Annotated in this window: 18 protein-coding genes; all 18 read right to left on the bottom strand. The window is 42.0% G+C overall.

From position 1 onward, the window contains the following. Window positions 1–258 precede the first annotated feature (258 nt). Window positions 259–1,023, bottom strand: a complete 765-nt coding sequence (locus AC5JMF_RS08870) for a class I SAM-dependent methyltransferase (RefSeq protein WP_495795339.1) — start codon at window positions 1,021–1,023, stop codon at window positions 259–261. 61 nt (window positions 1,024–1,084) lie between these two features. Then, window positions 1,085–2,530 (bottom strand): aspartate aminotransferase family protein, encoded by a 1,446-nt coding sequence (locus tag AC5JMF_RS08865; protein ID WP_495795338.1) that lies wholly within the window; start codon window positions 2,528–2,530, stop codon window positions 1,085–1,087. Between the two features lie 103 nt (window positions 2,531–2,633). Further along, window positions 2,634–7,160 carry a non-ribosomal peptide synthetase family protein gene (locus tag AC5JMF_RS08860; RefSeq protein ID WP_495795337.1) on the bottom strand — a complete coding sequence of 1,509 codons (4,527 nt, stop codon included), beginning with the start codon at window positions 7,158–7,160 and terminating at the stop codon, window positions 2,634–2,636. Next, a complete protein-coding gene (locus AC5JMF_RS08855) occupies window positions 7,153–10,398 on the bottom strand; it encodes a non-ribosomal peptide synthetase (RefSeq protein WP_495795336.1) in 3,246 nt (1,081 codons plus the stop codon). Before AC5JMF_RS08855 ends, AC5JMF_RS08860 begins: the two co-directional genes overlap by 8 nt. Window positions 10,399–10,407: 9 nt before the next feature. Beyond that, complete coding sequence (locus AC5JMF_RS08850) at window positions 10,408–11,430, bottom strand: TauD/TfdA family dioxygenase (protein WP_495795335.1); 1,023 nt, start codon at window positions 11,428–11,430, stop codon at window positions 10,408–10,410. 291 nt (window positions 11,431–11,721) lie between these two features. Continuing rightward, complete coding sequence (locus AC5JMF_RS08845; protein ID WP_495795334.1) at window positions 11,722–13,281, bottom strand: condensation domain-containing protein; 1,560 nt, start codon at window positions 13,279–13,281, stop codon at window positions 11,722–11,724. A 170-nt stretch (window positions 13,282–13,451) separates the two neighbouring features. Beyond that, window positions 13,452–14,312: a cupin-like domain-containing protein gene (locus AC5JMF_RS08840; RefSeq protein ID WP_495795333.1), complete on the bottom strand. Its 861-nt coding sequence runs from the start codon at window positions 14,310–14,312 to the stop codon at window positions 13,452–13,454. Window positions 14,313–14,436: 124 nt separating this feature from the next. Further along, window positions 14,437–19,122 (bottom strand): type I polyketide synthase, encoded by a 4,686-nt coding sequence (locus AC5JMF_RS08835; protein WP_495795332.1) that lies wholly within the window; start codon window positions 19,120–19,122, stop codon window positions 14,437–14,439. Between the two features lie 156 nt (window positions 19,123–19,278). Continuing rightward, the gene (locus tag AC5JMF_RS08830) at window positions 19,279–22,710 is read right to left on the bottom strand and encodes a non-ribosomal peptide synthetase (protein ID WP_495795331.1); all 3,432 of its coding nucleotides are present in this window, start codon (window positions 22,708–22,710) and stop codon (window positions 19,279–19,281) included. Further along, window positions 22,707–24,320: a pyridoxal-dependent aspartate 1-decarboxylase PanP gene (gene panP / locus AC5JMF_RS08825; RefSeq protein ID WP_495795330.1), complete on the bottom strand. Its 1,614-nt coding sequence runs from the start codon at window positions 24,318–24,320 to the stop codon at window positions 22,707–22,709. Before panP ends, AC5JMF_RS08830 begins: the two co-directional genes overlap by 4 nt. Before the next feature lie 90 nt (window positions 24,321–24,410). Beyond that, window positions 24,411–31,010 (bottom strand): amino acid adenylation domain-containing protein, encoded by a 6,600-nt coding sequence (locus tag AC5JMF_RS08820; protein ID WP_495795329.1) that lies wholly within the window; start codon window positions 31,008–31,010, stop codon window positions 24,411–24,413. A gap of 14 nt (window positions 31,011–31,024) precedes the next feature. Further along, window positions 31,025–34,795: a condensation domain-containing protein gene (locus AC5JMF_RS08815; protein ID WP_495795328.1), complete on the bottom strand. Its 3,771-nt coding sequence runs from the start codon at window positions 34,793–34,795 to the stop codon at window positions 31,025–31,027. A gap of 104 nt (window positions 34,796–34,899) precedes the next feature. Next, on the bottom strand, window positions 34,900–38,295 hold the full coding sequence (locus AC5JMF_RS08810) for a non-ribosomal peptide synthetase (protein ID WP_495795327.1): 3,396 nt from the start codon (window positions 38,293–38,295) through the stop codon (window positions 34,900–34,902). A gap of 46 nt (window positions 38,296–38,341) precedes the next feature. Then, window positions 38,342–39,418, bottom strand: coding sequence for an HAD-IIIC family phosphatase (locus AC5JMF_RS08805; RefSeq protein WP_495795326.1), 1,077 nt, complete (start codon window positions 39,416–39,418; stop codon window positions 38,342–38,344). A 245-nt stretch (window positions 39,419–39,663) separates the two neighbouring features. Continuing rightward, entirely contained in the window at window positions 39,664–40,827 is a 1,164-nt protein-coding gene (locus AC5JMF_RS08800) for an acyl-CoA dehydrogenase family protein (RefSeq protein ID WP_495795325.1), read from the bottom strand. Window positions 40,828–40,855: 28 nt separating this feature from the next. Beyond that, entirely contained in the window at window positions 40,856–41,140 is a 285-nt protein-coding gene (locus AC5JMF_RS08795) for an acyl carrier protein (RefSeq protein ID WP_495795324.1), read from the bottom strand. A gap of 138 nt (window positions 41,141–41,278) precedes the next feature. Next, complete coding sequence (locus AC5JMF_RS08790; protein WP_495795323.1) at window positions 41,279–42,133, bottom strand: 3-hydroxyacyl-CoA dehydrogenase family protein; 855 nt, start codon at window positions 42,131–42,133, stop codon at window positions 41,279–41,281. 313 nt (window positions 42,134–42,446) lie between these two features. After that, the coding region (locus AC5JMF_RS08785; protein WP_495795322.1) for an SDR family NAD(P)-dependent oxidoreductase at window positions 42,447–45,968 on the bottom strand (3,522 nt) is incomplete at its 5' end.

Below are 45,968 nucleotides of genomic sequence, written 5' to 3'. Positions count from 1 at the left end.
CTAAGCGAAGCTATGCCGCAGGCTTTACGCTGCGAAGCGCGTAATTCGTAATTAAAAAATTCAAAGTTTAAGCTCACTAGATTAATTGAATGCGAAATTTTAATATTCCAAATCTGGAGCTTATCATGTTTTGTGGAGTGGAATATTACTTGTTTAACCTGGATTTAGAACCCTGACTTCTTGAAGAAGTCGGGGATCTGTACAGCAATATAATGCACCGAAAATTTTTGATGGTGCTAGCATGTCAAGGCTAAGAGCTTATTCAATTTTATGACAAATAAAAAATGTCTTGCCTGAACCTTTATCTAGTCCCAAATCACGTTTAGCATCAAATACACTAATGTTAGTAAAACTAGCTTTTTCTAAACCAGATTTAACTTCTGATTGAGAATAACCTCTCACTAACCAAGTAGTATCAAAACGTTGCCAGGCTTGTTCTATTAACGAAAATAAGATCATGTTGATTCTACCTATCTTATCTTCTGAGTTGTAACTGGAACGACTAGCCCAAGCATAATCTTCTTTGACATCTCCATCTTCAACTTTATCAAGAAAAGAAAGCTTAAATGCTTCTTCTAAATTCATGTCTATGACAAATGTGCCATTTGGCAAGAGTGCCTGATAAACGCTACAAAAAACTTCTGTCAATTCACTCAGATTGAGGAAATGATTCAGAGAACCAGAAGTAGAAACCACTACATCAAAACTAGAAGGCAAATTAAAAGAGCGTGCATCTGCAAGGATAAATTTTGCATCTGGGACATTTTTCTCGGCATAACTTAACATCGCCTCCGATGCATCTAACCCAGTGACTTGATACCCTCTTGTAACTAGCTCTTGAACTAATTGTCCTGTCCCACAGCAGAGATCCAAAATTTGTGCTTGTTTGGTAAGAGAATGTAGCAGTAATTTCTCTAAAAACTGGATATTCTCTTCACAGTATCTTGGCCCCCAAGAATCATTGTACATTCGAGCAAAAAAATCATACTCATCATATACGGGAGAACAAATTTCTTGATTCATAAAAAATGCCTTTTTTTGATTGTAATTTCAGAAAATTTAGAGTTAGCATAATGCAAAATATCTAAGGTAAAAAACCTGCATCTCGTAGTTCTTGAACACTATGCTTTACAGCCTGAATTATGTAATCTAAATCTTCGTCAGTATGGGCTGTGGATAGTAAACCGCCACCTGCTCGTAAATATACTCCCTTGTCAATTAGGAGATAATACATTAAATCTAAATTTGCTGAAGCATCATTATTTGAATTAGCAGAATTTGCCAACGGCACAGTATTAAAAATTGAACCACAATTCGCTAGTTTAATTGGTACTTCATCTTCTTCAAAGTAAGAATTAAGTTTTTGGATAAACTGCGAAGTTCGTTGATTTAACTGTTGTTGCAAAGTCGGCCCTTGAATTTTGAGGTACTCAAGTACAGCTCGTGCAGCAGCCATTGCTAGGGGATGCTTGCAATAAGTGCCAGCAAAAAATGTTGTTTTTTCTTGAGGAGAGGATGCATCACCATAATCCCACATCCCGCCATCAATTCTATCCATGTAGGCAGCCTTGCCAGCTATGACACCAATTGGCATACCACCACCTAAAATCTTTCCATAAGTTGCAATATCGGCTTTAATGCCAAACCATGCTTGCGCTCCCCCCGGATGAAGGCGGAAGCCAGTAAGCATTTCATCAAAAATTAATGCTATTCCTGATGCTTGTGTGATTTGTCGTAACTGTTGGAGAAATTCTTGGGGTTGTAAATGAGGTTTATCATTCTGCACTGGTTCAACAATCACAGCTGCTAGTTCGTTCTGATTAGCTTTGATTACTTCTAGTGATTGAAGATTTCCATACTCTAAAACCAAAACATCTGCAACCATGTTTGGTGGTACGCCTATAAAGGCTGGCTCTATTTTTGTAGTTTCATTTACTATCTGAGATTTTGCTAAAGTGCCATCAAAATGACCGTGATAAGCACCTGAGAACATCACGATTTTATTACGACCTGTTACGGCTCGCGCTAAACGCAATGCTGTCATTACGGCTTCTGTGCCTGTATTGCTAAATGTAACTCGCTCCATTCCTGTTAGTTCAGAGATTAGTTGAGCTACTTCGCCAGCAAGGTTTGATTGTGGGCCGATATGTATACCTTGTTCAAGTCGTTCTGCTATTGCTTCTTTAATAAAAGGGGGGTTGTAACCAAAAAGATTTACTCCAAATCCCATGATTAAATCTATATATTCGTTGCCGTCAATATCCCACATTTTGGAGCCGCAAGCACGCTTACCGATGATGGGATAGACTATTTCTTTGATGGCAAGATGGAATCCTGCTGAACCTCTAACATCAGCTAAGACTGGGCGGTAGGTTTGTGTTTGTTGTTTTGATGTTTGAGTTCGTTTATTATAGCGGGTGATAAATGTTTCTAAGAAGTTCTGTTGATGGCTATTTGAATTGGTGGTGGGAGATGGGATGGTGTCAATTTTTGGTAGGTCGTTTGGAGTGTTAGTTATTTTTGTTTGCATGAGGGTTATGTTTATTTGATGATGGATTTATATCACGCAGAGGCGCAGAGTCGCAGAGAGGAGGAGTTGAGAGGTGTTGAGTTTTGAATTAGTAATGTTACTTTTACAGTGGAAGGGGTGAAGTTTCTAAAAAACTATTTTTGTTTAGGTATGATAGGTAAGTGTTAAGTAGTTTTTCGTCTATTGGGGGACAAGTAATGGATGTTTTTGCTAGTCCGTTAAGTGTGTTTTGACAATCGAAAGATAGTGTTTGGGATGTGGAGGTTTGTTCTGTTGGTTCTCTGGGTGGGAAGAAAGGTATAAGTGGATATAATGGGTGTTGTGGGTTAAGACTAGCAATTTTCATTAGTTTTGTTTGCCATTGTTCGTAAGGAATTTGGGGAACAGAATAACCGAAGGAATGTATTACTTTCAGGAGTATGTCTGAGTGAAGCAACTGGGAATTAACTAAGTGAAAAGCTTTGCCTGGTGAGGTTTTCTGGCGTGATAGATGAGCGATCGCTTTACTGATATAATCGACGGGGATGATATCTTCGGTGATGTCTTGGTCTGGGGCGCTGCCGAGTTGAATACAGCCAATGATTAATCTGTAGATAAAGTCGTTAATATTAAAAACTCCGGTTTCGCTATGTCCTGATACACGTCCTAATCTGTAAATACAAACAGGTACGCCTCGTTGACTGGCAGCTTTGACTAATTTCTCTCCTACCCATTTAGTCTGAACGTAGCCGTTATCAGGTAGTGGGATATCATCAATGCTATCTTCTTCTTTAATTACCTGAGTTTCTGATGCACTTGATATCGAAAAAATACTGGATGTGGAAATAAAATGTATTGGCTTGGTTTTAATTCGACAAGCAAGTTTGATAACTTGTTGCGTTCCTAACACATTACATTTTTTGAGTACGGAATAAGGATAAATATGATGAACCCATGCCCCGTTATGATAAATTACATCGATTTTGTGTGCTAAGTCTTGAAATTGTTTATCAGTTAAACCGAAAAGTGGTTGAGATAGATCTCCGAGAATGGGGATAATTCTGTTAAGAAAAGATTCATGCCAAATTAAATAAGATTCTAAAGTTTTTTGCAGCTTTTTCTGACCTTCTGCAATATTAGAGGCACGCACTAAACAATAAATGTTTGCTGGTGTTTGCTGCAAAAGTTCATTAAGTAAAAAAGCACCAACAAATCCTGTTGCTCCTGTTAAGAGCATGTTTGCTGGCTCGGTTGTTGACTCAATTAAATTTTCTGGAAAAATATGAGCATCGAGAATAGCATCGGCTTGTATATCTGCAATAGTTTCTCTGGTATGGGTGGTAGAAAGTTCTGGTTGGAGGGTTTTGTCTAGAGTTGCGGCTAAAGTGGAGATTGTCGGTGACTCAAACAGAATGCGTAAGGGTAACTCCACTTGGAAAGCTTCTCGAATTTTGAGAATGAGCCGAGTTGTCAACAAAGAATGTCCGCCTAATTCAAAGAAGTTGCTATGAATGTTAACTATTTCGATACTGAGTACCTCAGTCCAAATTTTTGCTAGTGTTTTTTCAATCTCACTTGCAGGCGCTACGAAGGTTGCTTCAGATGCAAGTAAATTGGCTTCAGGTTTTGGCAAGGCACGACGATCTATTTTACCATTGGGTGTTAGTGGTAAAGAGTTGAGCAGCAAGAAGGCAGAAGGCATCATGTAGTTGGGTAGCCGCTGTTGGAGAAAGCAACACAGTTCGGTAGATGTGAGGTTGTTTTGTGTCCTGTCGTTAGGGACAATATAAGCTACTAAGTACTGATGATTGGGCGTATCTTCCCGCACTATCACCACAGACTCTCGCACCTTTGGATGTTGCCCTAGCATGGCTTCAATCTCGCCTAATTCAATGCGGAAACCACGGAGTTTGACCTGGTAGTCTGTACGACCTAATAGCTCAATATTACCGTCATGCAGGTAGCGTCCTAAGTCACCTGTTTTGTAAAGACAGGCTCCTGGTTGTGCGCTAAATAAGTTGGGGATAAATTTTAAAGCTGTTAAATCTGGACGGTTGAGATAACCTCTTGCTAAACCAGCACCGCCAATGTAAATTTCAGCGATCGCACCAATAGGTACAGGCTGTAAGTAACGGTCTAAAATATAAATCTGGGTGTTAGCAAAGGGACGACCAATCGGAACTAACTGCTCAACGTGTAAGTCTGCTGTCTCACTTTCAAAATAAGAACTGTCAATTGTGGCTTCGGTTAAGCCAAAGGAGTTAATTAAGCGTGTGTTGCTACCACACAACCGATGGAGTTTTTGATACTCCTGCACATACCAGCTATCAGAACCGCAAACTAGCAGTTGCATGAAATCGAGTCGCTGCTGGCTTTCCTCTAAATACTGCATCAGGTTTCGCAAAACCCCCGGTACAAATTCAGCACAATCAACTTTTTCCTGGAGCATCAGCTGATAAAGTGCTTGGGGTTCTAACAATAGTTCGCGGGGACATAGCACTAATTTACCCCCAGAGCAGAGAGCGCGTACTAAGTCCCCAACAAAGACATCGAAACAGAAGCTGGCCATTTGCAGGTGACAGGTTGCCCGATCTCGCAGTTGGTAAGCTTGTTCCCAGGCAAGATAAGCATTAACTAGATGGCGATGCTCAACCATCACTCCCTTAGATTGACCTGTGGAACCAGAAGTGTAAATAATGTAAGCCAGGTTATTAGCTGTCACATCGCACACAAGATTTTCTTGGGTTTGTGAGGCGATTAACTCCCAGTTACTATCTATACAAATGACTTGGGCGTTGTGATTTGGTAAGTCTGCTAAAAGTCGCTCTTGTGTGAGCAATACTGAGACTTGGGCATCTGCTAGCATGTACGCTAACCGCTCTTGAGGATAGGCGGGGTCGAGTGGTAGATATGCTCCACCCGCTTTGAGAATTGCCATGAGTCCGACAATTAAGTCTAGCGTTCGCTCCAAGCAAATTCCCACCAACACCTCTTTCCCTACCCCACGCGATCGCAAATAATGCGCTAGCTGGTTCGCCTTACTATTCAGTTGTTGATATGTGAGCCGTTGCTTAGCAAACACTACTGCAACTGCATCGGGTGTTTCTTCTACCTGCGCTTCAAATAAATTATGGATGCAATGTAATGGAGATAGAAAACCGCTCTGTTTGCGATTCCAACTAACCAATATTTGCTGAAGTTCGACTGCACTGAAGATGGGTAAATCGGACAGACGCGTGTCAAAAGAGGCAACAACACCAGCGAGTAAGGTTTGAAAATGCCCCAACATGCGGGTAATTGTGGCAGCATCAAATAAATCCGTATTGTATTCTAAAAATCCCCTCAATCCTTGTTCTGTCTCTACCATTGAGAGAGTTAAATCAAAATTTGCCGTGGTGCTTTCCACTTGCAATGCCTTGAGAGTCAGTTCGGGTAGCTGGAGAACTCCCATAGGAGCATTCTGAAGAATGAACATCACCTGAAATAGGGAGTTATGACTGAGATCCCGTTCCGGTTGGAGTTCTTCTACTAACTGCTCAAAGGGCAAGTCTTGGTGAGCATAACCTCCTAAAGTTACCTCACGCACTCGCCTTAACAACTGGCGAAAACTTGGGTTCCCTTCCAGGTTGGTACGCAGAACCAATGTATTGACAAAAAAACCAATTAGCCCTTCAACTTCAGAACGATTGCGGTTAGCGATTGGCGTGCCGATGAGTATGTCATCTCGTTGGGTGTAGCGGTGCAGTAATACTTTAAATGCTGCCAACAGCGTCATAAACAAAGTACTGCCTTCTTGCTGAGAAAGGGCTTTGAGTTCCTCACTCAGAGACTGGGACAGTTGCAAAGATTGGGTTGCGCCGCGATCGCTTTGAATTGCCGGACGGGGGCGATCGCTCGGTAATGCTAATACTGGCAGTTCACCACCAAGTTGCTGCTTCCAGTAAGTTATTTGAGCTTGCAGTACCTCTTTTTGTAACCACTGTCGTTGCCAAACAGCAAAATCTGCATATTGGATGGGCAATTTGGGAAGTGTGTAGGGTGTTCCACCAGAAAAGGCTGTATATAGTATCGTCAATTCTTGGATCAATATCCCCGTTGACCAACCATCAGAGATGATGTGATGCATTGTCAACAGCACTACGTTTTCTGTATCGCCTAGCCGCACTAAGACAACCCGCAGCAGAGGCCCGTTAACTAGATCGAAAGGTGTCTCCGCTTCAACAGTCGCCAGCCGCAGCGTTTCTTCTTGCTGTGCAACTGCTGAGAGAGCCTGCAAATCTATAACTGGCAACTGAAAATCAACGGCTTCACCAATTACCTGCACTGGTTCCCCGTCTACGATTTTAAAAGTAGTCCGCAAAGCTTCGTGTCGCCGCCCAATTTCCTTGATGCTGCTCTTCAAGGCTGCTACATCTAGTTTGCCTGTGAGGCTAACTGCCGTAGGAATATTATAAGCATAGCTATCTGGTTCGAGTTGGTTGAAGAACCACAGACGTTGCTGGGCGAAGGATAGGGGGAAAGTCTGAGAATCTCGACTTTGGGGTTTGATTTTTGTTGGTGAGACGTTGCCTTTTTTCTGGTTAAGCTTTTGCAGAAGCAGTTCACGTTTTTCGGGAGAAAGTTCTGCAATCCGTTCGTGCAGACTACTCATGTGATTTTTGCTCCTTGATGAACTGGCTATTGGCTAGTACTACCTGAGTTTCGGTGTCTGAAAGTTGTTCTAGTTCTGCTAGGGTTTGCGTTAGCATTTCGTCATCTATTTGTTCTACTAGTTTTTGGGTAACGATGACGGCTAAATCAGCAACTGTGGGAGCTGCAAAAACTTGCTGTACTAGTAGTTCGACCTCAAAATTGTCGCGCAAACGAGATATTAACTGAGTGACTAATAAAGAGTGTCCGCCCAAGTCGAAGAAATTATCATGGATGCCGACTCGCTCAAGTCTCAATAACTCCGCCCAAATTTCAACGAGTTTCTCCTCAGTTGAGTTGCGAGGAGCAACAAAAAATTCTAGTTCTGTTCTTACCTTGTCTGGTGCTGGTAATGCTTTTCGGTCTACTTTGCCGTTGGAGGTGAGTGGTAAAGACTTGAGCAGTACAAAAGCCGAGGGAACCATATAATCAGGTAGCTGCTCTTTGAGAAAACTCCGCAGATTTCCCACAGAGAAAGACGATTCTTGATTGCAGACGATGTATGCAACTAAACGCTGATCGTTGGGAATATCTTCTCTAACTAAAACTACAGAGTCCTTGACCATTGAATGCAAAGATAATACAGACTTAATTTCGCCTAATTCGAGACGGAAGCCGCGAATTTTCACTTGGTCATCGAAACGCCCTAAAAACTCAAGGCTGCCATCTAATCGAAAACGCACGCGATCGCCGGTTTTGTAAAGACGTTCCCCCCCTTTGTTACTAAAGGGGTGAGGAATAAACTTCAAGGCGCTGAGTTCAGGATGGTTGAGATAGCCCCTTGCTACTCCTTGCCCGCCAATGTAAAGTTCACCCGCTACCCCCGTGGGTACTGGTTGCAAGTGTCGGTCTAAAACGTAAAGTTGGGTGTTCGCAATGGGATAACCAATCGGAATCGAGCCAGAATGATTTTGCTTTGGCGGAACTTGATAGACGCAGCAACCAACAACGGTTTCTGTAGGCCCGTATTCATTAACCAAGATTGTATCGGGGGCAAAATCTTGCCAGAAAGCAATGTGTTGTGCAGTCAGGTTTTCACCCCCAATAATCAAGGCTCGTGTATGACTGGCTGCTTCTGAGGGCGATAGCTGCTGACTGAGTAACTGCAAATGAGCGGGTGTAATTTTAATCAGGCTGAGGTTGTTTTTTTGCCGCAGGGTAGTGTAAAGGGCTTCTACACCTTGATTTTCTGGTAAAAGTTCTACTTGACTACCTACCAACAAGGGCGAAAATAGACTGGTAATTGTCAAGTCAAAAGCCAAGGAAGAGTGAACTAATGTTCCTGAACCTTGCTCAACTTGATATGCTTGCGTACACCAGTGCAAGTAGTTGACTAAACCTTGGTGGGGAATTAATGTACCTTTGGGTTTGCCTGTGGAACCAGAGGTGTAGATGACATACGCTAAGTTGAGAGCGGTTGTAGTACTGAGTGGGTTTGTTTTTGGCTGCTGGTCGATGATGTCTTGAGCGCTATCCCAGCAAACTATTTTGATCTGATCTGTGGGGATGTCTGCGGCTAAATAATCCTGAGTCAACAATAATGGCATTTGTGTATCTGCAAGGATATAAGCTTTGCGTTCTGGGGGATAACTGAGGTCTATGGGTACATAGGCTCCACCAGCTTTGAGGATACTTAAAATAGCGATCGCCATCGACAAGGAACGCTCAACACAAATACCTACTAGCACTTCTGGCCCTACGCCTAACTTTTGCCAGTAATGCGCTAGTTGATTGGCACGGGTGTTAAGTTCTTGGTAGCTAAGTTGTTCTTCCCCACAGACAACAGCAATATTATCTGGTGTATGTTTGCATTGTTCTTCAAACCAATGGTGGATACATTGGTGCTGTGATGTAGTTGTGTCGGTGTTGTTGAATTTTACCAACAGTTGCGATCGCTCTAGTTCGCTGAGAATATCTAATCGTGAAATCGTCGCATCCGGATTTCTCACAACACTAGTTAGCAACATTTCAAATTGACTAGTTAGACGTTGAATATCTTTTTGAGCATACAAACTAGCATCGTAGTGAAATTCTGCATTCATTGCCCCATCTGGAGTATGAAAACAAGTTAATTTCACTTGAAATCGATCAAAACACACATAGTGCTTGTAAATTGTCAAGTTTATATTGACAGTAGAAAAGGTCGTGGGTGCTTCTACAAATTCATAACAAAATGGAAAAAATGATAGTTCTCTCTCTTGAGTAGGTTCCCAAACAAAGCTTTCCTGCCATTGCGCTAACTCGCTGGTAGTATGATTAATTTGTGTCAAAATCTCACTGAACCGACATTCAGCTGCTAAATGACAGGTAAGTGGTAAATATTTAGCAAGTAAACCTAGTGCTGTTTTGAGTTCATCATAGTTTCGTCCATCAAATTCTACGCCTACAAATGGCTCGGAGTAACCAGTGAGCCGCCAGAGTAACACTACCCAGCAAGATAAGAATAATACATTAACTGGTACTTGATATTGGCGAGCGATCGCTTCAATCTGTTCGTTCAGTTCGGGATGAATTGGTAATGTTAAAAACTGCGGCTGAAATTCTTGTTTTCCAACTAACCGATTTTCATTAAAAAGTTGGAAATTTTTAAGTACAGAAACATCTGGCTGCTGCCAATATTTTCTCCCAACTTCCTTGTTTTCTGCCTCAAGTAATTCATTTTGCCATGCAGCAATATCTGCATATTGTAATATCTCGTCAGTAAGTTCTCCACCCTGCAAACAAGCTGTATAACAATAACTAATTTCACGCACAAGCTGATTCAGCGTCACTGTATCCGCACACAAAGCAGGTAAACTTATAATCAAAAAATGTTTTTGAGCAGAGAATTTTAACAAAGATATATGTAAAAATGGTTCTTTTTCATAGTCACAAGATTCCTTAAATGACTGCTGAAACAGGGTGTTAATTTCTTTTTCTAAAGCATTTTTCTGCTCTAAAATCTGATAATTAATAAAAAAATCATCATGCTTCACGATAGCTTGTAGAGGAATTTTCATTCCCCAAGTTCGAACAAACTTTGTGCGGAGAATTTCATTTCTATCAATGACTTTTTGTAACGCTGATTCTAAAATTTCTAATTGTAGATTCCCTTCAACAATAACAGCACATTGAGCGCGATAAATTTGACTATCTTGTTGTAATAACCAAAGGCGCTTTTGCTGCGAAGAAAGTTGAAATCCCTGAATTTGGTTCGACATTGCTAATTTTCAACCTCCAACATCTGTAAAACTAGTCATTTCGCCCATTGCTACTAATAGCTGTCTTTCTCCAACAAATGGGTTGCGACCATGAGCGGTTAATATGTTATCGAGTAGTAATACATCTCCTTGCTGCCAAGGAAAACTCACTTCTAATTGCTGATAAACTGCACAAATTTCTGTCATCACAGAATCTTCAATGGGAGTACCATCACCGTAATAACAATTTCTGGGTAAATCCTCTGCTGAAAATGATGAGAATAAAGACTCTCTAGTGTTTGGATCTAAGCAAGCAGGATGCCAATGTTGAGCTTGATTAAACCAAGACATTTCGCCTGTTTGCGGGTGCTTGACAACAGCCGGACGAATAGAACGAGTTCTGAGGCGATCGCTTGGTTTCCATTCAAAATCGCTCAAGACTTGTCGGCAAATTGCTTCTACTTTTGCTTGTTCTTGAGTTTGAAAAACTGTTTGCCAATTCAGACCTAATTCGTTGCTGTAGTTGCGAATATACATGACTTTTTTTTCAATAAATCGCTCTCTAATTTTGGGGTCGATAAGTTGAAAAATTTTGCGGCTATCAACTATTGGTGTTTCTCCTCCTTGCTGTGCGGGTTGACGGCAGCAGAATAAAATTTTCATCGGCCATTGATGATTAAAAGTGTTTTCGTTATGCCACAACAGTTGCTGATCAGCGGGGTAAAAGACTGGGGTGTATACGTTACCACTAACCACTTCTCGCGGATGTTCGCCGTTTTCGTTGAAAAGTTCTGAGCAAATTGCTAAAGAAAAGCGCTCAAATTCTGATGCTGTGTTGATATGAAATTGGCGGAAAAGAATTGCACCATGTTTGAGTAGGTTTTCTGTAATGAATTCTTGATTACCCTTGGCCCAATCTGCTAAGTCGATGTGATCGATGTTTGGTTTTATTAGTAAAGGTAAGGTTGTGTTAGTCTCTAATTTAATTAATGTGTTTTGTGAGAATAGTACTGCTTGGCGTTGGGTGTTTTTGATGAGGTTTAGTTTGTTCATTGCTACTTGACTTGGTAAGAGGAGGTTATTTGCTTTGGAATGATAAAAGTTTGAAATAATTTTGGTGTTGTTGAATATGGGGTGGAAAGTTCACGCAGAGGAGGCAGCGCGTTGCGGGGGTTCCCCCCGTTGTAGCGACTGCCGTCGCGCAGAGAAGAATGTGAGAGTTAGAGCTTTTTTGAGAGGTTTATTAAGGGTAGGTGGGTATATTTGATTTTAGTTTTTTTAATTACGAATTACGTTAGCGCAACGGTAGCGAGTCCTCGAGCGTCATTACGAATTACGAATTATTTAATGGGGTTGACGTTTTAGCAATTTGAGTTTTTGTTGATATGTTTGTTTGCGTTTGCTGTTTTGGTATTGCTGTTGTTGTTGGTCTGTGATTTCGATAGTTGCTAATAGTTCGTTTAGTTTGGCTGTTGGTTGTGCGATAATCTGATTTAAAAGTATTTCAAAATGTCTGATCATTTGGGTTATAGTTGTAGAATTGAATAGGTCTGTGTTGTACTCGAAAGCTCCAATTATTCCTTGAGGTGTTTCTCTTAGGTCTAGGAGTAAATCTAGTTGGGTAGTTTGTTTTTGTATATTTAGGGAAGTAATAGTCAGACCTGAAAGTTCTAAGTCAGGTGTTTGGGTGTTTTCTAAAATGATTTTGACTTGAAATAGTGGTGGGCGGTTTAGTTCTCGTTTAGGATTGAGAATGTCTACTAGTTTGTCAAAAGATAAATCTTGATGTGCGTATGCATCTAGAGTCATTTCACGTATTCTTGCTAGTAGTTCGTCAAAGGTGGGGTTGCCAGAAAAATCTGTGCGTAAAACAAGTTGGTTGACAAAAAAACCAATCAACTCTCTAGTTTCAATTTGGTTACGATTGGCGATATCTGTACCTACAACTATGTTTTCTTGTTTTGTATACCAATACAGTAGTGTTTGAAACGCTGCTAATAGCGTCATAAATAGGGTGATGCCTTGGCTTTGATGCAGATTTTTCAGTTGCTCTGATAATTTTTTGGGTAATTTAATATACTCTCTCGCACCGTTATAAGTTTGAAATTGCGGTCGTGGGCGATCTGTGGGTAGTTCTAGAATAGGTAATGCAGCTAGCTGTTGCTTCCAGTAGTCAACTTGAGTGGCTAGTTGTTCTCCCTGCAACCATTGTTGCTGCCACACAGCAAAGTCTGCATACTGTATTGGTAATTCGGGAAGTGGTGTTCGCTTATCGTCTCGCGCAGAGGGTTTACCACACAGGAAGGCTGTGTATAATGCTTTGATTTCACGAATGAGTATGCCTACTGACCAAGCATCGGAGATAATATGATGCATTGTCAATAATAAGACGTGTTCTACTTCGCTGATTTGTAGTAGAGTGACTCTCAGTAAAGGGCCTTTGGCTAAATCAAAAGGTTGTTGAGCATCTTCATGAGCCGATCGCATCACCTCAAGCTCTATTTTATCGGTAGGAAGTGCTTGTAAGTCTACTATTGGTATCGTGAAACAAGTTTTTGGGGCAATAATTTGGGCTGGTTGTCCGTTGAGTGTGGTAAATGTGGTTCTTAAGATTTCGTGACGGTTGACGATTTCTTGGAAGCTTTGTACTAGCGCTGTCACATTCAGCCAACCTTGCAGGCGCATGGGTTGGGAGATATTAAAAGCAATGCTACCTGGTTGCAATTGGTTAAGAAACCACAGTCTTTGCTGGGCAAAAGATAGAGAAAAAGAATTAGATTCTCGACTTTGAGGTATGATAGGCGATCGCAACAAGGTTTTCCCTTTTTGATTGTGCAGCTTTTGCAGAAGCAGCTGGCGTTGTCCTGGAGTTAAAGCAGCAATTTTTTGAGAAAGGTCACTCATTTTTTAAAATTAAAGGGAGTGGGGAGTGGGGAGTGGGGAGTGGGGAATGGAAAAGTGCTAATTTTATAAGTAGTTATGATTTTATTGCCGTCATTAATTACGAATTACGTTAGCGTTAGCGAAGTGGTAGCGAGGTACAAGGTCATTACGAATTACGAATTACGAATTATTTAAATTACACCTGTTGCAAGTAGAAATTTGCTCAACCACGGAAACTCTAAAATTAATGGTAAAAGATGACCTTTGATAGGACTTTCTTCCAGAAAAGCTTGGAAAACTAACTCTGAATTCCATTCGTTTACAAAAATATTTCCTAAACCAATACTGTTTTCTAAATTCTTGACTTGATGCCACCATTTCGGCGGAATATAGATAATTTCTCCTGGTTCAAGTGTAACTTCCACTGGCTTAGCTTTAGCATAAAGTGAAAATTTCTCTAAATTAGGATTGAAGGCATCAACTTGTCCTGCATACAAAAAATCTTTTTGATCTGGTGTAAAGAAAACTATTTGTTTTCGTCCAGAAATCAACCCTAACCAAGCAGCACAACTATCAGGGTCTTCATGAAGCCCTACGGATGTATCTTTAGAACCGATAAATATTTCGGGGTTATCGTATTCATATTTTTGCAACAGTTTTCTGGGCAGTTTTTGTAACCAATTTGGAAAGTAAATCGGTTCTTTATAGTCCTCCAAAAGCTCAGGATAATAAGAAATTAGCCAATTAGCCAAATAGAGACGTCTCTCGCTATTATTAACATTCATATAATCTATATAATCAGCAATAGTCATTGACCCCTTGACCTGATTAGTATCATCTTTCACAAAGTACTCAATTGAACCATACTCTGATTTAAAAAAATCTAAATTCCACTTTCTCAAAGCATTCCAATCTTGCATCACATCAGTAATAATCACTGGCTTGCCAACAGAGGCATACTCTCGCACAAATTCATCGCCTGAGAGATTACTACGACGCTCAACAAAATCAATAGGCGTCCATACCAACCTACATTTATTCTTCTGCCACATCCTTTTTAATAGATAAATAATAAGGCGGATGACAACAAATAATGTAATTAAAACAAAACTCCAATTCGTAATATTATCAATCGACATTTTTGCGCCTTTACGTGAGATAAAAAAACTTTATTACTCATAGTGATGAAGCTAGGATTGTTTGCGCTTCATCTTCTGATAAACGCTCAATTTCTGCTAATGCCTGAACTAGTAGTGCTTCATCTGCCTGCTCAGCCAATTTTTGTAAAATAACCTCCCCCAAATCAGCCACTTTCGGTGCATCAAAAAAAGCCTTATAAGAAAGCTCAATTTGAAACTTCTTACACAATTGCGACACAAATTGAGTAGCAAACAAAGAATCTCCTCCTAACTCAAAGAAGTTATCATAAATGCCCACCATATTAATACCTAATAATTGTTGCCAAATGTCTGCAAGTGTTTGTTCAATCTCATTGCGAGGAGCAACATAGACATTTCCCAAAAGAGGACGAGGGTGAGTGGATTGATACTGACTCACCTGCATTAATTGCTCTGACCAAGATTTAACAGATTCCTTTGGCTGCATCTTAGTCAGTAAATTTTGTGTTGATACCATCACTTGAGGAACATTAGCACTGTGCAAAATACGTCTAAATGCCTCCACACCCTCTGCACAAGTCATACCTCCCATCAAATTTTTTCCCGTTCTCTGTTGATGCCGTGCTTCTATAGTCACTGCCATCCCTATACTGTTCCATCTATCCCAGTTAATGGATTGGGTAAAAGTGCGGTTTTGAGAAGCACTGTAGTAAGCGAAAGCGTCAAGAAAGGCATTTGCGGCGGTATAATCTATCATCCCAGGTGTCGCTATAAACGAATTCAGGGATGAACACATAATCATGAAATCCAGTTCTGTATCCTGGAAAAGAGTTTCTAATACTCGTGTTCCCCTGACTTTTGGTGCTAAAGCACTGGCTATGGCTGCTTTTGTGGTTAATTGAATCATCCCTCCCCCGTAAACGGCGGCGGCATGAATCACACCATGAATCTGACCAAATTGGTGATTGGCTTGTTTGAGTACTACAGACATTTGCTCAAGGTTGGTGACATCGGCACTGACTACCATGACTTGTGTACCCAACGCTTCTATCGCTTGCAATTTTTGGATTTTCAGGCTGACGTTATCGTGCTGATCGTGAGTGGATAACCATTTTGACCATTCATCTCGATGAGGAAAAGGCGATCGCCCCAATAATACAAGTTTTGCTTGCACCGTTTGTGCTAAATATTCTGCTAGCGCTAGACCAACACCCCCTAATCCACCTGTAATCAGATAAACTCCTTTTTCTCTCAACCTTGGTGTGTCTTCACCCACTGCATCCAAGTGAATAGGTTCAAAAGTCTGCACCCAGCGATGAGTACCACGGTAAGCTACAACTTGGTCAGCTGTTGGGGTGATGAGTTCCGCTAGCAGTACTTTTATTAGTTGCTCCTCTTGCAGACTTTCTTTTGGGGGAATCACCACATCAATGCTGCGGCAGTTGATGTTTGGATACTCTAGCGGTATAACTTTACAATGTCCGAGAACCAGCGCCTTTTCTGGGCACAGCACCTCTGAACCTGTAATTTCGTGCATATTGTTTGAAACGATTCTCATTTCCAGAGCATCTATCTGATTATTTTCCCCAAGTGCTTGGGTGAGAAATAACAGACTGTAGAAGCCCAAAGCTTCAATGACTGATTCGCCGTCGCTTTCTTTTGTCACACTCCACAGATGGACAATCATTTTTGGGGTCTGGCCTAACGCCCGAAGTTCTTTGAGCAGGATATCGTAGTCATCCCGTTGTCGAGGATTAATTGTATAGGAGCGATCGCTATTGCGGTGAAATTCTTCGCCCACCTTGACGGAAATCACATCCTGACCCTGAAGTTGCGATCGCTTGACTATTTTCTCACCCAAGCCGCACTGATCGACAAACACTAACCAGCAATCTGACTGAGCAAATTTCCCAGGCTGCGGTGGCAGAGAACGTTTCCAAGATGGGATGTAGAACCAGTCAGCAATATCGGGCTTGTTGTCTGGTGAGATTTGAGGTGTCTGGTCAACCTGTCCCCCAAGGGCTGGTTTTTGTGGTTCAATCCAGTAACGCTGGCGTTCAAAGGGATAAGTCGGCAAGGGGATACGATGGCGTTGTTCATTGGCATAAAAACCAAACCAGTCAACTTTAACTCCAACTAGCCAAAGCCGACCTAAAGTGTTGAGTAAAAATGCCACATCTGAATGTTGTTCCTGTGGATGATGTATCGAGGTTAATACCACGAGTTCCTCCAACTGATGCATCAGTGCAAAAGTACTCAGAGTTCGTCCTGGGCCAACCTCTAGCAGTATACGCTCAGGTGTCTTGGTCAACTCAACTATCCCTGAACTAAAGTGTACAGTTTGCCGTAGATGCTTTACCCAATATTTGGGGTCTGTCGCTTCTGCCTCGGTAATCCAAGTACCACTCACATTAGACACAAACGGAATTTTAGGGGGATTTAAGGTGATTGTTTGTAAAGAATGAGAAAATGGCTCCAGAATAGGCTCCATCATTTGAGAATGAAAGGCATGGGATGTATGCAATCGCCGACAGCCTACACCTGTTGCTTGCAGGTGTTGATGCAATCTTCCTATCGCCTCTGTGGAACCAGAAACCACACAGTATGTTGGTGTATTGGTGGCGGCTAAAGATAGTTCCGTTCCTAACAGTGGTTGTACTTCCTGCTCGGAAAGTTGCACACAGAGCATTTCCCCAGTCGGGAGTTGCTGCATGAGTCGTCCTCTGGTTGCAACTAGCGCTAAAGCGTCTGCAAGTGAGAAAACTCCAGCTAACGCGGCAGCTACGTATTCCCCTATACTGTGACCAATCATCGTTTCGGGATGTACACCCCATGCCATCCACAACTGAGCTAGGGCGTACTCAATGGTAAATAGTGCTGGCTGGGCTAAACAAGTCTGTTGCAGTTGCTCTGTTGCTTTTTCTTTCTCGGCTGCATCGGGATATAATACATGACGTAGGTCAAGACCTAGATACGGTTTCAGCAGTTCGCAGCATTGATCAACTGCTTGAGTAAAGGTTGGCTGACTCTGGTAAAGTTCCCTACCCATATTTACATACTGCGTTCCCTGACCAGAAAACATAAAAGCGACAGGGCGATCGCTAAACTGTTGGTAGTGAGTGAACACCCGTTGAGTATCTACAATAGAAAGCGCCTGCACTGCATCGTTGATATCTTCGCACACCACCATCCGGCGATAGTTGAAAGCTCGACGACCTACGCTGAGAGTATGGGCAACATCGGCAAGGTTTAAATTTGGATGTTGCCCCAGATAATCAGCTAAATTTTGGCTTGCCCTTTCTAAGGCGGTACTGGTTTTGGCAGAGATCAACAACAAGACGCGATTAATCGCGTCTCTACAAGAAGCGTTTTCTGTGCGTCCCCGCGTCCCCCCGTCCCCGCGTCCTCTTTCCCCCTGCCTTACATCTGGGGCTGCTTCGAGAATCACATGAACATTCGTACCACCAATGCCAAAGGAACTAACACCTGCACGGCGGGGGATATCGTTTACCTGCCATTGGCAAAGGGAAGTATTGACATAAAAAGGACTGTTGGCAAAATCAATTTGGGGGTTTGGTTGTTGGAAATGTAAGCTGGGGGGAATTTGTTGATATTTGAGAGCTAAAACGGTTTTAATTAAGCTTGCCACCCCAGCCGCAGCATCTAAATGCCCGATGTTGGTTTTGAGTGAGCCGATCGCACAAAAACCTTTCTTGTCAGTACTGGCGCGAAAAGCTTGTGTAAGTGCAGCGATTTCGATGGGGTCGCCCAAGGCTGTGCCTGTGCCGTGAGTTTCGATGTAGGTGATGGTTTCTGGTTCAACTTCTGCCATCATCTGAGCGGTTCTAATTGCTTGGGCTTGACCGTCTATCCGGGGCGCTGTGTAGCTAACTTTACACCCTCCGTCGTTATTAATCGCTGAACCTTTGATGACGGCATGGATGGTGTCTCTATCGGTAAGGGCATCTTCTAATCTTTTTAAAACTGCGATCGCTACTCCTTCACCGCCAACAATTCCCTGTGCTTGAGCATCGAAAGCGCGGCAATGTCCATCTGGAGAATGAATACCTCCCTCTTTGTAAAAGTAGCCTGCTTTTCTAGTGGAATTAATGGAAACACCACCAGCTAAAGCTAAATCGCATTCGCCATTGAGTAAACTTTGACACGCTAAATGAACGGCTACTAAAGAGGTTGAGCAGGCGGTTTGAACGGTATAACTAGGCCCGGTGAGGTTAAGTTTGTAAGAAACGCGGGTGCTGAGGTAGTCTTTATCGCCGGCGATCGCTAGTTGATGATGGTCTACAGAGTTGGTAATATTTGGGTCTAAATAACAGTTGAGAATGTATCCACTGAGGCTAGAACCAGCGTAAACACCAATTGCACTGTTGGATGTTTCGGTGTCATATCCAGCATTTTCTAGGGCTTCCCAAGCACATTCTAAAAATAGGCGGTGTTGTGGATCGGTGATTTCTGCTTCTTTGGGACTGAAGCCAAAGAAGGCAGCGTCAAATAATTCTACATCTTCTAATACGGCTCTGGCTTTGACATAATTAGGCTGGCTGAGTATGGCTGGTTCTATGCCTGTAGATAAAAGTTCTTCATCGGTAAAAAATGAAATTGTTTCGATACCGTTTTGCAGGTTTTCCCAGAATTCTTCCAGATTTTTAGCTTTGGGGAAACGTCCTGCTATGCCGATAATTGCTATTTCTGAACCGTTGATGTTAGGTGCTATTGGGGTGTTCATATTTTTGATTGAATATAAGATTTTTTCACGCAGAGGCAAGGCAGCGCGTTGCGGGGGTTCCCCTCGTTGTAGCGACTGCCGCGCGGAGGCGCAGAGAGTTATGAGAGGATTTTGGGTTGAAAGTTTAGGTTTTTTGTCATGAGGTTTATTGTTTGCTTATAGATCTACGTTTTTAGAGGATGTGATGTTTTTTCTTTTTTGTAAGTGTTTTTTTTGTTGGGTTTTGATGATTGTTATTTTTTCTGGTTGAATGTTGGTTTCGGGAGAGTTTTGATTTTTGGCTGGGGAGAGATGTTCTGCTAGGGAATTTATGGTTGGATATCTAAATAAGTCGAGGATTGATATGTCGGTGGTGAATATTTTTTGTAATTGGCTATAAATTCTAGCGATTAATAAGGAATTACCGCCGATTTCAAAGAAGTTATCGTGAATGCCAATTTTTTCAAGATTGAGCGCGTTTTGCCAAACGGTAGCAATTTTTTTTTCGATTTCTGTCTGTGGGATGATATCAGCAATTACTAATTCTGGACGAGCTGCTACGGGCAGGGATTGCCGATCTAGTTTGCCGTTGGGTGTTAATGGTAGGGTTGAAAGAATTACAAAGGCGGAAGGTAGCATGTATTCTGGTAGTTTTTCTTTGAGAAAACTACGCAGTTCGGTAGCTGTTAATGTCTGGTTTGATTGAGGAGTGATATAGGCTACTAAGGATTTGTCATGGCGATCGCTTTCCCATGGTATAACTACAGCTTGGTTAATATGAGGGTGTTGGTTCAATCTGGCTTCAATCTCGCCTAGTTCGATGCGGAAGCCTCGAATTTTAACTTGATGATCAATCCGTCCAAGAAATTCAATATTCCCATCGGGTAGATAACGAGCTAAATCACCTGTCTTGTAAAGGCGATTATTAAATTTTGAATTGTTAAAGGGGTTAGGAATAAACTTCTGGGCTGTTAGTTCGGGTTGATTGAGGTAGCCACGTGCTAAACTATCACCCCCGATATACAATTGACCTGATACACCTATTGGTGTGGGTTGCAGATGTTTATCTAAAATGTAAACCTGGGTGTTGGCGATCGCACGACCAATTGGTACGCAATTACTCAGCTGGTTTTCTGGTTGATAAATTGTTGCCCCAATGGTTGCTTCGGTGGGGCCGTAAGCATTCAACCAACGGACGCTTTTATCTGCTAGTTTCTGCCACTGCTCTAATTTTTCTGGTGAGGCTGACTCGGTTCCCACAATTACTAGACGCAGCGCTGGCAGCAATGATGTTTGATGTTGAGTAAGATATGTTACCCACTCATGCCAGTAGGCAGTCGGGAGATTGAGAACGGTGAGTTGTTCTGCTGCTAAAAATTGCAGGAAGTCTGCAAAAATCAGTACTTGTTCTGGCCGAATCACAACTGTTGCACCGCTCAACCAGGATGAAAATATCTCTTCTGCGGCAACATCAAAGCTAATTGAAGCAAATTGCAGTACTCTATCATTTGGTTGTAGTTGATAAGCTTGGGCAGCAGCAATACTGTGGTTCACTAATGCTTGATGCGCGATCGCAACTCCTTTTGGTATGCCAGTAGAGCCGGAGGTATAAATTATATAAGCTAAGTTATCGGGTGTAGCGTCACTAATGGGATTTTGCTGATTCAGTGAATTTACTTGCCAGTCAATATTTATGTATACATTTTTTGCTTCTATTTGCGGTAGTTTTGTCGCTAACTGTTGTTGAGTTAGCAATACTAAAGGCTTTGCATCTTCTAACATCAAAGCCAAGCGTTCCTGCGGATAGGACGGATCTAATGGTACGTATACACCACCAGCTTTCAGGGTTGCCAAAATTGCGATCGCTATATCAACGCTTCTTTGTGTGCAAATACCCACTCGTGTTTCCGGTTTTACTCCCAGCGCTTGTAAATGGTGAGCAATGATGTTGGCTTGTTGGTTTAGTTCTCGATAGGTAAATTGTTCACCCTGGCATATTACGGCAATTGCATCTGGTGTTTGCTGGGCAATGTTCTCAAATAGTTGGTGAATGCACAGGTGTTGGGGATAATCAACCTGAGTTTGATTCCACTCCACTAGCAATTGTTGCTGTTGGGTTGCTGTCAAAATCGGCAAGTCTGACAGGTGCTTGTCTGGATGGGCGGCGATCGCTGTTAGCATTGTCTGGAAATGTTCTAACATCCGGGTGATGGTAGAGGCATTGAACAGATCGGTACTGTATTCAACAGACCCCTTGATTCCCTGGCTTTCCTCTACCATGTCCAGACTCAAGTCAAATTGTGCTGTTGTTTTTTGGATAGTTAATGGCTCTAATATCAAGTCTGGCAGTTCCAAGGCTGGCTTTGGTGCGTTATGCAGCGTAAAAGTTACTTGGAACAGGGGATTACGACTTAAATCTCGCTGTGGTTGCAGTTCATCTACTAGTACCTCAAAAGGCAAGTCTTGGTGAGCATTAGCTGCTAAAGTTACCTCACGCACCCGCCCTAACAACTCGCGGAAACTGGGATTACCGCTGAGGTTAGTACGCAGTACTAGAGTATTGACAAAAAAACCAATTAACCCTTCAAGCTCGCAGCGGTTGCGGTTGGCGATGGGCGAGCCAACTAAAATATCCTCTTGAGCGGTGTAGCGGTAGAGCAATGTCTGAAATGCCGCTAATAAAGTCATGAATAGGGTAACTCCCTCTTGCAGACTCAAGGCTTTGAGTGCTTCAGACAGTTGAGGAGATAGGGAGAATGATTGAGTCTCACCCCGGAAAGAGGGAATTGGCGATCGCGGGCGATCGGTGGGTAATTCTAAGACTGGCAAAGTACCGCCTAGTTGCTGCTTCCAGTAAGACATCTGAGTTGGCAGTACTTCTGTTTGCAACCACTGTCGCTGCCAAACTGCAAAATCTGCATACTGGATGGGGAGTGGGGAATGCCGAGTGCTGTTAGCGGTAGCGGGGTGTTCAGCTTGTGCTGTTAGCGGTAGCGGGGAGTCAGAATCAAAGTAGGCTTGATATAGTGCTGTCAATTCTCGAATTAAAACTCCCATTGACCAACCATCAGAGATGATATGGTGCATTGTTAAGAGCAGTACATGCTCTGTTTGGCTTAATCGTAGTAAGGTAACTCGTAAAAGCGGGCTTTGAGTCAAATCGAAGGGGTGCTGTGCTGCTTCGCTTGCTAGTCGCTGTACTTTGGCTTCCTGTTCAGCAAACTCCTGCAAATCCACTAGTGGCAAAACTAAGGTGACAGCGGGTGCGATTACTTGGACTGGTTGCCCTGCGACTGTAGTAAAGGTTGTTCTCAGGGCTTCATGGCGACAAACGATTTCATTCAAGCTTCTGTGCAAGGCAGCTACATTGAGTACACCCAGCAATCTGACGGCGGTAGCTATGTTGTAAGCTGCGCTACCTGGTTCTAATTGAGCCAGGAACCACAAACGCTGTTGAGCATAGGACAAAATGCAAGGTGTCTGCTCATTCCGGCGCGGAATCGATAGAGACTGTGCAGTTGGCGTTGCATCTTTCTGCAATGCTTTTAAAAGCAGCGCTCGTTTTTGGGGTGAAAGATTTTGTAATCTTTGCAAGCGATCGCTACTCATCTTTCCTCCTCCAATACAGATATGCTGGCAGCAATTTTGATTTGCTCATCTAAAACGGCGTCAATATCAACTTCGGTAGTCAGTGGGTTAGCAATGACTGCCCGCAATGCCACAATTGGTATTCCTGCAACTTCTAAAGTCGTTCTTGAGACAAAAGTCAAACCTGCTTGACGCTGGAGATTTTGCAAATGTTCATTAAATTGATTAATGAGTTGATTGTCAGCTTTTGTTAACTCACCTGTAGCTACTTTCTGTCTCCAATGCTTGGGAATATAGCGATATAAAAGAATATTAATCTCTGGTTCTAACAGTAATTCAAACTCAGGTTGATTGAGAATTAAATTTGCCATGTATTGAGTTTTTCTAATGCCCTCATCAATCAAAAATTCATAACCTTTTTGACCAATTAAATTCAGGGCAGCTCCTAAAAATAAAACCATCCCTGGACGCGAACCTTCCAAAGAGCGCTTACCTAAATCAATTGATTCTTTTCTTACGGTATATGCTGCATACTTCTCAATTACTTTTGCTATCTGCGGATTGCGTAGTAATACCATGCCAATTCCTGCTGGCAAATATAGCTGTTTATGCCCGTCAATTGTTACCGAATCTGCTCTTTCAATGCCGACAAGTTTATGCCGATGTTGTTCTGAAAACAAAACTGGCCCACCCCAAGCAGCATCAACATGCAAATGGATATTAGCATTTTGGGCAATTTCTGCCATATCTAACAGTGGATCTACAGCTCCACAATCAGTAGCCCCGGCAATACCAACTATAGCAATAATATGTTTTTTAGCAGTACGACACTCTGCAATAGTTTGCTGTAATTTTGACAAGTCAATGCGATTTTTACTATCAACAGGAACTTTAATTAAACTGCGTTCACCTATTCCCAATAAACCTGCTGCCTTTTCAAAAGAGTAATGCATTCGCTCGGAGCCAATAATCACGGCTCCCTCGTACCCATAAAATTTTAATGCTGCTGGTAAACCCTCGTTTTCAATCCCAGTAAAATTATCTTTTTGCCCTAGTGAAAAATTCCGAGCGCACCAAAGTGCTGTAATATTAGCTAGCGTACCTCCAGTAGCTATGATCCCAAGTGTACTTTCATAATTTTGAATATGAAATTGATAAAACTCCTCAGAGAATTGATAAATTAAGCGGTGCATCAATGCCAAACTATGGCGTTCAAAAGGAGTGAATGATTTTGAGGTTTCTGTCTTGACGACATTTTGATTGATTGCAGTCATTAATTTCCCCAAAGGACGGACAAAATAGGGGAGTGCTGATGTCATGTGACCAATAAATCGTGGGGAAGAGGTATGAATTGAATGGTCGATGACATTGGTGACTAAATCATCTATATAACTAGTAATTTCGGATGGCTCAGCAGGGATTTGACTATTACTAAATTGGTGAGTTATTGATACTAGGTCGATATCGGTGCAAACGCTGTCATCTTGTAAGAAGTTTTTAGTAATTGTTGAAATTTTTTCATCTAATTTTATCTCTGCTAATTTTGGGTGATTGGAAATAGAAAATATATCCTTAATATAGTTTTCGATGCTATTTTTGGGAGCCTCAGTACATGTTGTTGCTTTTTTCATTTAAAATACCTGTGTTTGTTTTTTTAAACGCAGAGGAAAGCGCGAAGGGGCGCAGAGGGTTACTTAATTTATTAGCTACACTTTTCTATACTATTCATCAAGGGCTAATATTTTTTGCACTTCTTCTTCATCCATTGTTTCTAGTTGGTCGAGCATCGTGTCGATATTGGCATTGAGCAAAAGGGCTGTTTCTACTTTTTCGGCTAGGCTACAAATTTTTGGGGAAATGAATAAGTCTCGTAATGATAGCTGTACGCCAAAACTGTGATAGATTCGTGAAATCAATTGTGTTGCTAACAGCGAATGTCCTCCCAATAGGAAAAAATCGTCGTCAATTCCTACTTGCTTGATTGATAAAATTTCTGTCCAAATCTGGGCGATTTTTTCTTGAGTTGGTGTTTGGGGTGCAACAAATATTGTTTCTTGTTCTGGACGACGATCGCCTGGTGCGGGTAAGGCAGATTGATTAATTTTGCCGTTGGGTAATAAGGGTAGTTTATCTAAGAATACATAGGCATTTGGTAACATGTATTCTGGCAATTTTTCGCTGAGAAAATGGTGGATATTACTGCTGGTGAGATTCGATTCTGGGCGAGGAACAATGTAGGCTACGATTCGCTTGTGGTTGGGTTGATCTTCCCGAATCATGGCTATAGTTGATCCCACTCCTTGATATTGACTTAATGTTGCTTCAATCTCGGATAGTTCAATGCGGAAGCCACGCAGTTTAATTTGGCGATCGCAGCGTCCCACAAATTCCAAGTTACCATCTGGTAGGTAACGAGCTAAATCACCTGTTTTGTAAAGGCGGCTTCCCCCTGAGACGCGATTAATCGCGTCTGTACAAGAAACGCTTTCTCCGCGTCCCCGCGTCCCCGCGTCCCCGCGTCCTCTTTCTCCCCCTGCCTCCTCAAAGGGGTTGGAGATAAACTTTTGTGCTGTTAATTCTGGTTGGTGCAGGTAGCCCAAGCTCAAACTATCGCCACCGATGTACAATTCCCCAACTACTCCCATAGGTACTGGTTGTAAATAGGCATCTAGGAGATAAATTTGCGTATTAGCGATCGCACCTCCAATCAAAACGCGATCGGGTATTTGGTCTTGGGGACTGCTACAATCACAGGTGACATCAGCAGCTACTTCTGAAGAACCGTATAGGTTTAAAAGTATACTCTCTGGTAGGGACTGCCGAAAGCGTTGTAAAAGAGCGATCGCTAAGGCTTCACCGCTTGTCACCCAAAGCTTGAGGTCAGGTAGTCTTTGTTGTAAATCCGTATCAGTATCTAACAATAAGCGCAGTAAAGCAGGCACTAGTACAAGCCGAGTAACTCGGTGACTGGCGAGGGTTGTCAAAAACTGTTGTGGCTCTTTGATGACTAAATCGGGTATCAGAACAAGGGGAATTCCTTGGAGTAATGGGCCGAAAATCTCCCAGACAGAATCTACAAAACTCAGGGATGTTTTTTGGCAACAAATCTCTTTTGGTGTAAAAGGGTAGGTCTTCCACATCCAAGCAAAACGGTTGACAGCACCGCGATGAGTACCGAGAACTGCTTTAGGTGTACTGGTAGAACCGGAAGTGTAGATTGCATAGGCGGGATGATCGGGTGTAGCTTTGCTAGTAGGATTTTGTTTGTAATGTTGGGCAATATCTAGCCAGCCGGTATCAATGCAAATTATCTTGGCTGTGGATTCAGTAAGTTTACCAACAAGGTGCTGCTGAGTCAGCAATACCGACACCTGAGAGTCTTTTAACATCAAATTCAACCGCTCTTGTGGGTATGCTGGGTCTAAAGGTACATAAGCTCCACCAGCTTTGAGAATGCCCAGTAGCCCCACTATCATCGCTGCTGACCGTTCTATACAAATACCAACTAGCACTCCCGCCCCTATTCCTAACTGTTGCAAGTAATGCGCTAGTTGATTGGCACGGGTATTAAGTTCGCGGTAAGTCAGTTGCTCGTTCTCAAATATGACTGCGACAGCATCGGGCGACTGCTCTACCTGGGCAGCAAATAACTCGTGAATGCACTGGTTGGGATAATTAGCCTGAGTGTTGTTCCATGTGACTAATAGTTGCTGTTGCTCAGTTGGTGTGAGCAAAGGCAAATCAGAGAGGTGTTGATTGGTATCGACGCAGATACCCTCTAGCAAAGTCTGAAAATGACCCAACATCCGCGTTATGGTCGCAGCATCAAATAAATCGCTGTTGTACTCTAGGCTGGCTGTCAGTCCCTCTTGTGTTTCTACCATATACAAAGTCAGGTCAAACTTCGCCGCTTTGGTGTTGATTTCCAAGGGTTGCAGAACTAAACCTGGTAGCTCTAAATCTGGCATTGGGGCATTCTCGAAGACAAACATCACCCCAAATAAAGGAGCGCGGCTTAAATCTCGTTGCCAGTGCAATTCTTCGACCAGTTTTTCAAACGGTAAATCCTGGTGGGTGTAGGCTCCTAATGTCACCTCGCGTATCCGCACCAGCAACTGTGAGAAAGTCGGGTTGCTCGATAGGTTGGTGCGTAGCACTAATGTATTGACAAAGAACCCAATCAAATCTTCAATTTCGCCGCGATTGCGGTTAGCAATTGGCGAACCGACAGCAATATCTGTTTGAGCGGTGTAGCGATAGAGCAATGTCTTAAATGCTGCTAGCAGTGTCATAAATAGAGTGACTCCCTGCTTTTGGCTGCAAGCTTTGAGTGCTTGAGTTAGGGCTTGAGGCAACAAAAGCGATCGCGTTTCACCCCGAAAAGTTTGCATGGCAGGCCGCGGACGGTCTGTGGGCAGTTCTAAGACTGGTAAATCTTGGAGTTGCTGTTTCCAGTACGCCAATTGATTTTTTAGTACTTCCCCTACTAACCACTGTCGTTGCCAAATAGCGAAATCTGCATACTGGATGGGCAATTCTGTGAGTGGGGAGTGGGGAGTGGGGAGTGGGGAGTGGGGAGTGGGGGTAATGGGGAGTGGGGAGTGGGGGGTGGGGAGTGGGGAGTGGGGAGTGGGGAGTGGGGAGTGGGGATTAGGGGTAATGGGGAGTGGGGAGTGGGGGGTGGGGAGTGGGGAGTAAGAATAAGAGTAGGCTTGATAGAGTGCTGTTAATTCTCGAATCAATACACCAGTTGACCAACCATCACAGACGATGTGGTGCATGGTAAATAATACTACATGTTCTTCCGCAGCCAGCTTTAATAAACTCATCCGCAGTAAGGGAGCTTGCATTAAATCAAACCCTTGTTGCGCCTCTAAAGTAGCCAAGCGTTGGATTTCGGCGGCTTGTGTAGGTAGTTCCTGTAAATCTATTACTGGTATATTCAGTTGCAAAGACGATGCAATTTTTTGCACTGGTTGGGCATGAGCGATCGCAAAACTTGTACGTAAAACTTCGTGACGCTGCAAGATTTCGTTTATACACTCTTGGAGTGCAGCAATATTTAGTTTGCCTGTAATGCGAATCGCTCTAGAAAGATTGTAGGCAGCCCCACCAGGATTTAGTTGCTCTAGAAACCACAAGCGCTGCTGGGCAAATGATAGCGGTATTTCCCTATCTCTAGAAACACGTTTGATATCGGTAAGTTGCAGTTTTTCTCCAGCCTTCATTGCTGTTTCAATTTGTTTGGCTAGTCCGGCTACCGTGGGTGTTTCAAATAGTTGGCGCAGAGGTAGTTCCACTGCAAACGCTTTACGGATGCGGGAGATGGCTTGAGTTGCTAGCAGTGAGTGTCCGCCCAAGGTGAAGAAATCATCGTCAATGCCTACCCGTTTCAAACTGAGAATTTCAGCCCAAATGCCAATTAGCACTTCTTCGACCGGATTTCGAGGTGCTACAAAAGTTTCTGGCGATGGCGTTTGTTCAGGGGTTGGTAGTGCCTGGCGGTTGACTTTACCATTGGCTGTTAAAGGTAGTGTCTTCAGCAGTACAAAGGCAGTCGGTATCATGTATTCAGGTAGTTTCTCTTGAAGAAATTGGTGCAGTTGACTAGTATCTAATTCTCGTCTGGACACTACATAAGCTACCAAACGCTTATCCCCTGGCCGATCCTCTCGGACTGTAACTACTGCCTGTTGCACCTGCGGATATTGACTAAGTAGCGCCTCAATTTCTCCTAATTCAATGCGAAAACCGCGTAACTTTACCTGATAATCAACTCGTCCCAAAAACTCTAGATTTCCATCCGGTAAGTAACGAACTATATCCCCCGTTTTATAGAGCTTTGCTGCTGATTGATTAGAGGCAGGGAGTTGCATAAATCGCTCTTTGGTTAACTGAGGTGAATTTAAATAGCCTCTAGCCACAGAAACCCCGCCAATGTACAGTTCACCTGGCACACCAATAGGTACAGGTTGCAGTTCCTCATCGAGTACATAAACCTGAGTATTAGCTAGCGGACGCCCAAGAGGAACAGTTTGTGTGTAGTTTTGTTTGTTATTTACTAGATACGTCAGCACCCCAACCGTAGTTTCAGTCGGGCCGTAATGATTTAGGATTTGACACTCCGGCATCAACTGCCGAATCTGCTCAATTAGATGCCAACTAGCAGCCTCACCGCCTAAAATTAGTCGCAGTCGAGGCAATATAGATTTAGCGTTAGTGGAAGTTAGCAACGCTGCTAAATGAGAGGGAACTATTTTCAGACAATCGATCTGATGACGGTGAAAGTAATCTGCTAGTGCTTCTGTGTCGGTAGCCCGCTCTTGGGAGATAATATGCAGGCAACCTCCGGTACATAAAGCTGGAAAAATTGCTGTATTGCCCAAGTCGGCGGCGAAGGTGGAAACGGTGGCAAAGCTGGCAGGATTAGGTAAAGCTAATTTATCTGAGATGGCGTAAAAATAATTGAGTAGTTGACGATGTTCGATCGCTACACCTTTGGGTTTACCTGTAGAACCAGAGGTGTACACGACGTAAACTAGATTGTTGCTCGTTACTTTGCTAGTGACATTTTCGCAGCTTTCTTGAGCGATCGCAACTTCGCTGTCTAGGCAAATTATCTGTGCCGGATGTGTTGGTAGTGTTGCGACTAAAGTCTGTTGGGTGAGAATGATTGATATTTGAGCATCCTGCAACCGCAATGCTAGCCCTTGTTTGGGTATTTGGTCTATTACTAGATAGGCTCCACCGGCTTTAAGGATACCGAGCATGGCTGTGATTGTATGCAGCGATCGCTCCAGATAAACAGCTACAATTACTTCTGGCCCTACTCCCAACTTTTGCAGATAACGAGCGATTTTGTTGGCACGAGCATTCAGTTGGGTATAGGTGAGTTGCTCTTGTTCAAATACCACAGCGAGATGATTGGGAGTTTTGGCTACCTGTTCGGCAAACAGTTGGTGGATGCACTTGTTGAGTGGGTAATCAGTCTGAGTATTGTTAAATTCTAATAACAGTTGGTGTTGTGCGATCGCACTTAAGATTGCTAATTTGCTAATTGCCACTTCTGGATTGGCAATTGCACTGAATAATAAAGTTTGAAATTGTTCGGCTAGGTTTTGAATAGCTGTGGTTGAGTATAAGTTGGTATCATAGTGAAATTCTATTAACAAAGAATCGTTGTTTTGCAAACAAACAAGTTTAACTTTAAACGGTTCAATACAAGTGTATTGCTGCTCCAATGAAAATACAACTTCATCTACAGAAAATTGTTGTGAAAATTCTACAAACTCAAACCCAAAGGGGAAAACTATACCTTTTTCAGGTTGCTCAATCAACTTTTCGGCAACGAAATAATCTTGCCATTCTTCCGCAGCTTCTATAACTTTTTGAGCTAGTTCTACAACTTCTTTAAAGCATAAATTTGTGTTCAGTTGGCTACGGATTGGCAACCATTTGGCAAATAATCCCAAAGCATCATGCAGTTCTGCATATTCTCTACCATCACAAGCCTTGCCGATGATGATCTCTGGCTGTTTTGTCAATCGCCATAGCAGTATCTGCCAACACGCCAGTAAAAATACAGATGTAGAAGAGTCATACTGCTGTACAAGTAATTCTAATTTTGTAGTGATATCGTCAGAAAGTGCTACTTTGAAAGACGCTGGTACAAATGCTGTTTGTTGAGAATTCTGATCCTCGAATGGTAGCTGCAATTTAGCTAGCGATGAAAAATCTTGGTTTAGCCAATAATTATTTTCTGTTGTGGCTACTTCATCTTTTAGTAATTGATTCTGCCATTCTGCAAATTGCACGTATTGTACAACTTCCAAATCGCTATATTTTTGACCTTTTAAGCATTCTGAGTAGGTAATACTAATCTCTTTAACTAAATTATACAGTGTCCAATAATCTGCACAAAGCGCAGGTAAGTTAATAATTAAAATATATTTATCTAAAGAGAGTTTAATTAAATATAAAGTAATATTATTGTTGTGATTTTGAGTAATCTTATCCTGAAACAACCGCTCAATTTTTGTTGTTTCACCATCAATCAACTGGATTTCTTGCCACAAAGGAGAAATACGATCCTCCACAACCATAATTGGCATCTTCATACCAGGTATGCAATGAAAATTGGTGCGGAGAATTTTATGCTTGTTAATGACTTGCTCTACAGCAGCTTTTAAATAGTCTAGATTGAGATTACCTTCAACATAAATAGCACATTGCGCCCGATAAACCGAATTATTTGCTTGTAATAACCAAAGGTGCCTCTGTTGGGGAGAAAGCCGAAAGCCTTGAATAGTGTTAGATTGCATTCGTTACTCCATCCTTATTTAATAATATCTGCGCTATTGATCATTTCGCCCATTGCCACCACAATTTTGCGAGAGCCTACATAAGGGTTACGTCCGTGGGCAGCGAGCATATTATCTAACATTAATATGTCACCCTTTTGCCATGAAAAGCTAGTTTGAGACTGTCGATAAACTTCATTAATTTCTGTAATTGCAGAATCTTCAATGGGAGTACCATCACCATAATAAACATTCCGTGGTAGCTGATGTTCACTAAATAAAGATAATAAAGATTCTCGCACTTCTGAATCTAAATAGTTTATATGATGCAACTGAATTTGATTGAAAAATACAGGTTCATCGGTTTTTGGGTGTATTGCCAATGCTGGACGAATTTGACGAGTGACAAGTCCATTATTCTCATGCCATTCAAAATCAATTTTTGCTTGTTTGCAGATTCTTTCTACTACATTTTGATCATGAGTTTGAAAAAACTCTTGCCAACTGACATCTAAACTATCTGTATAGTTGCGAACATACATTAATTGCTTTTCAGCTAATTTATCTCGTAACTTGGGATCAAGAATTCGGTAAGCTTGACGACAATCTATAATTGGCGTTTCTCCACCTTTTGCGGCTGGTTGCAGGCAGAAGAACCATATTTTGAGAGGAAAACTATGTAAATGAGAGCTTTCATTATGGAAGAGAATTGCTTTGTCAGCTGGGTAAGGTGTAGAACCATATACTTTTCCTCCTTCGTCTGTACGGGGTAAATCGCCATATTCGCCGAATAATTTTGGACAAATTGCCTGAGCAAAACTTTCAAATTCTAAGGTAGATTGAATGTGGAAGCCTCGAAAAAGAATAGCTCCAGATTTTAATAATTTTGTCTCTATTAATTCGCGGTTATTTTTAGCCCAAACAATCAAATCAATCTCATCGTTGTTAGGCTGAATCACTAAAGGAAATGTTTGTCCTGGTTCGAGATCATCAATTTTAATTAATTGTTCTGGTAATAAATTTACAGCTTTGGGAACAACTTTCATTAATTTTTCCCGTTTGAAAGTTTGACGCTCCCTTTTTTGGATAATTTGTTGTTTTTTTTCTGTTGTCGTCAGCATTTCTAAACTATCAATTCTTGTCTCAGGTTGCGAGACAATATTCTCTAGTAGCGTCTGAAAATGACCTGTCATGCGAGTAATAGTAGTCGCATCAAAAAGGTCGGTGCTGTAGTTCCAACTGCCTATTAATCCCTGTTCTGTTTCATTGATAAATAGAGCTAAATCGAACTTTGCAGTTTTGTTGTCAACTTCTATTGGTGCCATCTCCAATCCCAAAAGCGACTGCGGTGACATTGGTGTATTTTGCATGACAAACAAAACTTGAAATAGGGGTGTGGGTTGCAAATTGCGTTCTGGTTGCAGTTCTTCCACCAGCTTTGCAAAGGGTAAATCTTGATGGGCATACGCACCTAATGCTACCTCGCGCACCCGTTTCAAAAGTTCGCGAAAACTGGGATTACCCGATAAGTCTGTCCGCAAAACAAGTAAATTGATAAAGAAACCAATCAAAGCTTCTGTTTCGGCTCGGTTACGGTTAGCAACATCAGTCCCAACTACAATATCTTCCTGATTTGTGTAGCGGTACAGTAGTGTTTGCAAGGCTGCTAGCAGTGTCATAAAGAGGGTGGCGTTCTCTTGCTGTGAAAGCTTTTGCAGGGCTTGGGACAAGCTAGCAGGCAGTATAAAAGAGTGGGTTGCTCCTTGGAAGCTGGGTATTTTTGGACGGGGGCGATCGCAAGGTAAATTAAGTATGGGAATATTGCCACCTAACTGCTGCTTCCAGTAGGTAAGTTGAGTCTCTAACACTTGCCCTACAAGCCACTGACGCTGCCAAAGCGCAAAGTCTGCGTATTGGATGGAAAGTTCTGGTAAGGATTGGTGCTTCCCGGTAGAGAAAGAGGCATAGAGTGTGGCAATTTCCCGAATTAGGATGCCCATCGACCAGCCATCAGAGATAATGTGGTGCATGGAAAACAACATCACATGCTCTGTTTGATTGAGTTGTAGCAAACTCACTCGCAACAATGGCCCTGTTGTCAAGTCAAAAGAACGCTGTTGTTCTCTAATTGCTAACTTTTGAATCTGCTGTTGCTGTTCTGCCTTTGATAATCCTTGCAAATCCAATACTGGCAGTGTGAATTTATCGGCGGGGGCAATAACTTGTACAGGTTGCTCCTGTTTTGTAGTAAAAGTAGTTCGCAATACTTCGTGGCGCTGCACAAGAGTATTGAAGGACTCTTCCAAGGCTGTAACGTTGAGTGTTCCCATCAGGCGGACAGCACCAGAAATATTGTAAGTTGGGTTGCCTGGGGCTAATTGGTCGAGAAACCATAGTCGCTGTTGGGCAAAGGCAAGGGGAAAATAGTTCTGTTCTAAATTGCGGGGAATCGCAGGAATTGTCTTGGCGACATCCCGATGCTTTTTCATCAGCCGCAGTTCCAAGAGGGCTAGCTTTTCTGGGGAAAGCTTTTGTGTGAGTTGGAGTAGATTACTCGTTTGGAAATTATTTTTTTCTGTATTGTTTTTTACAGCATAATTTTCTGGTTGCAGTGTCGGTTTTAGCCTGATGTACGAATCGTTTTGAGGAATTAGCGCCTCGATCGCATCACAAGCAACTGCTACAGGGTTAGTATCAATAATTCTACGTAACAATTCTTGGCAACGCTGTTGTACGGTAGGGGAATTAATCAGCTGTTCCAAACTCTCAGCTATCACTTTTGCTTGCCATTGAGATGGCGGCAAGCACTCACCAACTCCCACGCGACTCAAGCAAGAGCCAGTATATAGCTGATCTGCTCCCATTGCCAGCGCCAACTGCGGTATACCAGAGGCGATCGCCTGACCGCTTGTAACTAAACCGCCATGATGAATCACGGCGCTTGTATAAGGCATACAACTTACCATCGATGGCAGGTATTGCACCCACTTAACTAAACTGGGAAGGTTTTCTGGTACTAGTTTTGCGTGTCGCGTCACCAAAAGACCCCGACGTTGCAAAAGCTGACACGCTTCGGCACTAACTGCGAAAAATTTGGCCCCTGCTAATGAGGTGGTGCCACCTGTAATTAAAATTGGTGGTTCTTCTCCATGCACTTCTCGAAGTTCTGCGGGAAGGTTATTTGTTGATGGCTGATCGTGCCATACAAAACCTGTCTGCAATACTCCTGACGATTTGGGTGCAAACCAGTCTGGCCAAAGTCCAATTGTCTTGTCGGGTAATCTTAACCATGCCAACCAATCACTTACAGGCACTAGACCCATTTTGGCTCTGATTTGATTGATCTCATCACCAAAAATAGAACCAATTAGTTCTGCAACTAGCGACCTGGTGGAAAGGTGGCTTGGTGAGGACATGACTGCTAAAAGAGGTATATTCAATTTTTCTGCGGCTATCCGCGCCGCAATACCTGGTGTGTCACGGGCAATTAAAACTGTTTGATGGGGATGATGGTGTTTAGCGATCGCTTGATATTCAACAAAAATTTTGGGTAATACATATTTTTGGTAAATTGTCAAAAAACCTTGCGGGCTATTGAATAGATGCCCATCTGCACTTAGGTGATCAAATTCTTCGGGAGTATCTAAGGCTATGAAGTTTAATTCAGCCTGTAGTACTGCTTTTTCATACTGGCAGTTGGTAATTAAGGTGACGTCATGACCGCGTGTTTTCAAGGTACTGCCGATTTGGATGAAAGGGTATACTTCCCCAGTTGACCAATGTGTGATTAATAATATTTTTGCCATGGTTCTAGATTAGTTTTTTTTCACGCAGAGGAGGCAGCGCGTTGCGGGGGGAACCCCCGTTGTAGCGACTGCCGTCGCGCAGAGACGCAGAGAGTTATGGGAGTTTAGGTGGCTTTGAGTTTGTTGGCAATTATGAGGGCTTCTTTATCTGATAGTTCGCTCAATTCTTGCAATAGTGCTGTTATGTCTTCGGTATTTGTTTGTTCAAGTTGGTACTGTCTGATGATTTGAGCTAGTTCTGCGATTGTGAATGCGGTAGTAAAAATTATTTTGAGGGGTAATTCTATTTGGAAGTGTTCGCGCACGCGGGATACTAGCTGGGTTGCTAGTAGAGAGTGTCCTCCCATTTCAAAAAAGTTGTCGTGGATGCTGATCGCAGAGATTCTAAGTAGTTGCGACCAAATTTCTGCTAACGCTTTCTCTATGGGAGTGTAAGGTGCAACAAAGTCTCTTAAGTCTTGTCTGGTTTGCTCTGGTGCTAGCAAGGCTTTTTGGTCTATTTTGCCGTTGGAGGTGAGCGGCAAAGTATCTAAGATGACAAATGCTGATGGCAGCATATACTCTGGTAGTTTTTCTTTGAGAAAGTCTCGCAGGTGGAGAACTGGGGTTTTCTCTCGGCGTGGCACTATGTAAGCTACTAGGCGTTGGTCTTTGGGTATGTCCTCTCGAACTATAACTGTAACTTCTGCTACGTCGGGATGCCCTGCTAATGCTGTCTCAATCTCTCCTAATTCAATCCTGAAGCCCCGGATTTTTACTTGATTATCAATTCGTCCTAAGTATTCTATATTACCGCTAGGTAAGTAGCGAGCCAAGTCACCAGATCTGTAAAGGCAATTAAATTTTGAATTGTTAAAGGGATTGGTAAGAAACTTTGAGGAGGTGAGTTCAGGACGGTTGAGATAACCGCGTGCTAAACCAGCACCACCGATATACATTTCGCCGGGGATGCCAATTGGTACTGGCTGCTGATTGGGATCTAATAAGTAAATTTGCAAATCGGGAATCGGGCAACCGATCGCACTCCCAGAGTGATTGTGTAAATCGGTAATTGCGATCGGGCGATAGGTAACGTGTACGGTGGTTTCGGTAATGCCGTACATGTTAATTAATTGCGGTGATTTGTCCCCGTGATGTTCAAACCAAGGTTGTAAGCTGGATAATTCTAAGGCTTCGCCGCCAAAAATTACCAGACGCAATTGTAAGTCTTTGAGATTTTCGGGAGTCTCTTCTACTCGGATGAGTTGGCGAAAGGCTGAGGGTGTCTGGTTGAGAACTGTTACCTGTTGCTGATGTAATAAGTCATAGAAGGCTTCGGGGGAACGGCTTACCCAGTAGGGAACGATTACCAGCCGTCCGCCGTTGAGTAAAGCTGCCCAAATTTCCCAAACTGAGAAGTCGAAGGCGATGGAGTGGAAGAGTGAAAAGACATCGCGATCGCTAAAGTTAAACCAAGATTGAGTTGCCTGAAATAAACGCACTACATTGTAGTGGGTACACAAAACTCCTTTGGGTTTACCTGTGGAACCGGAAGTGTAAATGACGTAAGCAAGGTTATCTGGGAGGAAGGGAATGCTTAAGGGGGAACAGGAAATAGTTTCTCCTATTTCCTGCAATGCATCGATCGCAATGACTGGTGTAGAATGTTGAGTGAATTTTTCGAGTAACTGGGTTTGCGTAACTAGGACGGAGATTTGGGCATCCTCCCAGATGAAGTTTAACCGCTCTTGAGGATAGTTTGGATCTAAGGGTATATAAGCCCCACCAGCTTTGAGAATACCCAAGATTCCTACTATCATGTGGGGCGATCGCTCAACGCACAAACCAACTTTGGTTTCTGATTCTACACCCAAGCTTTGTAATTGGTGGGCAAGTTTGTTGGCTTGACGGTTGAGTTCTTGGTAGGTGAGTTTTTGATCGTCGAAAATCACGGCGATCGCATCTGGTGTACGCTCAACTTGGGCCTCAAATAGTTGATGCAGAGTTGCAGTTTTCGGGTAATGAGTGCTAATTTGCTGCCACTGTTGCAGAGTCAGTTTTTCTTGCTGAGTTAGTAAAGGTAAGTAGTTGATTTGCTCGTCGGGATTGGTAACAATCGCTGTTAATAATGTCTGGAAATGCCCCAGCATCCGAGTAATTGTGTCTGCATCGAATAAATCGGTGTTGTATTCTAAAGTACCTGTCAGTCCTTGTTCTGTCTCCCGCATAGACAAAACCACATCAAAAAATGCCGTTTTGTTTTCCACTTCTAGCAGACTCAGGGTAATCTCCGGCATTTCTAAGACTATCTCTGGCAGATTTTGCAGGGAGAACATGACTTGAAACGGCGGTTTGTGTCTGAGACTGGGATGAGGTTTGAGTGTCTCCAGGAACTTTTCAAATGGTAAGTCTTGATGAGCGATCGCGCCTAAAACAACCTCGCGTACCCGACTCAACAATTCTCTAAAACTGGGATTTCCTGATAAGTCACCACGCAGGATCAGCGTATTTACCAAAAATCCAATTAACCCTTCGAGTTCCTCCCGATTGCGGTTAGCAAAAGGTGAACCGACTAAGATATCATCCTGCTGTGTGTAGCGATATAATAACGTTTGGAACGCCGCCAGTAGCGTCATGAACAATGTTACTTCTTCGCGGCGACTCAAATCTTTTAGCGCCTGAGTTAGGGACTTGGGTAAAAGGAAGGATTGGCTTGCACCCTGGTAAGTTTGGATGGCTGATCGCGGGCGATCGCTAGGTAAGTTGAGGATAGGGAGATCGCCTTGAAGTTGTTGCTGCCAGTAGGTTAGGTGAGTTTGCAATACTTCTTCTCTCAACCACTGGCGTTGCCAAACAGCATAATCTGCATACTGGATGGGTAATTCTGGCAGGGGAGAGGGTTTCCCTACACAGAAAGCTTCGTAAAGTACTGTTAATTCTCCGAAGAAAACCCCCCGCGACCACACATCAGCGATGATATGGTGAATTGTAAACAGCATCAGATGTTCTAGCTCACCTAGCTGTAGGAGAGTCACTCGCAGCAGTCCCGGTTTTGTGAGATCGAATGGCTGCTTTTGTTCTTGGGTAAGCAGCCGCTGCACCTCTGGCTGGCGTTCTGTGGCGGATAAATTGCGTAAATCTAAGGTTGGTAATGTAAATTTAAATTCATTTTTGATTGTCTGTATTGGTTGTCCATCGGCGATCGCCAAGCTGGTTCGCAGGATTTCGTGGCGGTTGATAATCTCGTTAATACTAGCTTCTAGGGCTATGAAGTTCAGCCGACCTTTTAATAGTATAGCCCCAGACATATTGTATATACTAATACCAGATTCTAATTGGTCTAGCAACCACAATCGCTCTTGAGCAAAAGATAAGGGTGCAGGATTGTGTTGAGAACGTCGAGGAATAACTTGTAATTCTGTAGACTCAACTTTCCCCTGTAAACGCTTAGCAAATAGCGCCTGTTTAGTTAGTGATAGTTGAGAACGTCGTTGTGAGATTTCGTCTCTTTTAGTATCCATGATGCCCCTCAAGAAAATCCTGGAAAATGTAAATATAGATTTCTAATTATTTATTATCGATAATTTCTAATTTCACGTACTCAGGCGCAGTTGAAATTTGCCTTAAATCATTTTCTAAAATGATTAAATTTCCTTGAGTATCAATTTCTTTAAAGCCTGCGAATTTATAAGTAATATACATCATGCGATTACGATGATTAGAAATAAATTCAGCACGTAATCTAACGCCATGCTTTTTTGCTAATCTCATCAAATGATTCAGCAAAATTGTCCCTACACCTCTGGACATGACTCGACAAGACATCAATAATAGTTTGATAGTCCAAAAGCTTTCTTGGCATTCCACTAAAGCCAAACCAATTTTACCGTAACTCCCATATTTATCAGATAAATCAGCTGTGAGCAGTTGATGATTATCTGACTGACGAAATTGATTGAGTTCTGCATAAGAAAAGGTATAACCAGTTGTATTTAACTGATTTGTTCTGATTGTTAACTCTTCAGCACGTTGTAAATCTGCTTCTTTGGCAGAAGAGATAGTAAAAGTCATATCCAAAGTAGCTAAAAATTCTTCTTGAGTACCAATAAATTCTTTTTCATCTGATTGCCTTTCTAAATCGCTAAGATACATTTGCCTTCTCAGTTTTGAATCCTCTGTAATAAAACGGGGATTCATCTCCGGCATATCTAGTAAATTGGTGATTTTTGCAGCATTGATACAGAGGACTTCTGGAAGAGAAAATTTGACTTCTTCTAACTCAAACGTATCGTCATCAATAAAGGCGATCGCATCAATACTGATATTAAGTGCTTTAGCAATTTCTTGAAGAGAACTAACTTTAGAATTCCAGTTAATTTGAGGATAGAGAAAATACTCTTTTAATCCCAACTCTTGCAATTTATCTATGGCTTTTACATGTTCATTTTTACTAGCAATGGATTGTAATATTCCCCGCTCATCTAATATTTGGAGAATTTCAATTATCTGGTTTTGTAAAAAGATGCGATCGTCTTCTAATAACACACCATGCCAAAGGGTGTTATCTAAATCCCAAACTACACATTTAATAATCTTCTTAGCAGTTTGTTCGTGATTTAAAGTTTCAGTTTTTGAGAGAAACATGACTTAATTATTATGCTAGATTTTTACGTTTTTTAACACTAACCTACATCTTGCACCTGTCAGTTAAAATAATGAATTTGCTGCAATAAAGTAATAAAAATCGCATATCCATTTACCTCTGTATTTAGTCCATTTCTAATGGACTTTTGCTATTAGGCAGGGATTTACAATCCCTGGCGGATATCAGCGTAGCCGAACAATTAGGTAATTTTTACGACTGAAAGTTTGACAGGTCAAGATATAAACTAAGAAACATAAAGTTTCTCTAGTTTTGGTAGATATTCTTGATAACCGTAATCTGCGATTGTAATTTGCTGAATTTGTGTGCTACCTTCAATAATTTCCATAATTTTTGCATCCCGCCAATATCTCGCCACCGAGTAATCACTGCTGCAACCATTTCCACCGTGAATTTGTACAGCATCAGTAGCGATTTTGGCAGCAACTTTGGCAGCAAAATATTTAGCAATTGCAGTTTCACTAAACGAGTTGGAATTCCCAATATCTTTGAAATAACCTGCTTGATAGCACAGTAATCTTGCTGCCTTCAAATTAGTAATCATCTCAGTAATCATTTGTCTAATTAATTGATGTTCTTTCAAATAAACACCAAATTGCTGACGTTCATTTGTATATTTCAGACAAGCTTCCAAACAAGCTTGAGCAATACCTACACAACCCCAAGCCACACTGTATCTACCATAATCAAGTGCAGAAGCAGCAACATAGGAAAAACCAAAACCCAACTTACCCACTAAATTAGACTGTGGAATCTCACAGTTATTAAGGTGTAACTCTGCTAACATTGAGGCTTTAACACCCAACATTCCAAAAATTGGTTTGATTTCAAGTCCGGGACTATTTTTTGCAACTAAAAATGCAGCAGGTTTTCCATCACATTGGGCAAACACTAAAAAAATATCAGCAATTTGTCCATAGGTAATCCATTTTTTTTGCCCATTTAAAACATAACAGTCACCAGAAATAGTTGCTGTAGTTTCTACACTTTTGGCATCACTACCTACACTAGGTTCGCTTAATGCAAAGGCCGCGATTATTTCACCAGATGATAATTTGGGAAGCCAATAATCTTTTTGAGATTTATTACCCCATTTCCAAATGACTTGCGAAACCATGTTATGTACTGTCAACAAACTCCGCAATGAAGAACAACCACGGCCAATTTCTTCATTAAGATGACCAAATGTAATCATATCCATGCCGCTACCACCAAAAGCTTTTGGTAAAATAGCCCCTAAATATCCTCTTTGAGCAAGCTGTTTTATAAGCTTGAGAGGAGTATATTCTTTTTGTTCGCAGTCATTGGCATCTGGAATAATTTCTGCATCTGCAAAAGCTCTAAATTCAGCTTTAGCATTTTTCTGTTCATCACTCAACTCTAATTTCATAATATTATGAAACTGACTAATTTTTTACTCATTCTTGTGTTACCAAAGTCTTTTTACTTTCAACCAAATGAGTCATCGCATTGATAGTTCTAAAATTATCAAACTCCAAATCTTCATTTTCGATAGTAATTTGAAACTCTTGTTCTATGAATAAAACAATTTGCATGGCAAACATAGAATTAACGAAGCCAAGAGCAAATATATCTTCATCTGGTCGCAAATCGTGATTGCGAAAAAATCGCGAAAGGAATGCTTTGATTTTGGATTGTGTTTCTTTCATATTTAATTTTACTTGCACGAGAATTTCTGACATTTAAAAACCCCTTATTTTCTTCCTCTGTTTCCTGTAAGCTAAAAAACATCTAAATTACATAATCAAATTAAATAAAACTCTTGTGGTGTGGGCATCTTGCCCGCCCTAATTATGCAAGTTATATGTGGAACAGCTTATTCAGTTATAAGTATAAAAACCTTGCCCACTCTTGCGTCCATGCAACCCGGCATCTACCATTTTTTTCAACATGGCACAGGGTCTGTATTTACTGTCGTTAAAACTTTCATATAAAACTTCAATAGAATACAAAATTGTATCTAAACCTATCAAATCAGCAGTTTCTAATGGCCCCATTTTGTGACCAAAGCAGGATTTAAAAATTTTATCTACTTCTTCCACTGTAGCGACTTGCTCGTGTAGTAAAAAAATAGCTTCGTTAATTGTCAACATCAAAACTCGATTGGAAACAAAACCCGGTGAGTCGTTAACAATAACGCATTCTTTACCCATTTGAGCTAATACATTTTGAGTCGTAGTAATTGTTTCTTGCGAAGTGTGATATCCCCGAATTACTTCTACCATTGGCTTTATTGGTACAGGGTTCATGAAATGTGTACCAATAACTTGATCAGCACGCTGGGTTACTGAAGCGAGGCGAGTAATAGAAATGGCCGATGTATTAGCTGCAAATATCGCTTTTTTAGGGCAGATATGATCTATTTTACTATAAATCTCCTTTTTTATATCCCATTTTTCTGTTGCATTTTCAATAACAAATTCAGCATTTTCTAAAAATCTATAATCAGTAGAAAATTGAATATTTTTGAGGATGTCATCAGGGCTTTTGGTATTTTCGCCTTTTTTGAAAAACCCTTGAAAGCGAATATTCTTCCTAATTTCTTGCTGGGCACGCTCTAAAATTGCTTCTGAAATATCTACTAAAATTACTTGATATCCAGTTTGGGCAAGGTTTTGTGATACCCCAATGCCCATTACACCTGCTCCAACCACACCAACAACTTGAATGTTCATGATTAATTAATCAGCTAAATTTGATTTTTGTTATACCAATTCTATAAAATCTGACAACAGACTCAAACATTGCAATCCTGATAAAATCTGACTTCCTTGATTACGTTAGCAAGTCCACGATAGCGTAGCGTAAAGCCTGCGGCATAGCTTCGCTTAGAGCGAGTCATCGAGCGTCAGCGTTAGGATTCGTGTAAAAATAAGTTGAACAATTTAATATTTGTAGTGCGGGCATCTTGCCCGCGCGAGCAAGATGCTCGCACTACTTATTTTTACTTGATGCCTTAGCGACACAGGAGCGTCGCGTCATTACGAATTACTTAGAATGAGTTGACAAAAGCTTGTCAGCTTCGTCCTCACTTAATTTCTCCAACTCTGCTATTAAGACCTCTTCAATAACCAAAGCCAATGCACTTACAGACGAAGCTTCAAAAATTAATCTCGTCGAAAGTTCGATTTGAAAATCTTTCCGAAGTTGAAAAATTAGTTGCGTACCAATCAAAGAATTTCCGCCTAAATCAAAGAAGTGATCATAAATCCCAACTTGTTCAATTCCTAATAATTCTTGATAGCGTTGAGCAACTTTGCATTCTATCTCACCACTAGGAGCAACATAAGTAGTTTTTAAATTAGGTCGTAAGTGTTTTGAGTTACTTAAAGATTTTTCCCAAAGATGGGAAACCTCAAAATTTTCATGCTCATCAATCACATCTTGAAGGTTTCGTGTTGTGACAATGACTTGTGGTAGTTCTAAAGATAGAACATGACCTAATGTATTAACACCCTCTGCAAATGTGATGCCATATTGCTCTCGCATCTGCTTAAAATTAGCTTGAATCTCTGGAGCAAATGATAATAGCGCATCTTGCCAATTATCCCATTGCCACCAATCCCAATTAATAGAAATTGTCGGGATTTCTCGTTTGTAAAAATTATCATGGGCAAATGCATCTAGAAATGCATTCGCTGCACAATAATCTACTTGACCGAATCCACCATACATAGAAGTCATTGAGGAAAATAAAACGAGGAAATCTAACTTAATATCCTTGAGAACAGTATTTAATACTAGTGTTCCTCGCACTTTAGGATGAAGTACGCTCTCTGCTAATTCGGTTGTTTTTAATTGCATCAAACCTGCTCCTGGAACTCCCGCAGCATGAATTACTCCATGAATTTTGCCAAAGCGATCGCACACTTGATTTACTGTTGTTTGCATTTGTTCGAGATGAGCAACATCGGCTGCAATCACCACAACTTCTGCACCCAATTTTTCTAATTCTTGAATTTTCTTAATCTTCTGACTGAGTACGTCTTCCTCGTCATGATCTGATAGCCACTGCTGCCATTGTGCTTTTGCTGGTAATTTTGATCGCCCAATTAATACTATTTTTACTGGTGCAAGCTTTGCTAAATATTGAGCTATTGCCAGTCCAATTCCCCCCAATCCTCCCGTAATCATGTATACTCCTCCTCGTCGTAACTTGGGGGTGCATAAGGTTTTGCTTGCTACGGGTAATTGCTCAAAGCACTGTACCCAACGACGATTTCCTCTGTAGGCAATAATTGATTCTGATTGAGTATTAGTCAGTTCTGTGAACAATTGCTCAATTAATTGTTGCCATTGTTTAGTATCCAGTTGAGGCAGAGTAATATCAATACTGCGACAGGTGATATGAGAATATTCCTGGGGAATAACTTTACATGGCCCTAAAAGAGTGGCTTTTTCTGGACATAATTTATCACTGTCAGTTAATTCTTGCAAGTTGTTGGAGATGACATCAATTTGCACGGCATTATTAATATTGGCATCACCTAATGCCTGAGCTAAAAACAGCAAACTCCAAAAGCCTAAATTTTGAATTTCCCCCCAATATTTCAGCCCCGATTTAATTTGTTCGTTGATGTTCCAAAGATGGACAATGGTGTTGGGAGTTTTATTGCTAAGACGTAGTTCTCTGAGTAAGGTATCATAGTCATCTCTGTGGCTGGGATTAATTTTATATTCTCGCTCACTCAGCTTGCTAAATTGCTCTCCAATTCTGACGATAATCACATCTTGATTCTCTCTTTCCAGCCGCTCTTTGATTTGCCAACCTACTGCACAAGCATCAATAAATACTAGCCAAGATTGCTGATTATTGATTAATTTTTCCACTGCCAATTGGGGTGGTGCAGCTCGTTTCCAGGAAGGAAGATGAAACCATTGATTAATACCAAGCCTTTGTGCAGGTAGATTTTGATTGATATTAATATGGCTGGTTTGAGGTTCAATCCAATAGCGCTGACGTTCAAAGGGGTAGGTGGGTAAGGAAATGCGATCGCAACGCTGATGACGATAAAATTGCGACCAATCAATTTCAACTCCAGCTAACCACAATTGCCCCAAAGTGTTGAGCAAAAATGCCACATCTGACTGACAATCATAGGCATAGCGCAGCGAAGGCAGGACGATTTTATCTACTCCTTGTTGATTTTCTAAACATTGCAGTGCGAAACTACCTAAAATCTGTCCAGCGCCAACTTCTAATAAAATGGGATTTTGTTTTTGCCACAAGTTTTTAATTCCATCCGCAAAGCGTACAGCTTGACACAGGTGTTTCACCCAATAATTGGGATCTGTTGCTTCGCCAGGTGTAATCCAAGTGCCGGTGACGTTGGATATGTAAGGAATTTTTGGTGGTTGGAGGTTGAAAGTAGCAACTAAATTGTAGAAGCTAGGTGCTATAGCTTCCATCATTTGGGAATGAAAAGCATGAGAAGTCTCGACACGCCGACAAACTAAACCTTGCTCAAGTAATCTTTGTTCCAACTCTTCTATAGCGTTTATAGAACCAGAAATTACACAAACAGATGATCCATTAATTGCTGATAAAGAGAGTTTTTCATTCAACAGTGGATACACATCTGACTCGGCAATAGTCACAGCCAGCATCGCTCCACCCGGTAACTCTTGAATCATTTGCGCTCTTTTCGCTACCAAGCTTAAAGCCTCTTCTACAGACAAAACTCCTGCTAGAGTTGCCGCTACATATTCGCCAATGCTATAGCCAATCATTGCCACAGGATGAATCCCCCAGTTGAGCCACAGTTGCGCTAGAGCATATTCAGTGACAAAAATAGCTGGTTGGGTGAGAAATGTTTGATTAAGTTTTTGAGTGGCTGCATCTGGCTGTTGTTCTGTGCGTCCTAACATTCTCCGCAAATCTATACCCGCCGCTGAGTTGCTGGGTTGTTTGGCATACAATACATCTCGCAAATCCTCACCAAGCAGGGGTTTAAGGAATTCGCAGCAGTAATCCACAGAGGCGCGAAATGTGGGTTCAGCTTGATAAAGTTCCCAACCCATATTCACATAATGAGTTCCCAATCCAGGAAACATCAGGGCAACAGGACGCTGTTGAGTCTCTAGGAAACTGGTAAGTACTCGTTTTTGATCGCTCAGTGCAGCTGCTGCATCCGCTACATCCCGGCAAACAACAGTCCGGCGGTAGTTGAAGTGCCGCCTGCCAACTTGCAACGTATAAGCCACATCAGCCAAATTACTATCGGGGTGCTTGTGCAAGTAATCGCTGAGATTTGCCGTCGCCGCTTCTAAAGCAGAACTGGTTTTAGCAGAAAGTACCAACAACTGATACTTTCTAAGTGCCAAATGCTGAGTAGCTACTGCGTTGCGGGAGTTCCCCCCGTTGTAGCAAGTCGCGTTGCTGAGTGAGGAGTTAGAAATTAATTGTTCTTCTCGTTGTCCTGTTTCTCCCCATCCCCACGTCCCCACGTCCTCTTTCCCCGCGTCCCCCCGTCCGCGCGTCCCCGCGTCCCCCCGTCCGCGCGTCCCCGC

This window comes from Desmonostoc vinosum (genome assembly GCF_059505385.1).
The sequence above is the reverse complement of the archived record's forward strand: the minus strand, read 5'-3'. Positions and strand labels throughout refer to the sequence as shown.

Excerpts from the sequence above, each read along its gene's own strand:
- AC5JMF_RS08870 (WP_495795339.1), bottom strand. The coding sequence starts at position 1,023 with ATGAATCAAGAAATTTGTTCTCCCGTATATGATGAGTATGATTTTTTT.
- AC5JMF_RS08865 (WP_495795338.1), bottom strand. The coding sequence starts at position 2,530 with ATGCAAACAAAAATAACTAACACTCCAAACGACCTACCAAAAATTGAC.
- AC5JMF_RS08860 (WP_495795337.1), bottom strand. The coding sequence starts at position 7,160 with ATGAGTAGTCTGCACGAACGGATTGCAGAACTTTCTCCCGAAAAACGT.
- AC5JMF_RS08855 (WP_495795336.1), bottom strand. The coding sequence starts at position 10,398 with ATGTCGAACCAAATTCAGGGATTTCAACTTTCTTCGCAGCAAAAGCGC.
- AC5JMF_RS08850 (WP_495795335.1), bottom strand. The coding sequence starts at position 11,430 with ATGAACAAACTAAACCTCATCAAAAACACCCAACGCCAAGCAGTACTA.
- AC5JMF_RS08845 (WP_495795334.1), bottom strand. The coding sequence starts at position 13,281 with ATGAGTGACCTTTCTCAAAAAATTGCTGCTTTAACTCCAGGACAACGC.
- AC5JMF_RS08840 (WP_495795333.1), bottom strand. The coding sequence starts at position 14,312 with ATGTGGCAGAAGAATAAATGTAGGTTGGTATGGACGCCTATTGATTTT.
- AC5JMF_RS08835 (WP_495795332.1), bottom strand. The coding sequence starts at position 19,122 with ATGAACACCCCAATAGCACCTAACATCAACGGTTCAGAAATAGCAATT.
- AC5JMF_RS08830 (WP_495795331.1), bottom strand. The coding sequence starts at position 22,710 with ATGAGTAGCGATCGCTTGCAAAGATTACAAAATCTTTCACCCCAAAAA.
- panP (WP_495795330.1), bottom strand. The coding sequence starts at position 24,320 with ATGAAAAAAGCAACAACATGTACTGAGGCTCCCAAAAATAGCATCGAA.
- AC5JMF_RS08820 (WP_495795329.1), bottom strand. The coding sequence starts at position 31,010 with ATGCAATCTAACACTATTCAAGGCTTTCGGCTTTCTCCCCAACAGAGG.
- AC5JMF_RS08815 (WP_495795328.1), bottom strand. The coding sequence starts at position 34,795 with ATGGCAAAAATATTATTAATCACACATTGGTCAACTGGGGAAGTATAC.
- AC5JMF_RS08810 (WP_495795327.1), bottom strand. The coding sequence starts at position 38,295 with ATGGATACTAAAAGAGACGAAATCTCACAACGACGTTCTCAACTATCA.
- AC5JMF_RS08805 (WP_495795326.1), bottom strand. The coding sequence starts at position 39,418 with ATGTTTCTCTCAAAAACTGAAACTTTAAATCACGAACAAACTGCTAAG.
- AC5JMF_RS08800 (WP_495795325.1), bottom strand. The coding sequence starts at position 40,827 with ATGAAATTAGAGTTGAGTGATGAACAGAAAAATGCTAAAGCTGAATTT.
- AC5JMF_RS08795 (WP_495795324.1), bottom strand. The coding sequence starts at position 41,140 with ATGTCAGAAATTCTCGTGCAAGTAAAATTAAATATGAAAGAAACACAA.
- AC5JMF_RS08790 (WP_495795323.1), bottom strand. The coding sequence starts at position 42,133 with ATGAACATTCAAGTTGTTGGTGTGGTTGGAGCAGGTGTAATGGGCATT.